The organism is Clavibacter vidaverae, assembly GCF_047529985.1.
Taxonomy (GTDB): domain Bacteria; phylum Actinomycetota; class Actinomycetes; order Actinomycetales; family Microbacteriaceae; genus Clavibacter; species Clavibacter nebraskensis_A.
The window spans coordinates 1-55072 of sequence record NZ_JBLJAM010000002.1; the positions used below are offsets into that span (position 1 = coordinate 1).

At 72.7% G+C, this 55072-nt stretch carries 55 protein-coding genes; 11 read left to right on the forward strand and 44 right to left on the reverse strand.

Annotated elements, in window-relative coordinates:
- Positions 1-116: 116 nt before the first annotated feature.
- The gene (gene tyrS / locus ACMT9T_RS12710; protein WP_414745892.1) at positions 117-1421 is read right to left on the reverse strand and encodes a tyrosine--tRNA ligase; all 1305 of its coding nucleotides are present in this window, start codon (positions 1419-1421) and stop codon (positions 117-119) included.
- 225 nt (positions 1422-1646) lie between these two features.
- Here tyrS and ACMT9T_RS12715 point away from each other — a divergent pair, with 225 nt between their 5' ends.
- Together ACMT9T_RS12715 and ACMT9T_RS12720 are read left to right on the forward strand one after the other, a co-directional pair.
- Positions 1647-2330 (forward strand): DNA-binding protein, encoded by a 684-nt coding sequence (locus tag ACMT9T_RS12715; protein WP_414745893.1) that lies wholly within the window; start codon positions 1647-1649, stop codon positions 2328-2330.
- Positions 2327-2926 carry a hypothetical protein gene (locus ACMT9T_RS12720; RefSeq protein WP_414745894.1) on the forward strand — a complete coding sequence of 200 codons (600 nt, stop codon included), beginning with the start codon at positions 2327-2329 and terminating at the stop codon, positions 2924-2926. The genes ACMT9T_RS12715 and ACMT9T_RS12720 overlap by 4 nt, the downstream gene beginning before the upstream one ends.
- 19 nt (positions 2927-2945) lie before the next feature.
- Here ACMT9T_RS12720 and ACMT9T_RS12725 read toward each other — a convergent pair whose 3' ends face one another.
- The 19 genes from ACMT9T_RS12725 to infC form a co-directional block, all read right to left on the reverse strand.
- Positions 2946-3560 carry a DNA-3-methyladenine glycosylase gene (locus ACMT9T_RS12725; protein ID WP_414745895.1) on the reverse strand — a complete coding sequence of 205 codons (615 nt, stop codon included), beginning with the start codon at positions 3558-3560 and terminating at the stop codon, positions 2946-2948.
- Positions 3561-3567: 7 nt separating this feature from the next.
- Positions 3568-3705, reverse strand: a complete 138-nt coding sequence (locus tag ACMT9T_RS12730) for a hypothetical protein (protein ID WP_199409383.1) — start codon at positions 3703-3705, stop codon at positions 3568-3570.
- The gene (gene argH / locus ACMT9T_RS12735) at positions 3702-5189 is read right to left on the reverse strand and encodes an argininosuccinate lyase (protein ID WP_414745896.1); all 1488 of its coding nucleotides are present in this window, start codon (positions 5187-5189) and stop codon (positions 3702-3704) included. Before argH ends, ACMT9T_RS12730 begins: the two co-directional genes overlap by 4 nt.
- 4 nt (positions 5190-5193) lie before the next feature.
- Positions 5194-6447, reverse strand: a complete 1254-nt coding sequence (locus tag ACMT9T_RS12740) for an argininosuccinate synthase (protein WP_414745897.1) — start codon at positions 6445-6447, stop codon at positions 5194-5196.
- 44 nt (positions 6448-6491) lie between these two features.
- Positions 6492-7415 (reverse strand): ornithine carbamoyltransferase, encoded by a 924-nt coding sequence (argF, locus tag ACMT9T_RS12745; RefSeq protein WP_414745898.1) that lies wholly within the window; start codon positions 7413-7415, stop codon positions 6492-6494.
- Between the two features lie 135 nt (positions 7416-7550).
- Positions 7551-8768: an acetylornithine transaminase gene (locus ACMT9T_RS12750; protein WP_414745899.1), complete on the reverse strand. Its 1218-nt coding sequence runs from the start codon at positions 8766-8768 to the stop codon at positions 7551-7553.
- The gene (gene argB / locus ACMT9T_RS12755; protein ID WP_414745900.1) at positions 8765-9676 is read right to left on the reverse strand and encodes an acetylglutamate kinase; all 912 of its coding nucleotides are present in this window, start codon (positions 9674-9676) and stop codon (positions 8765-8767) included. The genes ACMT9T_RS12750 and argB overlap by 4 nt, the downstream gene beginning before the upstream one ends.
- A 23-nt stretch (positions 9677-9699) precedes the next feature.
- Positions 9700-10854: a bifunctional glutamate N-acetyltransferase/amino-acid acetyltransferase ArgJ gene (argJ, locus tag ACMT9T_RS12760; RefSeq protein WP_414745901.1), complete on the reverse strand. Its 1155-nt coding sequence runs from the start codon at positions 10852-10854 to the stop codon at positions 9700-9702.
- The gene (gene argC / locus ACMT9T_RS12765) at positions 10851-11900 is read right to left on the reverse strand and encodes an N-acetyl-gamma-glutamyl-phosphate reductase (RefSeq protein ID WP_414745902.1); all 1050 of its coding nucleotides are present in this window, start codon (positions 11898-11900) and stop codon (positions 10851-10853) included. The genes argJ and argC overlap by 4 nt, the downstream gene beginning before the upstream one ends.
- A gap of 118 nt (positions 11901-12018) precedes the next feature.
- Entirely contained in the window at positions 12019-14562 is a 2544-nt protein-coding gene (pheT, locus tag ACMT9T_RS12770; RefSeq protein WP_414745903.1) for a phenylalanine--tRNA ligase subunit beta, read from the reverse strand.
- A gap of 2 nt (positions 14563-14564) precedes the next feature.
- A complete protein-coding gene (gene pheS / locus ACMT9T_RS12775; protein ID WP_414745904.1) occupies positions 14565-15602 on the reverse strand; it encodes a phenylalanine--tRNA ligase subunit alpha in 1038 nt (345 codons plus the stop codon).
- Between the two features lie 73 nt (positions 15603-15675).
- The gene (locus tag ACMT9T_RS12780) at positions 15676-16500 is read right to left on the reverse strand and encodes an amino acid ABC transporter permease (protein WP_414745905.1); all 825 of its coding nucleotides are present in this window, start codon (positions 16498-16500) and stop codon (positions 15676-15678) included.
- Complete coding sequence (locus ACMT9T_RS12785; protein ID WP_116056190.1) at positions 16497-17144, reverse strand: amino acid ABC transporter permease; 648 nt, start codon at positions 17142-17144, stop codon at positions 16497-16499. Before ACMT9T_RS12785 ends, ACMT9T_RS12780 begins: the two co-directional genes overlap by 4 nt.
- Positions 17145-17260: 116 nt before the next feature.
- On the reverse strand, positions 17261-18184 hold the full coding sequence (locus ACMT9T_RS12790) for a glutamate ABC transporter substrate-binding protein (RefSeq protein ID WP_414745906.1): 924 nt from the start codon (positions 18182-18184) through the stop codon (positions 17261-17263).
- Positions 18185-18341: 157 nt separating this feature from the next.
- The gene (locus tag ACMT9T_RS12795) at positions 18342-19130 is read right to left on the reverse strand and encodes an amino acid ABC transporter ATP-binding protein (RefSeq protein WP_414745907.1); all 789 of its coding nucleotides are present in this window, start codon (positions 19128-19130) and stop codon (positions 18342-18344) included.
- Positions 19131-19282: 152 nt separating this feature from the next.
- Positions 19283-20083, reverse strand: a complete 801-nt coding sequence (locus ACMT9T_RS12800) for a TrmH family RNA methyltransferase (RefSeq protein ID WP_414745908.1) — start codon at positions 20081-20083, stop codon at positions 19283-19285.
- A gap of 63 nt (positions 20084-20146) precedes the next feature.
- Positions 20147-20539, reverse strand: coding sequence for a 50S ribosomal protein L20 (gene rplT / locus ACMT9T_RS12805; protein ID WP_012038696.1), 393 nt, complete (start codon positions 20537-20539; stop codon positions 20147-20149).
- 46 nt (positions 20540-20585) lie between these two features.
- Positions 20586-20780 carry a 50S ribosomal protein L35 gene (rpmI, locus tag ACMT9T_RS12810; protein WP_012298616.1) on the reverse strand — a complete coding sequence of 65 codons (195 nt, stop codon included), beginning with the start codon at positions 20778-20780 and terminating at the stop codon, positions 20586-20588.
- A complete protein-coding gene (gene infC / locus ACMT9T_RS12815) occupies positions 20773-21366 on the reverse strand; it encodes a translation initiation factor IF-3 (protein WP_015490649.1) in 594 nt (197 codons plus the stop codon). Before infC ends, rpmI begins: the two co-directional genes overlap by 8 nt.
- A 377-nt stretch (positions 21367-21743) precedes the next feature.
- Between infC and ACMT9T_RS12820 the strand changes: the two genes are divergently transcribed.
- On the forward strand, positions 21744-22208 hold the full coding sequence (locus ACMT9T_RS12820; RefSeq protein ID WP_414745909.1) for a DUF1844 domain-containing protein: 465 nt from the start codon (positions 21744-21746) through the stop codon (positions 22206-22208).
- Between the two features lie 51 nt (positions 22209-22259).
- Here the strand turns inward: ACMT9T_RS12820 and ACMT9T_RS12825 are convergent, their stop codons facing one another.
- From ACMT9T_RS12825 to ACMT9T_RS12845, 5 genes are all read right to left on the reverse strand, one after another.
- On the reverse strand, positions 22260-23033 hold the full coding sequence (locus ACMT9T_RS12825) for an SseB family protein (protein ID WP_414745910.1): 774 nt from the start codon (positions 23031-23033) through the stop codon (positions 22260-22262).
- The gene (gene priA, locus ACMT9T_RS12830) at positions 23030-23779 is read right to left on the reverse strand and encodes a bifunctional 1-(5-phosphoribosyl)-5-((5-phosphoribosylamino)methylideneamino)imidazole-4-carboxamide isomerase/phosphoribosylanthranilate isomerase PriA (protein ID WP_414745911.1); all 750 of its coding nucleotides are present in this window, start codon (positions 23777-23779) and stop codon (positions 23030-23032) included. Before priA ends, ACMT9T_RS12825 begins: the two co-directional genes overlap by 4 nt.
- 74 nt (positions 23780-23853) lie before the next feature.
- Positions 23854-24495 (reverse strand): imidazole glycerol phosphate synthase subunit HisH, encoded by a 642-nt coding sequence (hisH, locus tag ACMT9T_RS12835; protein ID WP_414745912.1) that lies wholly within the window; start codon positions 24493-24495, stop codon positions 23854-23856.
- Positions 24492-25100, reverse strand: coding sequence for an imidazoleglycerol-phosphate dehydratase HisB (gene hisB, locus ACMT9T_RS12840; protein WP_053775761.1), 609 nt, complete (start codon positions 25098-25100; stop codon positions 24492-24494). Before hisB ends, hisH begins: the two co-directional genes overlap by 4 nt.
- 118 nt (positions 25101-25218) lie before the next feature.
- A complete protein-coding gene (locus ACMT9T_RS12845; RefSeq protein ID WP_414745913.1) occupies positions 25219-25611 on the reverse strand; it encodes a hypothetical protein in 393 nt (130 codons plus the stop codon).
- Positions 25612-25971: 360 nt separating this feature from the next.
- On the opposite strand from ACMT9T_RS12845, the gene lexA reads away from it, so the two are divergent.
- Positions 25972-26652, forward strand: coding sequence for a transcriptional repressor LexA (gene lexA, locus ACMT9T_RS12850; RefSeq protein WP_414745914.1), 681 nt, complete (start codon positions 25972-25974; stop codon positions 26650-26652).
- A gap of 72 nt (positions 26653-26724) precedes the next feature.
- Here the strand turns inward: lexA and hflX are convergent, their stop codons facing one another.
- Complete coding sequence (gene hflX / locus ACMT9T_RS12855; RefSeq protein WP_414745915.1) at positions 26725-28290, reverse strand: GTPase HflX; 1566 nt, start codon at positions 28288-28290, stop codon at positions 26725-26727.
- A gap of 41 nt (positions 28291-28331) precedes the next feature.
- On the opposite strand from hflX, the gene ACMT9T_RS12860 reads away from it, so the two are divergent.
- On the forward strand, positions 28332-28949 hold the full coding sequence (locus ACMT9T_RS12860; protein ID WP_414745916.1) for a class I SAM-dependent methyltransferase: 618 nt from the start codon (positions 28332-28334) through the stop codon (positions 28947-28949).
- A gap of 79 nt (positions 28950-29028) precedes the next feature.
- Here the strand turns inward: ACMT9T_RS12860 and dapF are convergent, their stop codons facing one another.
- The 16 genes from dapF to ACMT9T_RS12940 all read right to left on the reverse strand — a co-directional run bounded on the left by dapF (position 29029) and on the right by ACMT9T_RS12940 (position 45860).
- A complete protein-coding gene (dapF, locus tag ACMT9T_RS12865; protein ID WP_414745917.1) occupies positions 29029-29907 on the reverse strand; it encodes a diaminopimelate epimerase in 879 nt (292 codons plus the stop codon).
- Between the two features lie 9 nt (positions 29908-29916).
- A complete protein-coding gene (gene miaA / locus ACMT9T_RS12870; protein WP_414745918.1) occupies positions 29917-30846 on the reverse strand; it encodes a tRNA (adenosine(37)-N6)-dimethylallyltransferase MiaA in 930 nt (309 codons plus the stop codon).
- Positions 30843-32420 carry a tRNA (N6-isopentenyl adenosine(37)-C2)-methylthiotransferase MiaB gene (gene miaB / locus ACMT9T_RS12875; protein ID WP_414745919.1) on the reverse strand — a complete coding sequence of 526 codons (1578 nt, stop codon included), beginning with the start codon at positions 32418-32420 and terminating at the stop codon, positions 30843-30845. Before miaB ends, miaA begins: the two co-directional genes overlap by 4 nt.
- Positions 32421-32470: 50 nt before the next feature.
- Positions 32471-33532: a RecX family transcriptional regulator gene (locus tag ACMT9T_RS12880; RefSeq protein ID WP_414745920.1), complete on the reverse strand. Its 1062-nt coding sequence runs from the start codon at positions 33530-33532 to the stop codon at positions 32471-32473.
- Positions 33533-33653: 121 nt separating this feature from the next.
- Positions 33654-34745 (reverse strand): recombinase RecA, encoded by a 1092-nt coding sequence (recA, locus tag ACMT9T_RS12885; protein ID WP_414745921.1) that lies wholly within the window; start codon positions 34743-34745, stop codon positions 33654-33656.
- A gap of 267 nt (positions 34746-35012) precedes the next feature.
- Positions 35013-35237 (reverse strand): DUF3046 domain-containing protein, encoded by a 225-nt coding sequence (locus ACMT9T_RS12890; RefSeq protein ID WP_116056175.1) that lies wholly within the window; start codon positions 35235-35237, stop codon positions 35013-35015.
- 84 nt (positions 35238-35321) lie between these two features.
- Positions 35322-35630, reverse strand: a complete 309-nt coding sequence (locus tag ACMT9T_RS12895; RefSeq protein ID WP_043671362.1) for a helix-turn-helix domain-containing protein — start codon at positions 35628-35630, stop codon at positions 35322-35324.
- A 139-nt stretch (positions 35631-35769) separates the two neighbouring features.
- Positions 35770-36291, reverse strand: a complete 522-nt coding sequence (locus tag ACMT9T_RS12900) for a CinA family protein (RefSeq protein WP_414745922.1) — start codon at positions 36289-36291, stop codon at positions 35770-35772.
- The gene (gene pgsA, locus ACMT9T_RS12905; RefSeq protein ID WP_414745923.1) at positions 36288-36911 is read right to left on the reverse strand and encodes a CDP-diacylglycerol--glycerol-3-phosphate 3-phosphatidyltransferase; all 624 of its coding nucleotides are present in this window, start codon (positions 36909-36911) and stop codon (positions 36288-36290) included. Before pgsA ends, ACMT9T_RS12900 begins: the two co-directional genes overlap by 4 nt.
- A gap of 3 nt (positions 36912-36914) precedes the next feature.
- Positions 36915-39782, reverse strand: coding sequence for an FtsK/SpoIIIE family DNA translocase (locus ACMT9T_RS12910; RefSeq protein WP_414745924.1), 2868 nt, complete (start codon positions 39780-39782; stop codon positions 36915-36917).
- 77 nt (positions 39783-39859) lie between these two features.
- The gene (locus ACMT9T_RS12915; RefSeq protein WP_414745925.1) at positions 39860-40171 is read right to left on the reverse strand and encodes a hypothetical protein; all 312 of its coding nucleotides are present in this window, start codon (positions 40169-40171) and stop codon (positions 39860-39862) included.
- A gap of 223 nt (positions 40172-40394) precedes the next feature.
- Positions 40395-42191 carry a sensor histidine kinase gene (locus ACMT9T_RS12920; RefSeq protein ID WP_414745926.1) on the reverse strand — a complete coding sequence of 599 codons (1797 nt, stop codon included), beginning with the start codon at positions 42189-42191 and terminating at the stop codon, positions 40395-40397.
- Positions 42192-42261: 70 nt separating this feature from the next.
- A complete protein-coding gene (locus ACMT9T_RS12925) occupies positions 42262-43467 on the reverse strand; it encodes an ABC transporter permease (RefSeq protein WP_414745927.1) in 1206 nt (401 codons plus the stop codon).
- Complete coding sequence (locus tag ACMT9T_RS12930) at positions 43460-44185, reverse strand: ABC transporter ATP-binding protein (protein WP_414745928.1); 726 nt, start codon at positions 44183-44185, stop codon at positions 43460-43462. Before ACMT9T_RS12930 ends, ACMT9T_RS12925 begins: the two co-directional genes overlap by 8 nt.
- The gene (locus tag ACMT9T_RS12935) at positions 44182-45249 is read right to left on the reverse strand and encodes a peptidoglycan-binding protein (RefSeq protein ID WP_414745929.1); all 1068 of its coding nucleotides are present in this window, start codon (positions 45247-45249) and stop codon (positions 44182-44184) included. The genes ACMT9T_RS12930 and ACMT9T_RS12935 overlap by 4 nt, the downstream gene beginning before the upstream one ends.
- A complete protein-coding gene (locus ACMT9T_RS12940; RefSeq protein ID WP_414745930.1) occupies positions 45246-45860 on the reverse strand; it encodes a hypothetical protein in 615 nt (204 codons plus the stop codon). The genes ACMT9T_RS12935 and ACMT9T_RS12940 overlap by 4 nt, the downstream gene beginning before the upstream one ends.
- A gap of 116 nt (positions 45861-45976) precedes the next feature.
- Between ACMT9T_RS12940 and ACMT9T_RS12945 the strand changes: the two genes are divergently transcribed.
- The 4 genes from ACMT9T_RS12945 to ACMT9T_RS12960 all read left to right on the forward strand — a co-directional run bounded on the left by ACMT9T_RS12945 (position 45977) and on the right by ACMT9T_RS12960 (position 50374).
- On the forward strand, positions 45977-46660 hold the full coding sequence (locus ACMT9T_RS12945) for a response regulator transcription factor (RefSeq protein ID WP_414745931.1): 684 nt from the start codon (positions 45977-45979) through the stop codon (positions 46658-46660).
- Between the two features lie 245 nt (positions 46661-46905).
- Positions 46906-48264, forward strand: coding sequence for a cation:dicarboxylate symporter family transporter (locus tag ACMT9T_RS12950; RefSeq protein WP_414745932.1), 1359 nt, complete (start codon positions 46906-46908; stop codon positions 48262-48264).
- Positions 48261-49154 carry a LysR family transcriptional regulator gene (locus ACMT9T_RS12955; RefSeq protein WP_414745933.1) on the forward strand — a complete coding sequence of 298 codons (894 nt, stop codon included), beginning with the start codon at positions 48261-48263 and terminating at the stop codon, positions 49152-49154. Before ACMT9T_RS12950 ends, ACMT9T_RS12955 begins: the two co-directional genes overlap by 4 nt.
- Positions 49151-50374 carry an alkaline phosphatase family protein gene (locus ACMT9T_RS12960; RefSeq protein WP_414745934.1) on the forward strand — a complete coding sequence of 408 codons (1224 nt, stop codon included), beginning with the start codon at positions 49151-49153 and terminating at the stop codon, positions 50372-50374. The genes ACMT9T_RS12955 and ACMT9T_RS12960 overlap by 4 nt, the downstream gene beginning before the upstream one ends.
- A gap of 121 nt (positions 50375-50495) precedes the next feature.
- Here ACMT9T_RS12960 and ACMT9T_RS12965 read toward each other — a convergent pair whose 3' ends face one another.
- Positions 50496-51371 (reverse strand): LysR family transcriptional regulator, encoded by an 876-nt coding sequence (locus ACMT9T_RS12965; RefSeq protein ID WP_414745935.1) that lies wholly within the window; start codon positions 51369-51371, stop codon positions 50496-50498.
- A gap of 86 nt (positions 51372-51457) precedes the next feature.
- On the opposite strand from ACMT9T_RS12965, the gene ACMT9T_RS12970 reads away from it, so the two are divergent.
- Positions 51458-52339, forward strand: coding sequence for an EamA family transporter (locus tag ACMT9T_RS12970; RefSeq protein WP_414745936.1), 882 nt, complete (start codon positions 51458-51460; stop codon positions 52337-52339).
- Between the two features lie 138 nt (positions 52340-52477).
- Here the strand turns inward: ACMT9T_RS12970 and ACMT9T_RS12975 are convergent, their stop codons facing one another.
- Positions 52478-54274 (reverse strand): carboxylesterase/lipase family protein, encoded by a 1797-nt coding sequence (locus ACMT9T_RS12975; protein WP_414745937.1) that lies wholly within the window; start codon positions 54272-54274, stop codon positions 52478-52480.
- 85 nt (positions 54275-54359) lie between these two features.
- Between ACMT9T_RS12975 and ACMT9T_RS12980 the strand changes: the two genes are divergently transcribed.
- Positions 54360-54980, forward strand: a complete 621-nt coding sequence (locus ACMT9T_RS12980) for a TetR family transcriptional regulator (RefSeq protein WP_414745938.1) — start codon at positions 54360-54362, stop codon at positions 54978-54980.
- The last annotated feature ends 92 nt before the right edge of the window (positions 54981-55072 follow it).

A 55072-nucleotide genomic window follows, 5' to 3' on the forward strand; every position in this document is an offset into this window, starting at 1 on the left:
TGCCCGTTCCGGCGACAAGAGGAGACATTACGCGGACCACCCCACCCCCGCAAAACAACCCGCATCCCGGGCGTGTCGCGACGGCCTCCGGTTGGAAGTCCGGATCAGCGGCGAATTCAGTCCACGGTGAGCCCGGCGAGGGTCTTCTTGCCCCGTCGGATCACCGCGAAGCGGCCGTGCAGAAGATCGTCCACGACGGCGCTCGCGTCACGCACGACGACGTTGTTCACGTACACCCCGCCCTGCGTGATGGCGCGTCGAGCCTCCCCCGCGCTCGAGACGAGACCGGTGTCGACGAGGGCCTGGATGACCGTGGTCCCGGGGGCGATCGCGGCCGACGGGAGCTCCCCCAGCACCTGGCGGAGGGTCCGCTCGTCGAGCGCGCTCAGCTCCCCCTGCCCGAACAGCGCCTGCGACGCGGCGATGGCCGACTCGGTCGCGGCCTGTCCATGCACCAGCGTCGTCACCTCCCACGCGAGCTCGCGCTGCGCCTCGCGTCGGAACGGCTCGGCCTCCACGGCGCGGGCGAGCTCGTCGATGCGCGCCCGGTCGAGGAACGTGAAGATGCGCAGGCGGTGGATCACGTCGGCGTCGTCGGTGTTGAGCCAGAACTGGTAGAACGCGTACGGGCTCGTGAGCTCGGGGTCGAGCCACACGGCGTTGCCCTCGCTCTTGCCGAACTTGGTGCCGTCGGAGTTGGTGATGAGCGGCGTCCCGATGGCGTGCACGGTCGCGCGCTCGCTGCGCCGGATCAGGTCGGTGCCGCTCGTGAGGTTGCCCCACTGGTCGCTGCCCCCGGTCTGCAGGACGCACCCGTACGTGCGGTGGAGCTCGCGGAAGTCGAGCCCCTGCAGGATCTGGTAGCTGAACTCGGTGTAGCTGATGCCCTCGTCGGAGTTGAGGCGCGCGCTCACGGCGTCCTTCTTGAGCATCGTGCCCACCCGGAAGTGCTTGCCCACCTCCCGGAGGAAGTCGATTGCGCTGAGCGGCGCCGTCCAGTCCAGGTTGTTGACGATGCGCAGGGCGTTGTCCCCCTCGGCGCTGAGGACCGAGGACACCTGCCCCTGCAGGCGCGTGACCCACTCGGCCACCACCTCCGGCGTGTTCAGGGTGCGCTCCGCCGTGGGCCTCGGATCCCCGATCAGGCCGGTGGATCCCCCCACGAGGCCCAGCGGACGGTGGCCCGCCAGCTGGAGCCGGCGCATGAGGAGCAGCTGCACGAGGTTGCCGAGGTGCAGGCTCGGCGCGGTGGGGTCGAAGCCGCAGTAGTACGTGATGGGCGGGCCGGACAGCGCCGCCTTCAGCGCCTCCTGGTCCGTCGACACGTGCACGTAGCCGCGCCAGACGATCTCCTCCCACACGTCCGGGAAGGACGGGTCGTTGCGCTGGGTGAGGAGATGTGCGGGATCGGCGTTCGTCACCCGCCCACGGTACCAGCGCACCCCTCCGCGGACGGCGGGGCACGGCGGGCATCGGGCATCCGATCGCGCGGTGATCCCGCCGCGAGGCACCGCTCGGGTGTCGGGGGTCCGGGCGACAGTGGGAGCACGAGATGCGCTCGTGATCAAGGCTGCGGCATTGATGTCGGCGGATCAAGTGCGTAGTGTTGATGTGCCGTCGGACGCCGGCACCGCGAGGGGGATCGCATGTTCGTCATCACCGCCGATCAGAAGGCGAGCCGCAACGACGTCGATCGTGCGGGGACGGGGCGCGACGAGCTCGCCGCCCGCTACGACGGGCGCCTCGTGCTGCCGGTCGACCGCACCTCGGGCGACGAGGTCCAGGCGCTCGTCGACGACGCGGCCACCGCGCTCGACATGGTCCTCGTGCTCACACGCGCCGGGCACTGGAGCGTCGGACTCGGCATCGGCGCCGTGCGCACGCCGCTCCCCCGCGCCACCCGCGAGGCGACGGGTCCCGCGTTCATCGCCGCCCGCGACGCGGTCACCGCTGCGAAGCGCAGCGCGACCCGGTTCGCCCTCGCCACGGATCCGCCGACGGTCCCTCCCGAGCACGCGGAGTCCGCGGCGCTGCCGGGTGCCGAGGAGGTCGAGGCGCTCGTGACGCTGCTCCTGCTCGCGCGGGATCGGCGCACCGCGCAGGGCTGGGACGTCGTCGACCGCATGGCCGGCGGCGCGTCCCAGCGCGACGTCGCCGCCGAGCTCGGCATCACCCCGCAGGCGGTGAGCACCCGCCTCCGCACGAGCGGGTGGCGTGCCGAGCGTGCCGCGATCCCCGGGCTCACGGCGCTGCTGGCGCACCTCGACGCCGAGGCGTCCGGGCCCACGGGCGCAGCCGCTCGCCCCGCCCGCGCCGGGGGCCGGTCGTGATCCCCACGGGCACGCACGCCGAGGTCGCGGCGTCGGCGGTGCTGTGCGTCCTCGTCACCGCGTCGCTCGTGCTGGCCCTGCTCGCCGTGCGGTCGCCCCGCACCGGCCCGGTCGTCGGCGCCGCGGGCGCGCTCGCGGCGGCGCTCGTGCTGGGGCTGGCGCTCGCGGGACCCGCCTCGCCGCTGGTCGTCGGCTACCTCGGGCTCGTCGCTGTCGTGCTCGCCGTGCTCGGCGGCGGATCCGCGTCCACGGTCGTCCTGGCGCTCGCGACCCGCGGCTCGGTGCCGCCCGGCGCGTACGGCGGGATCCTGGTGCCGCCGCGCGGCCAGGAGGACGACCCCTCCGCGATCCGCCGGCCGACGCGCGAGGTCCTGCGCGGCGGGGCGACCATCGGCATGCTCGAGCGGCTCGCCGTGGTGGCGGTGATCCTGGCCGGCTACCCCGAGGCGCTCGCTGTCGTGATCGCCATCAAGGGCGTCGGCCGCTTCAGCGAGCTGGGCGAGGCGGCGGAGGCCCGCGAGCGCTTCATCATCGGCACGCTCGTGAGCTGGCTGTGGGCAGCGACGTGCGCGGCGGTCGTGCTCGTCGTCCGGTAGCGGGCGACGCCTCGACCCGTCAGCGGCGGACGCGGGGCACGTGCGCGCGGTACGGCGAGACCGTCGGGTCGCCCGGCACCCAGAAGCGCCACGGGAACAGCTCGCCGGATCCGCCCGGGCCGGACACGCCGACGCGCGGACCGGACGCGGGGAGCGCGAGCGGCGGATCCGGGAGGACCAGGTCGTAGGGCGACGCGGCGAGCGACGCCCCGTCGTCGGCGAGCGGGATGCCGAGCGCGACCGCGAGACGGGCCGGGCCGCGCGCCAGATCCCGGTCGCGGACGGCCGCGCCGCGGCGGCTCCGCGCGAGGTCGGCCCCCTCGACGATCTCCCCCGCGCGCAGCAGGACGCCCGCGCTCGTGCCCTCGGGCCCGCACACGATGTTCGCGCACGTGTGCATCCCGTAGGTGAAGTACGCGTAGAGGTGGGCGGGCGGGCCGAACATGGTCGCGTTGCGCGCCCGCTTCCCGCGGAAGGAGTGCGACCCGGGATCCTCGCCGACGCCGCGGTAGGCCTCCACCTCGGTGAGCCGGATCGAGACGCGGCCCTCCTCGGAGTCGCGCGACAGGATCGCGCCGAGGAGCGCAGGCGCCACCACGACCGCGTCGCGCGCGAAGAAGCCCGGGTCGATCACGCGGGGATCAGATCAGCTCGCCGTTGAGGCTCGCCACGACCACCACGAAGACGAGCACCGCGACGGCCACGCCGATCACGAGCGGCAGGAGCCAGCGGTGCCGCGGCTCCGGGCGCTCGGGACGACGGCCGCCCGACAGGGTCATGCGGGCGCGACCGCGGACGCGGATGCCGCCGCCCGCCGCTCCGCCGCGGCGTCGGCACGCGCGCGGAGGTCGGCGACGCGGCGCACCAGCTCGGCGCGCTGCTCGTCGACCCGGACACGGGCGGTGCCGCCGACGCCGTCGCGGCTCGCCACGGATCCGTCGATGCTGAGCACCTCGCGGACCTCGGGCACCAGGTGCTCGGAGACCCCGCGCAGGTCGTCGTCGGAGAGGCCGTCGAGGCCCACCCCGCGGGACTCGGCGAGCTTCACGAGCTCGCCCGTGATCTCGTGCGCGTCGCGGAACGCCACGCGGTGCTTCACGAGCCACTCCGCGACGTCGGTCGCGAGCGAGAAGCCCTGCGGCGCGAGCTCGGCCATGCGGTCGACGTCGAAGCGCAGCGTCGCGATCATGCCCGTGAACGCCGGCAGCAGGACCTCGAGGGTCTGCACCGAGTCGAAGACGGGCTCCTTGTCCTCCTGCAGGTCGCGGTTGTACGCGAGCGGCAGGCCCTTGAGGGTCGCGAGCAGCCCGGCGAGGTTGCCGATGAGCCGGCCCGACTTGCCGCGCGCGAGCTCGGCGATGTCGGGGTTCTTCTTCTGCGGCATGATCGACGACCCGGTCGAGAAGGAGTCGCTCAGCGTGACGAAGCCGAACTCGCGCGTGTTCCAGAGGATGATCTCCTCGCTGAGGCGCGAGAGGTCGATCCCGACCTGGGCGAGCACGAACGCGAACTCCGCCACCACGTCGCGGGCGGCCGTGCCGTCGATCGAGTTCTCGGAGCTGCGCGCGAAGCCGAGGTCGCGGGCGACCGCGCCGGCGTCGAGCCCCAGGGTGGATCCCGCGAGCGCGCCGGATCCGTAGGGCGACACGTCGGCGCGCGCGTCCCAGTCGGCGAGGCGCTCCAGGTCGCGGACCAGCGGCCAGCAGTGCGCGAGCAGGTGGTGCGCGAGGAGGACGGGCTGCGCGTGCTGCAGGTGCGTGCGGCCGGGCATGATCGCGCCGCCCGCCGCCTCCGCCTGCGCCGCCAGGGCGTCCACGAGCTGGACGAGCATCGCGTGGATCGTCGCGGCGTGGTCGCGCAGGTACATGCGCACGAGCGTCGCGATCTGGTCGTTGCGGCTGCGACCCGCGCGGAGCTTGCCGCCGAGCTCGGGCCCGGCGATGTCCATGAGGCCGCGCTCCAGCGCGCCGTGCACGTCCTCGTCCGCCTCCGACGCGACGAGGGCGCCCGACCGGACGCGGTCCTCGAGGGTGTCGAGTGCCTGCAGCATGGCCTGCCGCTCGGCGTCCGAGAGGTAGCCCGCGGACGCGAGAGCACGGGCGTGCGCCCGGGATCCGGCGATGTCGTACGGCGCCAGCTGCCAGTCGAAGTGCGTCGAGCGGCTGAGCGCGACGAGCTCCGGTGACGGGCCGCCGGCGAAGCGGCCGCCCCAGAGGGCGCCCGCCTCGCTCGCCCGGGTGGACGGATCCGTGCTCCCGGTCATGCGGCTACTCCGCGGCGGGCGCGGACGCGGGCGCGGCGTCGTCGGCAGCCAGCGCGGCCTGCTCGACCGCGAGGTCGCGGCGCGCGGAGATCTTGCTCGGCAGCGACCACAGCTCGATGAAGCCCTTGGACAGCGACTGGTCGAACGTGTCGCCGGTGTCGTAGGTCGCGAGGTCGAAGTCGTACAGGCTCGTGTCGCTGCGGCGGCCGGTGACGACCGCGCGTCCGCCGCGCAGCGTCATGCGGATGTCGCCGGAGACGTGGCGCTGCGAGTCCTCGATGAAGGCGTCGAGCGAGCGCTTGAGGCCGGAGAACCACAGGCCGTCGTAGACGAGGTTCGCCCAGTCCTTCTCGACGCCGCGCTTGTAGCGGCCGAGGTCGCGCTCGATCGTGAGGGCCTCGAGCTCCTCGTGCGCCTCGATGAGGGTCATGGCGGCGGGCGCCTCGTAGACCTCGCGGCTCTTGATGCCGACCAGGCGGTCCTCGACGACGTCGATGCGGCCGATGCCGTGCGCGCCGGCGGCGGCGTTCAGCTCCTGCACGATGCGCAGCGGCGAGTAGCGCACGCCGTCGATCGCGACGGGGACGCCCGCCTCGAACGTGATGGTGACCTCGGTGGGGTCGCGGAGGACGTCGGGGTCCTGCGTGTACTCGTAGAGGTCCTCGATGGGGCCGTTCCACGGGTCCTCGAGGAAGCCGGTCTCGACCGCGCGGCCCCAGACGTTCTTGTCGATCGAGTACGGGCTCTTCTTGCTCTGCTCGATGGGCAGGTCGTGCTCGTTCGCGTAGACGATGGCCTTGTCGCGCGTGAGCGCGAGGTCGCGGACGGGAGCGATGGAGGTGAGGTCGGGCGCGAGCGCCGCGACGGCCGCCTCGAAGCGCACCTGGTCGTTGCCCTTGCCGGTGCAGCCGTGCGCGACGCTGTTCGCGCCGAGCTCGTGGGCGACGCGGGCGAGGTGCTTCGCGATCAGCGGGCGGCTGAGGCCCGAGACCAGCGGGTAGCGCTTCTGGTAGAGGGCGTTGGCCTTGAGCGCCGGGACGATGTAGTCGTCCGCGAACTCGTCCTTGGCATCGACCACGACGGCCTCGACCGCGCCGCAGTCGAGCGCGCGCTGCCGGATGACCTCCATGTCCTCGCCGCCCTGGCCGACGTCGACGGCGAGGGCCACGACCTCCTTGCCGGTCGCGTCCTTGAGCCAGCCGATGCCGACCGAGGTGTCGAGTCCGCCGGAATATGCCAGTACCACGCGTTCGGCCATGCCGTTCTCCGTTTCCGTTGCTGAGATGTCTGAGGTTGCGGGCGCTACGCCTGGCGGAGGAGCCAGACGAGCAGCGCCTTCTGGGCATGGAGGCGGTTCTCCGCCTCGTCCCAGACCACCGATCGCGGGCCGTCGATGACCTCGGAGGCCACCTCGTACTCGCGGTCGGCGGGGAGGCAGTGCAGGAAGATCGCGTCGTCGACCGCGTGCGCCATGAGCTCGGTCGTGACCTGGTAGGCCCCGAGCTCGGCGAGCCGCACGGCCTTCTCCTCCTCGCGGCCCATCGACACCCACGTGTCGGTGACCACGACGTCGGCGCCCGTGACCGCCTCGACCGGATCCGTGAGGACCCGGACGGAGCCGCCCGTCGACGCGGCGATGCGCTCGGCGTCCGCGACGACGGACTCGGAGGGCACGTAGCCGGCCGGGGCCGCGATGCGGACGTGCATGCCCGCCGTAGCGCCGGCCAGGAGGTACGACTGCGCCATGTTGCAGGCGCCGTCGCCGAGGAACGTGAGGGTCTGGCCGGCGGGATCCCCGCGGTGCTCGCGGATGGTGAGCAGGTCGGCCAGCAGCTGGCACGGGTGGAAGTCGTCGGAGAGCGCGTTGACGACCGGGACCGTCGTGCCTGCGGCCATCTCCTCGAGGCCCGCCTGGCCGTAGGTGCGCCAGACGATGGCCGCGACCTGCCGCTCGAGCACGCGCGCGGTGTCGCTCGCGGTCTCCTTGCCGCCGAGCTGGCTGCTGGCGGTGCTGATGATGAGGGGGACGCCGCCGAGGTCCGCGATGCCGACCGCGAAGGACACGCGGGTGCGGGTGGAGGACTTGTCGAAGATGACGGCGACCGTCTGCGGGCCGGCGAGGGGGCGCTCGGACCAGCGCTCGCGCTTCAGCTGCACCGCCAGATCGAGCACCTCGGCCTGCTCGGCCGGGCTCAGGTCGTCGTCGCGCAGGAAGTGGCGGGTCATCGCATCGCTCGCTCTCGGGGACTCGGGATCAGACAAGCCTAGGGGACGTGCGGGGGCGGATCCGTCCGCCGGCACCCCCGCGCGGGGGTGCCGGACGGCCGGGTCGTCGGGAGGCGCGGGCGCGCGTCCCGCGGATCAGCGCAGGTGCGCCAGCGCGCGGGCGAACCGCTCGCGGAAGTCGCACACCTCGGCGTCGCCCACGATGAGCGGCGGCGCGATGCGGAGGCTGCGGGCGTTCGGCGCGTTGATGATGAGGCCCTCGCCGAGCGCCGCGGCCGCGATGCGCCCGCCGTCGTCCTCGCGGAGGCCGACGCCGATGAGGAGGCCGCGGCCCCGGACCTCGGCGATGCGCGGGTCGTGGAGATCCGTGATCGCGGCGCGGATCTCCTCGCCGCGGCGGGCCGCGTTCTCCACGAGCCCGGCGTCCTCGATCTCGGCGAGCACCGCGTTCCCCGCGGCGGTCGCGAGGGGGTTGCCGCCGAACGTGGATCCGTGCTGGCCCTTCTGCAGGAGGTCGGCCGCGTCGTCGAACGCCACGAGCGCGCCGATGGGGACGCCGCCCGCGATGCCCTTGGCGATGGTGACCGCATCCGGCCGGACGCCCTCGTGCTCGTAGGCGAACCACCGGCCCGTGCGGCCGACGCCGGTCTGGATCTCGTCGAGGATCAGCAGCGCGCCGTGCTCGCGCGTGAGCTCCCGGGCGCGGCGCAGGAAGCCGTCGGGCAGGTCGACGACGCCGGCCTCGCCCTGGATCGGCTCGAGGATGACCGCCTGCACGGTGTCGTCGACGGCGGCCTCGAGGGCCTCCATGGTGGGCGCGATGTGCTCGACGCCGCCGGGCAGCGGGAGGAACGGCGCCTGGAGCGCGGGCTGGCCGGTGAGCGCGAGCGCGCCCATCGTGCGGCCGTGGAACGAGCCCTGCAGCGTGATGACGCGCGTGCGATGCGCGGATCCGTTGCGGCGCGCGAGCTTGAACGCCGCCTCGTTGGCCTCGGCGCCGGAGTTGCCGAAGTAGACGCGGCCCGTGTCGCCCGCGCCGGTGATGCGGCGGAGGCGCTCGGCGAGCGCGATCTGCGGCGGCGTCGCGAAGTAGTTGGAGACGTGCGCGAGCGTGGACACCTGCTCGGTGACGGCGCGGATGAGGGCCGGGTGCGCGTGCCCGAGCGAGTTCACGGCGATGCCGGCGAGGAAGTCGAGGTACTCGCGGCCGGTCGAGTCCCACACGCGGCAGCCCTCGCCGCGGACGAGCATGGCGAGCGGGGGCGGCGACGAGCGCATCATCGCGGCCTGGAAGCGGTCGGACCACTCGGTCTCGGTCTGCGTGGTCCGGCGCTCCGGCTGGGTCGTGGTCATGCGGGCACGACCTCCGTTCCGATTCCGTTCGTGGTGAAGATCTCGAGGAGCATCGAGTGCGGGATGCGGCCGTCGATGATCGCGGCCTTGGGCACTCCCCCGTCGACGGCCTCGAGGCACGCCGCCATCTTGGGGATCATGCCCGACTCGAGCGCGGGCAGGAGGGCGCGGAGCTCGTCGGCGCGGATGTCGGAGACGAGCGAGCCGCGGTCCGGCCAGTCGCGGTAGAGGCCGGCGACGTCGGTGAGGATGACGAGCTTCTCGGCCCCGAGGGCCACGGCGAGCGCGGCGGCCGCGGCGTCGGCGTTGACGTTGAGGGAGACGGAGGCGTCCGACTCGTCGGGCGCGATGGAGGAGACGACCGGGATGCGGCCGGCGTCGAGCTGCGCGAGCACGGCCGTGGGATCCACCGCCACGACGTCGCCCACCAGGCCGAGGTCGACCTCGACGCCGTCGACGACGGCCCCGCGGCGGCGGCCCGTGAAGAGCCCCGCGTCCTCGCCCGAGACGGCGGCCGCGAGCGGGCCGTGCGCGTTGATGCCGCGCACGACGTCGCGGCTGACCTGCCCAGTGAGCACCATGCGGACGACCTCGAGCACCTCCGGCGTGGTCACGCGGTATCCCCCGCGGAACTCGCTCTCGATGCCGAGGCGCGTGAGCATCGCGCTGATCTGCGGGCCGCCGCCGTGCACGACGACGGGCCGGAGCCCGGCGTAGCGGAGGTAGACGACGTCCTCCGCGAAGGTGCGCGTGAGCTCCTCGTCGACCATCGCGTTGCCACCGAACTTCACGACCACGATGCGGTCGTGGAAGCGCTGCAGCCACGACAGCGACTCGATGAGCGTCGCCGCCTTCGACTCGGCCTGCGCCTGGTCGCGGTCGGCGGCCTCTTGCGTGATGGCGGTCACGTCCGTCCCGTCTGCGCCGGCCATCAGCTGGCGTACGCGCTGTTCTCGTGCACGTAGTCGTGCGTGAGGTCGTTGGTGAGGATGGTCGCGGTGGCGTCGCCCGCGTGCAGGTCGATGAGGACGTGCACGGCGCGCGGGTGGAGGTCGACCAGGTCGCGGCTCTCGTGCGGCTCGCCCGCGCGGCACACCTCGACGCCGTTGATCGCGACGTCGATGCCGTACGGGTCGAACGCCGCGCCGGTGGTCCCGACGGCGGCGAGCACGCGGCCCCAGTTGGGGTCGTTGCCGAAGACGGCCGCCTTGAAGAGGTTGCTGCGCGCGACCGCGCGGCCGACCTCGACCGCGTCGTCGTCGGACGCCGCGTGCACGACCTCGATGGCGATGTCGTGCGCCGCACCCTCGGCGTCGGCCTGGAGCTGCTCGGCCAGGTCGGCGCACACGGCGGTGAGCGCGGCCTGGAACTCGTCGGTGTCGGGCACGACGCCGGACGCGGCGCTCGCGAGCAGCGTCACCTGGTCGTTGGTCGACATGCAGCCGTCCGAGTCGAGGCGGTCGAACGTGACGCGGGTCGCCTCGCGGAGCGCGCGGTCGAGCGCGGCGGCGTCGAGGTCGGCGTCCGTGGTGATCACCACGAGCATCGTGGCGAGGCCCGGGGCCAGCATGCCGGCGCCCTTGGCCATGCCGCCCACCGTCCAGCCGGCGTCGGACGCGCGGACGGACTGCTTCGGGACCGTGTCGGTGGTCATGATCGCCCGGGCGGCATCCGCCCCGCCGGCGTCGGACAGCGCGACGGAGACGCGGGCGACCCCGTCCTCCAGCTTCTCCAGCGGGAGCTGCTCCCCGATGAGGCCCGTGCTGCAGACGAGCACGTCGCCGCTCGAGACGTCGAGGGCGCGGCCGACCGCCTCGGCGGTGGCGTGCGTGACCTGGAACCCGCGGGTTCCCGTGTAGCAGTTGGCGCCGCCGGAGTTGAGGACGACGGCGCTCACCCGGCCGTCGCCGATGACCTGGCGGGACCAGAGGATCGGGTTCGCCTGGCAGCGGTTGCTCGTGAAGACGGCGGCGGCCGCCTGCGACGGACCCGTGTTGCGGACGAGGGCGACGTCGAGCGCGCCCGTGGACTTGAGGCCGGCGGCGACGCCTCCCGCGACGAAGCCGCGCGCGGCGGTGACGCTCACGGGGCGACCCCGTTCACCGGGAGGCCCATGGCCTCGGGCAGGCCGAGCGCGATGTTGGCCGACTGGATCGCCGCGCCTGCCGTGCCCTTGACCAGGTTGTCGATGGCCGTGACCGTGACGACGCGGCCCGCGGCCTCGTCGACGGCGAGGCCGACGAGCGCCGTGTTGGATCCCGTGACGTCCGAGACGTTCGGGAACGACCCCTCGGGCAGGAGGTGCACGAACGGCTCGTCGGCGTAGGCGAGCTCCCATGCCGCGCGGACGTCGTGCGCCGAGAAGCCGGGGGCGAGGCGCGCGGTGGCCGTGGCGAGGATCCCCCGCGCCATGGGCACGAGCACGGGCGTGAACGAGACGCTCACGTGCCCGCCGCCCGCGGTCTCGAGGTTCTGCCGGATCTCCGGCGTGTGCCGGTGCGTGCCGCCGACCGCGTAGGCGCTCGCGGATCCGAGGATCTCGCTGGCCAGCAGGTTCGTGCGGAGCGCGCGCCCGGCGCCGGACGGACCGACCGCGAGCACCGCGACGATGTCCTCCGGCTCGATGACGCCCGCGCGGATGCCGGGCTGGAGCCCGAGCGTGATGGCCGTGACGTTGCAGCCGGGCACCGCGATGCGCTTCACCCCGGACAGGTGCGTGCGCTGGGTGCCGCCCTCCTCCGCGTGCAGGAGCTCGGGCAGGCCGTACGGCCAGGCGCCCGCGAAGTCGCCCCCGTAGAACGCGTCCCACGCGGCCTCGTCGACGAGGCGGTGGTCGGCGCCGCAGTCGACCACGAGGGTCTGGTCGTCCAGCTCGGCCGTGATGGCGCCCGACCTGCCGTGCGGCAGCGCGAGGAACACGACGTCGTGGCCGGCCAGCTGCTCGGCCGTCGTCTCGACGAAGGTGCGGTCGGCGTACGAGGTGAGGTGCGGGTGCACCTGACGCAGACGCTCGCCCGCGTTCTGGAAGGCTGTGAGCGTCTGGACCTCGAGGCGCGGGTGGTCGGCGAGCAGGCGGAGGAGCTCCCCGCCCGCGTAGCCGCTGGCACCCGCCACGGCGACTGAGAATGACATGCATCAAATCTAGTGCCGGTGCCGGAGGGGTCCCGCCGGGCCGGTGCCCGGGGACGGACGCGCGGGCGGGCCCTCCCGAGGAGGAGCCCGCCCGCGCGGATGGTGCGTGCGGCGGCCACTAGTCGCGGAGCGCGGCGCCGAACCTCTCGGCGGCGAGCCGCACGGATCCGTCGCGCGCCGCGGTCGCCTCGGCCGCGGTCAGCGTGCGGTCGGGCGCGCGGAACCGGAGCGCGAAGGTGAGCGAGCGCGTGCCCGCCTCCACCCCGGGGCCGCGGTAGTCGTCGACGAGCCGCGCGGTCTCGAGCAGCTCGCCCGCGCCCTCGACCACCGTGCGGAGGATCTCCCCCGCCGGGATCTCGAGCGACACGACGAGGCTGAGGTCCTGCGTGGCGACGGGCATCGACGTGAGCGTGCGCACCTCGACGGTGCCGCCGGCGAGGGCGACGAGCCGGTCGAGGTCGACCTCGGCGAGCGCGACGCGCTCCGGCAGGTCGAGCTCGGCGGCGAGCGCGGGCAGCAGCTCGCCGGCGAAGCCCACGATGACCGGGCCGTCGGGGGTCACCGCCTCGACCGCGGCCGTGCGCCCCGGGTGCATGGCGATGTGGGTGCCCTGCTCGAAGCGGATCTCCACGCCCACCGCGTGCGCGAGCTGCCGCACCGCGTCGAGCGCGTCGACGAGGCCCGCCCGCTGCGCCGGGGTGCCGGGCTGCTTCGACACGGCGTCGCCGAGGATCAGCACGCCCACGTGGCGCGGCTGCGGCGGGATGCCCGCGTCGAGCGCCCGCAGCGTCTCCGCGTCGGGACGCGCGGCCCCGGGCGGCATCTGCGGGGAGCCGTAGGCGACGCCCGCGGACGGGAGGAACACCGTGCCGGTCTCGAAGAGCGCGAGGTCGGTGGATCCGCGCGACAGGTTGCGCCGCGCGATGTCGACGAGCCCCGGCAGCAGCGAGCGGCGGAGGTAGGGGAACGCCACGTCGAGCGGGTTCGCGAGGCGCACGGCGGGCGCGTCCTCGCGGTCGGCCGCGCCGAAACGCGCGTTCTGCGCCGCGGACGCGAACGGCGACCCCATGACCTCGGTGAGCCCGGAAGCTGCGAGCGCGATCGAGGCCTGGCGGCGGAGGCGCTGCGCGGCGGTGAGACCGCGGCCGGGGGGCGCGACGGGCAGCACGGCCGGGATCCGGTCGTAGCCGACGATGCGCGCGACCTCCTCCACGAGGTCGGCGCGGTGCCGGAGGTCCGGGCGCCAAGTGGGCGGCGTGACGAGGAGGACGCCGTCGCGCTCCTCGAGCGCGCAGCCCACGTCGACGAGCGCGTGGCGCACCTCGTCCTCCGTGTAGTCCACGCCGACGAGCGACGCCGGGTAGCCGAGCGGCAGCTCGATCGCCTCGCGCGGCTCCGTCGTGTCGAGGATCGAGCCGAGCCCCTCCGCGTGCCCGCCCGCGAGCTCCTCGAGGAGCTGCACGACGCGCGCCGCGGCGGCCGGGGCGATCCGCGGATCCACCCCGCGCTCGAAGCGCTTGGACGCCTCGCTCGGCAGCTTGTGCCGGCGGGCCGTGCGCGCGACGGAGACGGGGTCGAAGCCCGCCGCCTCGATCAGCACCCGGGTGGTGCCGTCGCCGATCTCGGTGCTCGCGCCGCCCATGACGCCCGCGAGCCCGACGGCCCCCGAGTCGTCGGCGATGACGAGGTCCTCGACGTGGAGCGCGCGCTCCCGCCCGTCGAGCGTGATGAGCGTCTCGCCCTCCGTGGCGCGGCGGACGACGAGGCCGCCCTGCAGCCGGTCGAGGTCGTAGGCGTGGATCGGCTGGCCGAGCTCGAGCATCGCGTAGTTCGTGATGTCCACCGCGAGCGAGATCGAGCGGACGCCCGCGAGCGTGAGCCGCGACACCATCCACGGCGGGGTCGGCCGCGACAGGTCGATCCCGGAGACGACGCGCGTCACGAAGACGTCCGCGCCGACGCGGCCGCGGATCGGCGCGGCGTCGTCCACGCGCACGTCGATCCCGGCCACGGGGGCGTCCGCCGCGAGCAGGGCGAGGGCGTCGGCCGGATCGGTGAACGCGGCACCCGTGGCGTGCGCGTACTCGCGGGCGATCCCGCGGATCGAGAACGCGTAGCCGCGGTCGGGCGTGACGTTGACCTCGACCGCCCGGTCGTCGAGGTGCAGGAGCGCGAGCGCGTCCGTGCCGACCTCGGGGTCGAGCCCGAGCGAGGAGAGGACGAGGATCCCGTCGTGCTCCTCCCCCAGGCCGAGCTCCCGCGCCGACGCGATCATGCCGTCGGACACGTGGCCGTAGGTCTTCCGCGCGCTGATGGGGAACGGGCCGGGGAGCACCGCGCCGGGCAGGCTCACCACGACCTTGTCCCCGACGACGAAGTTGTGCGCGCCGCAGACGATGCCGCGGACGTCCTCGCCGCCGTCGGCCGCCGTGGCGCCCTCGGGCGCGACGCGGACGGAGCACCAGTTGATGGTCTTGCCGTTCGTCTGCGGCTCGGGGGTCGCCTCGAGCACCTGCCCGACGACGACGGGGCCGGAGATCGAGAACGCGTGCACGTCCTCCTCCTCCAGGCCCACCTTCACGAGGGAGGCGTGGACGTCCTCGGGGGTGACCCCCGCGGGGAGCTCGACGTGCTCGCCGAGCCAGCTGATCGGGATCCTCACGACTACACCACCATCCCGAACTGCGCGCCGAATCGGATGTCGCCCTCGACGATGTCGCGCATGTCGGAGAGGTCGTTGCGGAACATGAGGGTGCGCTCGGTGCCCATGCCGAACGCGAAGCCCTGGTACTCGTCGGGGTCGATGCCCGCGGAGCGCAGCACGTTCGGGTTCACCATGCCGCAGCCGCCCCACTCGATCCAGCGGGGTCCGCCCGCGGCGGCCGGGTGCCAGACGTCCATCTCGGCGCTCGGCTCGGTGAAGGGGAAGTAGTTGGGGCGCAGCCGGATCCGGGCGTCCTCGCCGAACATCGAGCGCGCGAAGTGCTCGAGCGTGCCGCGGAGGTGCGCCATGGTGAGGCCGCGGTCGATGGCGATGCCCTCGATCTGCCGGAACGCGGGCGTGTGCGTGGCGTCCAGCTCGTCGCTGCGGAAGGTGCGGCCCTGCGCGATCGTGTAGACGGGCAGCGCGTCGGCGAGCAGCGTGCGGATCTGCACGGGTGACGTGTGCGTGCGGAGCACCAGGTGCGCGTCGGTCGGATCCACGTAGAAGGAGTCCTGCATGGCGCGCGCCGGGTGGTCCGGCGGGAAGTTGAGCGCGTCGAAGTTGAACCACTCGCTCTCGAGCTCGGGGCCCTCGTTCACCTGCCAGCCCATGCCGACGAAGATGTCGGCGATGCGCTCCTCGAGCATGGTGAGGGGGTGCCGGGCGCCGGCGCGCCAGCGGCTCGGCAGCGCGGTGACGTCGACGGCCTCGGCGACGAGCCGCGCGGCGGCCTCCTGCTCCTGGATCTCCGCCTCCCGGGCCTGGAACGCCTGCGTGACGCGGGCGCGCGACTGGCCGACGAGCTTGCCGGCGTCCTTGCGGTCGGCGGGCGGCAGCGAGCGGAGCGATCCGTTCAGCCGGGCGAGCGGGGACGCCTCGCCGATGTGGGCGGAGCGCGCCTCGGCGAGCGATGCGGAGTCGGTCGTCGCGGCCAGCGCGGCCATCGCCTGCTCCACGGCGGCGCCGACGGTCTCCTCGGAGATCTGGGGTTCGGACATGAGGCCCGAGTCTACCGATCGGGGGCGGCGCTCCCGGCCCGCGCCGGGCCCGCCGCCGCCCCGATCCGGCCGGCTACGCGCCCTGCGACGTCCCCGCCGCGACGGTCTTCGCCACGCGCGGTCCGCGCTTGCGGGCGAGGCGTCGCGCGATGGTCGACACCGTGAGGTTGAGCACGAGGTACATGCCCACCATCACCACGAAGATCGGCAGCGAGTTGGCGCGGCTCGTGGCCTCGAGGATCAGCTCGCCCTGCTTGGTGAGGCCCACGAGGCTGACGATCGTGCCGAGCGCGGTGTCCTTGATGAGCACGACGAGCTGGGCGACGATGATCGGCAGCATCGTCCGGAACGCCTGCGGGAACTCGACGAGCAGCCGGTTCTGCAGCGGGCGCAGGCCGATCGCGAGACCCGCCTCGCGCTGGCCGCGCGGCAGGCCGAGGATGCCGGAGCGCAGGGCCTCGCCGATGATCGCGCCGTTGTAGAGCGCGAGCGCCGTGACGACCGACCAGTACGGGCCGATGGGGAAGATCAGGTAGATGAACAGCATCATCAGCAGCACGGGCATGCCGCGGAAGAACTCGAGCACCACGGTGACGGCGTAGCGGATCACGCGGTGCTGGCTCATGCGGAGGAGCGCGAGCACCATGCCGAGCAGGATCGCGAGCACGGCGGCGACGGCGGCCGACTGCAGCACGACCCACAGGCCCTTGAGCAGGAGGCCCCACACGAGCGGGTCGTTGAGCACGAGCCAGCGCTCGGCGCTGAACTGCCCGGCCTGCGCGAGCTGGACTCCCGCGAACGCGAGGACGGCGACGACGATCACGCCGGTGACGACGGAGAGGATGCGGGAGCGACGGCGGGCCTTGGGGCCGGGGACGTCGTAGAGGACCTGGCTCATCGGGAGACCGCCACTCGCTTCTCGAGGTGGTCCGCCAGCTGGCCGAGCGGGACCGTGATGATGAGGTAGAAGAACGCCACGCCCACGAACACCCAGACGACGGCGTCGCCGTTCGCGTTCGCGACGTCGCGACCCACGTTGAACAGCTCGTAGATGAAGTACGCGCCCGCGATGGACGTGTTCTTCGTGAGCGCGATGATCACGTTGATCAGCGGCGGGATCACCGTGCGCACGGCCTGCGGCAGGATCACCGACACGAGCGTCTGCGAGAACGTCAGCCCGATGCTGCGCGCGGCCTCGGCCTGCCCGACGGGCACGCTGTTGATGCCGGAGCGGATCGCCTCGGCGAAGAACGGCGCCGTGTACAGCGTGAGCGCGAGCACGGCGGCCGTCATGAACGGCAGCGCCCCCGAGATCGACGTGATCACGACGCTGAAGAAGGTGAAGACGAGTAGCAGCGGGGTGTTCCGCAGCAGCTCCACGTAGACGGTGGAGGTGGCCCGCAGGCTCGCGACCGGCGAGATCCTCATCGCGGCGATCACGATCCCCAGCGGGAGGGCGAACAGCACCGTGGTGAGGAGGAGGCGCAGCGTGCCGCCGAACCCCCGCAGGAACACGTCGAGATTGTCGAGGATCACATCCACGGCGCACCTCCTATGGTCGGCACCCGGTTCGCCGGGCGCTGGTCGGATCCGGGTCGGGCACCCGGACGAGGGAGGGTCCCGCGCGCGCCGTCGGCGCACGCGGGACCCGGGTGGGACTAGTAGCGGTCGATCGCCGGGGGCTCCGGCGTGTCGATGACCGTGCCGGCCGTCGCCTCGAACAGGCGCGCCCAGGTGCCGTCGTCGTACGCCTGCTGCAGCGTGTCGTTGACGAAGGTGCGGAAGGCCTCGTCGCCCTTGGCGATGCCGATGCCGTAGGGCTCCTCGGTGAAGGTCTCGCCGTCGCCGACGAGCTTGAACTCGCCCTCGTTCTGGTCGATGAAGCCGGAGAGGATCACGTTGTCGGTCGTGACCGCGGACACCTGGCCGTTGCGCAGCGGGTCGAGGCACTTGCTGTAGACGTCGGTCGGCACGACGACCGCGCCGAACTTCGCCTCGATGTTCGCGGCGGGGGTGGATCCGGCGACGGAGCAGACCTGCTTGCCGCGGACGTCCTCGGGCGTGTTGATCGTCGTGTCGTCCTGGAGCACCATCAGCGCCTGGCCGGCGACGTAGTACGGGCCCGCGAAGTCCACGACCTCCTTGCGCTTGTCGTTGATCGTGTAGGTCGCGACGACCGCGTCGACCGAGCCGTTCTGGATGAAGGGCTCGCGGTTCGCGGAGACCGTCTCGGTGAACTTGATCGAGTCGAACGGGATGCCCAGCTTGCTGGCGATGAGCGCGGAGATCGCGACGTCGAAGCCGGCGGGCTTGCCGTCGAGGCCCGCGAGGCCGAAGAGCGGCTGGTCGTACTTGGTGCCGACCTTCATCTCGCCCGCCTTCGCGAGGCGCGCCATCGTGGTGCCCTCGTCGAATGTGGGGTTCTCGGTGAGCTCGAGCTTGTAGGGGCCGTCGCCGTTCTCGGGGGCGTTCGTGCCGGCGTCGATGCCGCCGTTCGACGCGCTGCCCGCGGCGCCGCAGCCCGTGAGGGCGACGACGACGATCGCGGCGGCCGCGGCGAGGGTCAGTTTCCTGTTCTTCATGGTTCCCGTTTCTCTGCTGGGGAGGTGGATGACGGAGGCGATCGGGATCGCCCGTGGTGCGGGACGTGCCGTGGTGCGGGTGGTGCGGCGCCCGGGCGCGCCTGCCTCGACGGCATCCGGGTGCGGTGCGCGGGAGGGCTCGGACCCTCCGCGCGCGTCAGTGGGCGAGGATCTTGGAGAGGAAGTCCTTCGCGCGCGGGCTCTGCGGGTGGTCGAAGAACTCCGCAGGGCTCGTGTCCTCCTCGATGGCGCCGTCGGCCATGAAGATCACGCGGTCGGCGGCCTTGCGCGCGAAGCCCATCTCGTGGGTGACGACCATCATCGTCATGCCGTCCTTGGCGAGGCCGACCATGACGTCGAGGACCTCGGTGATCATCTCCGGGTCGAGCGCCGAGGTGGGCTCGTCGAGGAGGATCAGCTTCGGGTCCATGGCGAGGGCGCGCGCGATCGCGACACGCTGCTGCTGGCCGCCCGAGAGCTGGGCGGGCATCTTCTGCGCCTGGTTGGCGACGCCGACGCGGTCGAGGAGCTCCATCGCCCGCTTCTCCGCCTCGGCCTTGCCCTTCCTGCGCACCTTGATCGGCCCGAGGGTGACGTTCTCGAGCACGGTCTTGTGCGCGAAGAGGTTGAACGACTGGAAGACCATGCCCACGTCGGCGCGGAGGCGCGCGAGCTCGGCACCCTCGGACGGGAGGTCCTGGCCGTCGATCGTGATGGTGCCGTCGTCGATGGTCTCGAGCCGGTTGATCGCGCGGCACAGCGTGGACTTGCCGGACCCGCTGGGCCCGATGACGACGACGACCTCGCCGCGGTTCACGGTGGTCGAGATGTCCTTGAGGACGTGCAGGTCCCCGAAGTGCTTGTTGACGTGGGATACGACGACCAGGGGCTCGCCGACCGCTGCTGCGGCGGGCGAGGCGGGGTCCGCCGTCGGGCTCTGCTCCATGCGAACACCATATCCATGACGGTGTTTCGTCCGCGTTTCCGCGGGGCATCGTCACCCCATCGTGACGCGGCATCCGCGTTTGCGCCGGTCAGAGCCCCTGTCCGCGGCGATCCCCGATGCCTCTCACCCGAGAGGCTCGGGCGGCGGTCCGCTCAGGCGCGCTGCGCGAAGGCCGACTCGTAGAGGCACACCGAGGCGGCGGTCGCGAGGTTCATCGACTCCGCCTGGCCGTAGATCGGGACGACCACGGCGCGGTCGGCGAGGGCGAGGTGCTCGTCCTGCAGGCCGCGCGCCTCGTTGCCGAACAGCCAGGCGGTCGGCGCCGCGAGGCCGCCGGACGTGCGCTCCGCGAGGAGGTCGTCGCCCTTCACATCGGCGGCGAGGACCTGGAGCCCCGCGGCCTTCACGCGCTCGAGCACGCCGTCGAGCTCGGGCATGATCGCGACCGGCAGGTGGAAGAGCGAGCCCGTCGTGGCGCGCACGACCTTCGGGTTGTAGAGGTCCACGGAGCGGCCGGTGAGGATCACGGCGTCGGCCCCCGCGGCGTCGGCTGCGCGGATGATGGTGCCGGCGTTGCCCGGGTCGCGCACCTCCTCGAGGATCGCGACGAGGCGCGGCTCGTCGCCGAGGATCTGCTTGAGCGATGTCGGGAACTGGCGGCACACGCCGACTACGCCCTGCGGCGTGACGGTGTCCGCCATGGACGCGATCACGTCCTCCGTGACGAACTCCACCTCGATGTCCGACTCGCGGACCGCGCGCGCGAGGTCGGGGTAGCGGTCGAGGGCCGTGGGCGTCGCGAACAGCTCCAGCACGAGATCGGGGCGGAAGGCGAGGGCCTCCGAGACGGCCTGCGGCCCCTCGAGGAGGAAGAGGCCCGTGTCGGCGCGCGCGTCCCGCTTCGCGAGCTTGGCGACGCCACGGACACGCGGGGAGCGGGGGTTGTCGAGCATGGCACCAACACTAACGGCGCGCCCCCTGTCGGGGACGCGCCGTCGGTGCGTGGTGCGGAGGTGCTACGCGTTCGCCGCGACCTTGGGGGCCGAGGTGTTCGCGGGCAGGGCGGCCTTGGCCGTCTGCACGAGCGACGCGAAGGTCGCGGGCTCGTGGACCGCGAGCTCCGCGAGGATGCGGCGGTCGACCTGGACGCCGGCGAGCGAGAGGCCCTGGATGAGGCGGTTGTACGTCAGGCCGTTCGCGCGAGCGGCGGCGTTGATGCGCTGGATCCAGAGGCGGCGGAACTCGCCCTTCTTCGCACGGCGGTCGCGGTACGCGTAGACGAGGGAGTGGGTGACCTGCTCCTTGGCCTTGCGGTACAGGCGCGAGCGCTGGCCGCGGTAGCCGGCGGCGCGCTCGAGGATGACCCGACGCTTCTTGTGGGCGTTGACGGCCCTCTTGACTCTTGCCATTTCAGTGATTCCTATTCGAGTTCAGGTGTCGCGGACGACGAGGGGCCTAGCGGCCGAGGAGCTTCTTGGCGACCTTCATGTCGGCCTTGGCCAGGGGCTGGTCCTGGTTGAGTCGCGCCTTGCGCTTGGAGGACTTGACCTCGAGGTTGTGGCGCATGCCGGCCTGCTGCTTCATGATCTTGCCGCTGCCGGTGACCTTGAAACGCTTCTTGGCACCCGAGTGGGTCTTCTGCTTAGGCATTGTTCTCTTCTCTCGCTTCTCGTGCGCTCGCCTTGGTGGCGTCGCGCTTCGCGTTGGCCTCGGCCTTGGCCTCGGACTTGTTCTTGTGCGGTCCGATGACCATGACCATGTTGCGGCCGTCGATCGTGGGGGTGGACTCGACGCTGCCGAACTCGGCGACGTCCTCCGCGAACATCTTGAGCAGGCGCACGCCCTGGTCCGGACGCGACTGCTCGCGCCCGCGGAACAGGATCATGGCCTTGACCTTGTCGCCGTCCTGCAGGAAGCCCTCGGCGCGCTTGCGCTTGGTCTCGTAGTCGTGCTTGTCGATCTTCAGGCGGAAGCGCACTTCCTTGAGGATGGTGTTCGCCTGGTTGCGACGCGCTTCCTTGGCCTTCTGCGCGGCCTCGTACTTGAACTTGCCGTAGTCCATGATCTTCGCCACGGGGGGCTTGGAATTGGGCGCGACCTCGACGAGGTCGAGGTCGGCTTCCTGCGCGAGCCGGAGTGCGACGTCGATGGATACGACGCCGACCTGCTCGCCTGCTGGGCCAACGAGGCGAACCTCGGGAACTCGGATTCGATCGTTGGTACGGGGATCGCTGATGGACTGCTCCTATTCGTGTCTTCGGGTGGCCCGGCGGCTCTCGGGGAGCCGCGCGGATTCGAGACGAGGAGGGTTCTTCACCAGGGTGCGACGCATTCGTCGTACTCGGCAACACGCCCATGCCCGCATGTGCGGGGCTCCCGCCCTCTGCGACCCCCGCTGGGGAGCCGTTCGGACGGGGGAGCGAAATCGACCCGGTAACCTATGGAGGCGGTCAAGCGCGGGTGGGAGATCAATCCTCTTTCGAACCGGGACTGTGACAACCCCGGAGCCGTCGATCAGCATAGCAGACGCCGGCCTCGCCCCGGAAGGGCGGGCGCCGACGGGGTTCCGAACCCGTCCGCCGCCATCCGGCCGCCCCGAGCACGAGGACAGACATGACCGACCCGACCCCCGACCCCGCATCGACCCCGGCCGACGCGCACGTGCACCGCTTCGAGGAGCCCGACGCCGCGACCGCCGACGGCGCGACGGATCCCGCGGCGGGCGTCGCCGACGACGACACCGCGGACTTCGTCGCCGACCAGTACGCGCGCGACATCGCGGAGGTCTCCGCCGTCGAGGTCATCACGACCACGGCCGTCCACCTCATGAGCGCCGCCGCCGTGAAGTGCGGCCTCGCCGACGACCCCGCCACCCAGACCGACCTCGCGGAGGCGCGCAAGCTGATCATCTCGCTCGCGGGCCTGGTCACGGCGGCCTCGCCGGAGCTGGGCGACCAGCACGCGCGCAGCCTGCGCGACGGGCTGCGCTCCCTGCAGCTCGCCTTCCGCGAGGCGTCGCCCTACCCCGACGCCATCGGCAAGGGCCCGGGCGAGAAGTACACCGGGCCCGTCTCCTAGACGGCCCGGCGGACGCCGGGCCCTCCGGTCCGCGGGCTGCGGCTCCGGCTCCTAGGCGCCGCGGGCGGACGTGATCCTGAGGCCCATGCTGTCGACGCGGTCGGCGAGCACGGCGCTCCGGGACCACTCCCCCTGCAGGCGCGCGAGCAGTGAGTCGAGCGCGTCGCGGTCGAGGCCGTCGACGAGCTCCAGCGCGATCATCAGCTCCGGCCCCTCGAGGCGCGCCCGTGGATCACCCGGCGCCGTGGACAGCGCGACGACCGCGGGCTCCTCGGCGACGCTCGCCTCGAGCGCCCGGGCCACCTCCGGGTCCTCCGGGCTCGGGATCCACGGCAGCGACCGCGCGACGGCCCACACGGCGGGGCGGCGCAGCACGAACTCCGTGTCGGACATCGGGTCGAGCACGACGAGGTCGGTCTCCTCGCTCGCGGCGGCCAGCGCCACCCGCACGGCATCGGCGGGCACCGGACGCGCGGCGGGGTTCCACCTGCCCATCGCGGCGACGGACGTGAAGACGGGCATCACCGTGCGCCCGTCGGGGCCGGCCACCGTGATGATCGACAGCTCGGCGCTCTTGTCGGCCTTCAGGCCGTGCGCACCCTCGCCCTCCTCGCCGAGCCGGGCCACCAGCGGGATGAGCAGGCGCGCCTCGCGGAGGGCGTCGACCACGGCCGCCTGCCCGACCTCGCCGCGGCCGTGCCGGGCGAGCGCCTCGGCGAGGGCCGGAGGCGCGGATCCGTCGTCACCCGGGAACGCCGTGGGCTCGAACGACCGCCCCGCCCAGGGCGTCCCGGCCGAGTCCGCGTGCGGGGAGGATCCCGTCATCGATCCCCGGCGACGTCGAGCGCCTCGCCGAGCGTGAACGCGCCGGCATAGAGGGCCTTGCCCACGATCGCGCCCTCGAGCCCCAGCGGGACGAGCTCGCGGAGCGCGGCGATGTCGTCGAGGCTGGAGACGCCGCCGGACGCGACCACCGGGCGCTCGGTGCGCTCGAGCACGTCGCGGAGCAGCTGGATGTTCGGACCCTGCAGCGTTCCGTCCTTCGTGACGTCGGTCACGACGTAGCGCGCGCAGCCGGCGTCCTCGAGGCGCTCCAGCACCTCCCAGATGTCGCCGCCGTCCTTGGTCCAGCCGCGCGCGGACAGCGTGCGCCCGCGGACGTCGAGGCCCACGGCGACGGCCTCGCCATGCTGCGCGATGACGCTCGCCGCCCACTCGGGGTTCTCGAGCGCCGCCGTGCCGAGGTTGATGCGCGTCGCGCCGCTCTCGAGCGCGACGTCGAGCGAGCGGTCGTCGCGGATGCCGCCGGAGAGCTCGATCTGCACGCCGTCGATGGCGCGGATCACCCGTGAGATGACGGCGAGGTTGTCGCCGCGGCCGAACGCCGCGTCGAGGTCGACGAGGTGCAGCCACTCGGCGCCCTGCTCCGCCCAGTCGCGGGCGGCGTCGACGGGGTCCCCGTAGCCGGTCTCGGTGCCGGCGGCACCCTGCGTGAGGCGGACGGCCTGGCCGCCCGCCACGTCCACGGCGGGCAGGAGGGTCAGACGGGGCGTGCGGGTGAACTCGCTCATGGGGGCCTTCGATCGGTCGGACGGGCGGGGCGGACGGGGCCGTCGAGGACGGCGGGGGACGCGGACGTGCCGCGTCAGGCGGCGCGGAGGGTGCCGAGCCAGTTCGCGAGCAGCCGGATCCCGGCCTCGCCCGACTTCTCGGGGTGGAACTGCGTCGCGGAGAGCGGACCGTTCTCGACGGCCGCGACGAACGGCTCCCCGTGCGTGGCCCAGGTGACGCGCGGGGCCGGCAGCGGCGGGAGCGGGTCGATCCCCCACGTGCGCGCCGCGTAGGAGTGCACGAAGTAGAAGCGCTCCTCCTCGAGGCCGGCGAACAGGGCCGAGCCCTCGGGGACGTCGACCGTGTTCCAGCCCATGTGCGGGAGGACCTCGGACCGGATGCGGTCGACCGTGCCCGGCCACTCCCCCAGTCCGGCCACGTCGACGTCGCGCTCGACGCCGCGGTCGAACATGACCTGCATGCCGACGCAGATCCCGAGCACGGGGCGTCCGCCGGCGAGGCGGCGGTCGACCACGCGGTCGCCGCCCGCGGCACGGAGCGCGGTCATCACCGCGGAGAACGCGCCGACGCCGGGCACGAGGAGGCCGTCGGCCTCGTGCGCGCGCTTCGGGTCGCCGGTCAGCTCGACGTCGGCGCCGGCGAGCTCGAGGGCCTTGACGGCGGAGTGGACGTTGCCGCTGCCGTAGTCGAGGACGACGACCGAGGGCCGCGTCACAGCGCGCCCTTGGTGGACGGGATCCCGGACACGCGCGGGTCGAGCTCCTTGGCCTGGCGGAAGGCGCGCGCGAAGGACTTGAACTCGGCCTCGGCGATGTGGTGCGGGTCGCGGCCGCCGAGGACCGTGACGTGCACGGTGAGCCCCGCGTGGAACGTGATGGCCTCGAACACGTGGCGGACCATGGATCCGGTGAAGTGGCCACCGATGAGGTGCATCTCGAAGCCGGCGGGCTCGCCCGAGTGCACGAGGAACGGCCGGCCGGAGATGTCGACCACGGACTGCACGAGCGCCTCGTCGAGCGGCACCAGGGCGTCGCCGAACCGGGCGATGCCCGACTTGTCGCCGAGGGCCTCGCGGATGGCCTGCCCGAGGACGATGCCCACGTCCTCCACCGTGTGGTGCACGTCGATGTGCGTGTCGCCGGTGGCGGTGACCTTCAGGTCGGTCAGCGAGTGCTTCGCGAACGCGGTGAGCATGTGGTCGTAGAACGGCACCGACGTGCTGATCTCGGAGGCACCGGTGCCGTCGAGGTCGAGCTGGAGATCGATGCGGGACTCGCTGGTCTGCCGCGTGACGTGCGCGGTGCGCGCGAGGGTGCTCATGGGCTCCATGCTACCGATCGGTTCCGATGGCACGGCCTCTGCCCCCGGCCGCCACCGGGAGCCGAGGCCGTCCGCACCGCCGCGCGCTCCGCACAGCCGGGGCACGGCGCGGACGGGCTCAGCGCGCGTACTGCGCGGGGACCGCGAGCTGCTGGCCCGCGGCCACGTCCGACGTGGGGAGGCGGTTGAGGTCGACGACCGACGCGATGACGTCGCGCGGGTCGGCGCTCGGCGCGATCTCCTCGGCGAGGTCCCACAGGGACTGCCCGCTCGACACGGTGACGTACTCGAAGGTCGCGCCAGACGCGTCCTTCGACGCGACGGCGGCGCCGCCGTTCAGGGCGACGAGCCCGGCACCGAGCGCGAGGGGGGCGGCGACGAGCGCCGTGAGGACGATGCGGCCTCGGCGCGTGATGCGCAGGCGGGTGCGGGGCGCGACGGCGGCCTCCGCGACGGCGACGGCGGGTGCGTCCGTGACGGCGGTGGTGGTGTGTGCTGCTGCGGTGTTCATGGTGACCTCTCGTGCGAGACGGTGGGGCGTCGATGCGACGCGCCCGGCGATGCAGTGCGGTACGGCATGCGATGCGGGTCGGGCAGCTCGCACCCGGCTCTCGGCCGGGAGAGCCGGGTGCGAAGCTGTGTTCCGAACATACATTCGAAACCAGCCCTTCGCAAGCCCTCATCGCCTCGATCCGGCCTCCATGACCGCGACACGCTCGAACAGGTGTTTGTACGAGGTGCGTGGGCTGGATACAGTTTCGAGTGCCTGGTGTCCATTCCACCGGGCACCACCGACATCGCCCCGCGAGGGCGTCGACCCGCCGGGTCGACGAGCCGCCCGGGGCGTCGGCGACGAGAGGCGGGCCGTGGCATGACGGACGAGCGAGCGGCGGGAGGCGGCGCGACGAGGCGCCGCAAGAGCCTGAGCGACAAGCAGATCTCGATCCTGGAGTTCATCCAGCGCACCATCGCCGGCCAGGGCTACCCGCCGAGCATGCGCGAGATCGGCGACGCCGTGGGCCTCGCCTCGCTCTCCAGCGTCACCCACCAGCTCAACCAGCTCGAGCTCTCGGGCTACCTGCGCCGCGACCCGAACCGGCCGCGCGCCCTCGAGGTCCTCATCGACCTCCCCGGCTCGGGCGCCGCGGAGAGCGGTGAGCCGTCGACCCCCGTGGGCGACGCCGCGATGGTGCCCATGGTCGGCCGCATCGCCGCGGGCATCCCCATCACCGCCGAGCAGATGGTCGAGGAGGTCTTCCCCCTCCCCCGCCAGCTCGTGGGCAAGGGCGACCTCTTCATGCTCCGCGTCGTCGGCGACTCCATGATCGACGCGGCCATCTGCGACGGCGACTGGGTCGTCGTCCGCCAGCAGAAGACCGCCGAGAACGGCGACATCGTGGCGGCCATGCTCGACGACGAGGCGACCGTCAAGGTCTTCCGCCAGCGCGACGGCCACACGTGGCTCCTGCCGCGCAACAGCGCGTTCGAGCCGATCCTCGGCGACTTCGCCGAGATCGTCGGCAAGGTCGTGGCGGTCATGCGCTCCGTCTGACCCGCACGACGCACGAGAGCGGCCGGTCCCCCGGGGGATCGGCCGCTCTCGTGCGTGCGGGGCGGGTGCGGATCAGACCGCGGGCACCACCGCGTAGGCCTGGACCTGCGCCTCCTGCTCGGCCGTGACGAGGGCGCGCACGCGCGTGCCCTCCTCGACGTACGAGGTCTCGAGCACCTTGGCGCCGTCGTGCAGCATCGCGACGACCTCGCCGTGCTCGAAGGGCACGAGCAGGTCGACCTCGATGGTGGGCTGCGGGAGCAGCTCCGCGATGCGCCGACGCAGCTCCTCGACGCCCTCGCCCGTGCGGGCCGAGACGAAGACGCCCTGCGGCGCGAGGCCCCGGAGGACGACGCGGTCGTCGGCCGACGCCAGGTCGCTCTTGTTGAAGACGACGATCTCGGGGATGGCCGAGGCGTCCACCTCGGCGATGACCTCGTGCACGGTCGCGAGCTGCGCCGCGGGATCCGGGTGCGACGCGTCGACCACGTGCACGAGCACGTCGGAGTCGGCGAGCTCCTCGAGCGTGGAGCGGAACGCCTCGACCAGCTGGTGCGGCAGGTTCCGCACGAAGCCGACGGTGTCGGCGAGCGTGTAGAGCTGCCCCTGGTCGGTCTCGGTCTTGCGGACCGTGGCGTCCAGCGTCGCGAACAGCGCGTTCTCGACGAGCACGCCCGCCTTCGTCACGCGGTTGAGCAGCGAGGACTTGCCGGCGTTGGTGTACCCGACGATCGCCACGGACGGCACGGCGTTGCGGTCGCGGTTGGCGCGCTTGGTGTCGCGCGCGGGCTTCATCGCGGTGATCTGCTTGCGGAGCTTCGCCATGCGCGTGTTGATGCGGCGGCGGTCGAGCTCGATCTTGGTCTCACCGGGCCCGCGCGATCCCATGCCCGCGCCCGCGCCGCCCACCTGGCCACCGGCCTGGCGGGACATCGAGTCGCCCCATCCGCGCAGTCGCGGCAGGAGGTACTGGAGCTGCGCGAGCTCGACCTGGGCCTTGCCCTCGCGGCTCTTGGCGTGCTGGCTGAAGATGTCGAGGATCACGGCGGTGCGGTCGATGACCTTGACCTTCACTACGTCCTCGAGCGCGCGCCGCTGGCTCGGAGCCAGCTCGGTGTCCGCGATGACGGTGTCGGCGCCGACGGCGGCGACGAGCGCCCGCAGCTCCTCGGCCTTGCCGCTGCCGAAGTAGGTGCTGGGATCCGGCGTGGGACGGCGCTGCAGGAGGCCGTCGAGCACGACGGCGCCCGCGGTCTCGGCGAGGGCGGCGAGCTCGCGCATGCTGTTCTCGGCGTCGTCGACGGACCCCTGCGAGTACACGCCGATCAGCACGACGTTCTCGAGGCGCAGCTGCCGGTACTCGACCTCGGTGACGTCCTCGAGCTCGGTCGAGAGACCGGCGACACGGCGCAGCGCCTGACGGTCGGCCCGCTCGCTCTGGTCCCCGTCGGAGCTCTGCTCGGTGTCGGGATTCGCGGACAGCGCCTGCGCGCCGGATCCGCGGAAGAGGGCGTAGCCGGCGGACCGGTTCTCCGCCCGGGCGAGGACGCGCGCGACGACGTCGTCCCCGGCGGTGTTCTCGGTGGACGTCGTCGTCGTGTCCGCGGGCTCGTGGTCGTGCTCGTCGTGCGTTGTCATGTGCTCCCATCGTAGCGTCGGCGTCCGGTATCGTCCCGTGCATGGCCGACGCGCATTACTTCTCCTCGTCGCCGGCCGGTCCCCTGCGCACCCGCACGATCACGGTCGAGCTGGGCGGACGGACGGTCGACGTCGAGACCGCGGGCGGTGTCTTCAGCCCCGAGCACGTCGACCAGGGGACCCTGGTGCTGCTGCGCAACGTCCCGGAGCCCCCTCGGGAGGGGCACCTGCTGGACGTGGGCTGCGGTTGGGGTCCGGTGGCGCTCGATCTGGCGATGCGATCGCCGTCGGCCACCGTGTGGGCGGTCGACGTGAACGAGCGGGCGCTCGAGCTGACGCGGGCGAACGCCCGGTCCCTCGGTCTCGAGAACCTCAACGCGGTGCTGCCCGAGGATGTTCCCGCCGACATCGCGTTCTCGACCGTCTGGTCGAACCCGCCCATCCGCGTGGGCAAGGAGGTCCTGCACGCCATCCTCCTCGAGTGGATGCCCAGGCTCGCGCCCGAAGCGGACGCGTGGCTCGTCGTGCAGCGCAACCTCGGATCCGACTCGCTCCAGCGCTGGCTGGTCGACGCGCTGCCCGCGGGGCTCGAGACCTCGCGTGCCGCATCGGACAAGGGCTTCCGGGTGCTGCGGGTGCACCGCGGGGCGGACTCCTAGGCGCAGCCCGCGACCGCGCCCGGTAGCGGCGGCCCGGGCTCCGAGCCGTCGCCGGCGCGGCTCGCGCCGCAGCGGCGGATCAGGCCAGCGCGACCACGCCGTCGAAGACCAGCTCCGCCGGTCCCGAGAGACCCACGTGCTCGCCGTCCTCCGTGGGGAACATGCGCACTCCGAGCGCGCCGCCGGGCAGCTGCACGCGCCACTGGTGCGGCGCCGCGGCACCCGCCCAGTGCCGCGTCGCGAGGGCCGCGGCCGCCGCCCCCGTGCCGCAGCTGAGCGTCTCGCCGCTGCCGCGCTCGTGCACGCGCATGGTGATGTGGCCGACGCCGTCGACGACCAGCGGGTCGGCCGGCACGACGAGCTCGACGTTGGCGCCCTCCGCGGGCTCGGGATCCAGCTGCGGGACGAACGCGAGGTCCGCCTCGGCGAGCTCGTCCTCGCTCGACAGCGCGACCACCACGTGCGGGTTGCCGACGTCGATGCCGAGTCCCGGGCGCGCGACCTGGAGGTCCTTGGCGCGCACGAGGGGCTCGCCGCCCGTGAGGGCCCAGCGTCCGAGGTCGACCTGGAAGCCGGATCCGCTGCGCTGGACGTCGCGGACGCCCGCGCGGGTGCCGATGGGGACCGTGCGCCCCGGCGGGAGCTCGATGAGCCCGTTCTCGATGAGGAAGAGCGTGAAGACCCGGATGCCGTTGCCGCACATCTCGGCGGGGCTGCCGTCGATGTTGCGGTAGTCCATGAACCACTCGGCGTCGGGGTCCTCATCGAGGGCGGCGCGGCCCTCCGGGATGCGGCTGGAGAGCACCGCGCGGATCGTGCCGTCGGCGCCGATCCCGAAGTGGCGGTCGCAGAGCGCCTGCACCTGGGTGTCGGTCAGGTCGATCTCGCCCGCGGGATCCGCGAACAGCACGAAGTCGTTGCCCGTGCCCTGGCCCTTGGTGAACTGCAGGTCTGCCATCCCGCCAGCCTACGGGCGCGTCGCCTCGAGGGCGTCGAGCGCGCGGTCGAGGAGGCGGTCGTCGCGCGCGTCGAGCCGGACGGCGTCGGCGTCGGCGTAGCGGCCGAACCAGGACACCTGGCGACGCGCGTACCGCCGGGTGAGCGCGCGCGTCTCCTCCACGGCCTCCTGCTCGCTCAGCTCTCCCGCGATCTGCCGGGCCGCCTGCGCGTAGCCGATAGCGCGCGACGCGGTGACGCCGTCGGCGAGCCCGGTCGGCAGCAGACCCGCGACCTCCTCCACGAGGCCGTCCGCCCACATGCCGCTGACGCGGGCGTCGAGACGCGGCACGAGCTCCTCGCGCGGGAGCGTGAGCGCCAGGATCCGCGCCGGGTGCCAGGCGCGAGGTTCGGCGGTCGCCCGCTCGGGCTGGGGCCCCGTGATCTCGACCACCTCGAGGGCGCGGACGAGCCGCCGCCCGTTCTGCGCGCCGATGCGCTCCGCCGCCGCCGGGTCGAGCTCGCGGAGGCGCCGATGCAGCATGCCCGGCCCGGTCTCCTGGAGCTCCCGCTCGAGGCGCTGCCGGATCTCGGGATCGGTGCCCGGGAAGTCGTAGTCGAAGAGGACGGACGAGACGTAGAGCCCGGATCCGCCGACGAGGATCGGGACGGCGCCGCGGTCGAGGACGTCGGCGATCACGGCGCGCGCCTCCTCCTGGTAGGCGGCGACCGTCGCCTCCGCCGTGACGTCGAGCACGTCGAGCATGTGGTGCGGGATCCCCCGCCGCTCGGCGACGGGCAGCTTGGCCGTGCCGATGTCCATGCCGCGGTACAGCTGCATGGCGTCGGCGTTGACGACCTCGGCCGCGTGCCCCTCGGCACGGAGCCGGTCGGCGATGTCGAGGGACAACCCGGACTTGCCGGTGCCGGTCGCGCCGACGACCGCGATGATCGTCGTCACGCGCGGTGGCGGGGATGCGCGGACACGTCCTCGGGCGCCGGCACCCGGAGCGACGGGAGGCCGAGCGACACCCGGGGCGCCCCACCGGACGCGTGCGCGCCGGCCGCAGGCGCGGGGACGCCGCAGGAGTCGGCCTGGGCGCGCTCCCAGGCGTCGCCGGCACGCGTGCGGCGGATCCGCAGCGGCGCCTGGTCGACGGAGTCGGCGATGAGGTGGAACGGCGCGGCGCGCGTGATCTCCACCTGCACGGCGTCTCCCGGACGCGGCTCCGCGCTGCCCGCGGGCACATCGAGGTGGACGAGCCGCCCGTCCTGCGCCCGGCCGGTGACGCGGCGGGTGTCGCCGTCCTTGCGCCCCTCGTGGGCGCTCACCAGCACCTCGACCGTGCGGCCGACGACGCGCTGGTTCTCCTCGTGGCTGATGCGCTCCTGCAGCGCCGTCAGGCGGGCGTAGCGCTCCTTGACGACATGCGCGGGGACCTGCTCGTCCATGGTCGCGGCGGGCGTGCCGGGCCGGATCGAGTACTGGAACGTGAACGCGGACGAGAAGCGCGCGGCCTCCACGACGCGCAGCGTCTCTTGGAAGTCCTCCTCGGTCTCGCCGGGGAAGCCGACGATGATGTCCGTCGTGATGGCCGCGTGGGGGATGCGGGTCCGCACCCGGTCGAGGATCCCGAGGAACCGCTCGGACCGGTACGACCGGCGCATGGCCTTGAGGATCCGGTCGGAGCCCGACTGCAGCGGCATGTGCAGCTGCGGCATCACGGCCGGGGTCTCCGCCATGGCGTCGATCACGTCGTCGGTGAACGCGGCCGGGTGGGGGCTCGTGAAGCGGATCCGCTCGAGGCCCTCGATGGCGCCCGCCGCGCGCAGGAGCTTGCCGAAGGCCTGCCGGTCGCCGAACTCGACGCCGTAGGAGTTCACGTTCTGGCCGAGCAGGGTGACCTCGACGGCGCCGTCGTCGACGAGCGCCTGGATCTCGGCGAGGATGTCACCCGGACGGCGGTCCTTCTCCTTGCCGCGGAGCGCCGGCACGATGCAGAAGGTGCAGGTGTTGTTGCACCCCACGGAGATGGACACCCAGCCGCTCGCGATCTCGTCGCGCTTCGTGGGCAACGTGGACGGGAAGGTCTCGAGGCTCTCGAGGATCTCCAGCTGGGCCTCGCCGTTGTGGCGCGCCCGCTCGAGGAGCGTCGGCAGCGCGCCCATGTTGTGGGTGCCGAAGACGACGTCGACCCAGGGGGCCTTCTCGAGGACGGTGGCCCGGTCCTTCTGCGCGAGGCACCCGCCGACGGCGATCTGCATGCCCTCGTGCCGGCGCTTGACCCCGGCGAGGTGCCCCAGGTTGCCGTAGAGCTTGTTGTCGGCGTTCTCGCGCACGGCGCAGGTGTTGATCACGACGATGTCGGCCTCGGCGCCCTCGGCGGACACGTAGCCCGCCGCCTCGAGCGAGCCCGTGAGGCGCTCGGAGTCGTGGACGTTCATCTGACAGCCGTAGGTGCGGACCTCGTACGTCCGCGGCCGGTCGGCAGTGGGCGGGACGGCGACACGGACGTGCTCGGCGACGGTGCTCATGATGAGTCGATCCTACGTGCGGGCGAGCGGGCGCTCCCCCGGCGGACGCGTCATCGGAAGCGCACGCGCGACGACCCGCGGCGGGTCGCGAGCGCGGCCTTGGCGGCATCCCGCACGACCGCGCCGCCGTACCCGCGGCGCATCAGGAACGAGGTGAGGCGACGCTCCGCCGTCTCGTCGTCGTAGGAGGAGAGCTGGCCCACCCGCTTCATGGCCACCTCCGTGGCGCGCGCGAGCTCGTCGTCCGGCTGCTCTGCCATGGCCTCCTCGATGACCAGCGGATCCAGCTTGCGTCGCCGCATCTCCATCTCGACGGACCGACGGCCGAGGCCCTTGCGGTCGAGGTGCGTGTGCAGGATCTGCTCCGCGAGCGCGGCCTCGTCGATGTACTGCAGCGAGACGTAGCGGGCGAGCGTCTCCTCGGCGATGTCCGAGTCGATCTCGGCGCCCTCGAGCACCTCCCGCGCCTCCGCGAGCGAGAGCCCGCGGCCGCGCAGGCGGTTGGCCAGCACGTTGTCGGCTCGCCGCCGCTGGCGCTCCGGCGTGCGCTCCGCGGCGCGCTCCTCCTCGGCCTCCGCCTCGCGGCGCTCGTCCTCGACGCGGTCCTCCTCCAACCGGATCATGTCCTGCCGGTACGCCTCGTCCTGCTCGGCCTTCGCGCGGGCGCGCTCGGCGCGCTCCTGCTCGGCGCGCCAGGCGGCCGGGGTCTCGTCGACCTCGGGCTGCTCGGGCGGAGATGCGGAGCCCGCGCCCTCGAGCCCCGGACCTCCGGACGGACCCGCGGACCCGCGCGCCGCCTGCGCCTCGGCCTCCGCCAGCACGCGTCGCGCCTCGGCGATGCGCTCCTGTGCCGCCAGCGCCCGGCCGGCCTCGGAGGCGTCGACCGCCGCGCCGATGGTGACGATGCCGTCGACCTCGGTCACCGTGCGGCCGCGTGCAGGGTGCGTGGGCTCCACACGCGGAGCCGACGGTTCCTCGGCGGGCGCCGTCGGCTCGATGGGTGGGCGGGCGGCGGCGCGACGGGAGCGCCGATCGGCGAGCGACGCGACGGGCGCCACCTCGTCCGGGCCGGGACCCGTGCCCTGCTCGTCCTCGGAGGGGAATCTGACCATGGTGCTTCCGTCCTCAGGTGGCCGACGGCGGATCCTGCGGTGCGCGGATCACGGGGTCGGGCCGGTGTCGTGCAGAGGGCGGGGCGCGTCGAGCGACGCGCCCCGCCGGTGGAGCGCCGGCTCAGGCGCTCTTGCGTGCGGACGCCTTGGGCGCCGTGGCGGCGACGGGCGCCGGAGCAGCGTCGGCGGCCGTGGCGGCCGCATCCGCGTTCGGGTCCTTCACGAGGCCGAGCTTGACCTTGATCTTCTGCTCGATCTCGGCCGCGATCTCCGGGTTGTTCAGGAGGTGCTTGCGCGAGTTCTCCTTGCCCTGGCCGAGCTGGTCGCCGTCGTAGGTGTACCAGGCGCCCGACTTGCGGACGATCTCGTGCTCGACGCCGAAGTCGATGAGGCTGCCCTCGCGGGAGATTCCCGTGCCGTAGAGGATGTCGAACTCGGCCTGCTTGAAGGGCGGCGCCATCTTGTTCTTGACGACCTTGACGCGCGTGCGGTTGCCGACCGCGTCGGTGCCGTCCTTCAGGGTCTCGATGCGGCGGATGTCGAGGCGCACCGACGCGTAGAACTTCAGCGCCTTGCCGCCCGCGGTGGTCTCCGGGCTGCCGAAGAACACGCCGATCTTCTCGCGCAGCTGGTTGATGAAGATCATGGTGGTCTGCGTCTGGTTGAGCCCGCCGGTGAGCTTGCGGAGCGCCTGGGACATGAGGCGCGCCTGGAGTCCCACGTGGGAATCGCCCATCTCGCCCTCGATCTCGGCGCGCGGCACGAGCGCCGCGACGGAGTCGATGACGACGAGGTCGATGGACCCGGAGCGCACGAGCATGTCGGCGATCTCGAGGGCCTGCTCACCCGTGTCGGGCTGGGAGACGAGCAGCGCGTCGATGTCGACGCCGAGCTTCTTCGCGTACTCGGGGTCGAGCGCGTGCTCCGCGTCGATGAAGGCCGCGATGCCGCCGGCGCGCTGCGCGTTGGCGATGGCGTGCAGCGTGAGCGTGGTCTTGCCGGAGGACTCCGGGCCGTAGATCTCGACGATGCGGCCGCGCGGGAGCCCGCCGATGCCGAGGGCCACGTCCAACGCGACGGAGCCGGTGGGGATGACGGCGACGGGCGCGCGCTCGTCGCTGCCCAGGCGCATGACCGAGCCCTTGCCGAACTGACGGTCGATCTGGGCGAGCGCGGTCTCTAGGGACTTCTCGCGGTCTGCGGATGATGCCATGGGGTGCTCCTCGTGTCGAAGGTGGGTTGCCTGCAGGCTGTCGCTCCGCTCCCGCTGGCCGCGGGGTCCGGTGCCGACAAGGCGACGGGTGATCTCCGCGAGGTGCACGTTATGCGGCGCCGCCGACATCGCTGCCGGAGAGGCCGGACCTGTGCAGTCCGCGCTTCGAATCGCTCCTGTGGGGAGACTACGCGCGTTCGAAGGGATATTCGAACGGCGCGCCGCGTGTCGGGAGCGGATCCGGCCATCGGAGGAGGCGGCGAGCGGCTAGATGCGAGGCTCGGGCACGCCGGCGCCGTTCCAGCGCGAGCGCGGCACGTCCTGCGCGCGGCAGAGGGCCAGCCAGACCTCACGAGCGGGCGTCCCGTCCTTCAGCGCCTGCGCGCACGTGCGTCCGCCGAGCTCGCCGAGCACGAGGTCCGCGACGAGCACCGGCCCGTAGCCGGCGCCGAACTCGTCGGCCACGGCCCGCTGGAACTCGCTCAGTCGCATGCCCTCACGCTACCCGTCGATGCCTGGACGACGACGCCCCGCCCGTCACGAGGACGGGCGGGGCGGGAGGTCGTGGGTGCGGGGTCAGCGCGCGACGAGGTCGCTGTCGAATCCGGCGACGAGGTCGTCGGGGATCGTGTCGGGGATGGGGTTGAGGCCCTCGATGACCGCGAGGCGGTCGCCGACCTCACGCATGATGACCGAGATGGGCGTGTCGAGCGCCTCGGCGACGGAGGCGAGGATCTCGCTCGACGCCTCCTTCTGGCCCCGCTCGACCTCGCTGAGGTAGCCGAGCGCGACGCTGGCCTTGCTGGCGACCTGCCGGAGCGTGCGCCCCTTCTGCAGGCGGAAGTCCCGAAGGACGTCGCCGATCTCCTGACGGACTAGAACCACGGGACCCTCCTCGTTGCGCCTGGTGCCTGATCGAACCGGAGGTCCGGGGCTGATGGGTGAGCATCCGGCCGAGGACTCAGGCTAAGCAGGGGCACTGGGCGTTGCTTGTGAACGTGATTACGACAACGCGGGATGCGCATCAGATGTTCCCGGCCGTCTCGAGCGCGTCGACGAGGGACAGGAGCGCCTCGTGGACGACCCCCGCGCGGACCGCCTGGCGGTCCCCGTCGAGGTGCAGGGCGACGGCGCGCGAGTCGCCGTCGATGGACAGTCCGACGAACGCCGTGCCGGGTCGCTGGCCGTCCTGGGGGTCCGGGCCCGCGGCGCCGGTGGTGGAGACGCCGACATCGGCGGGGCGCCCGTCGATCGCGCAGGCCTGGCGCACGCCGCGCGCCATCTGCCGCGCGACGTCGGGGTGGACGGCGCCGTGGACCGCGAGGATCGAGGACTCGACGTCGAGGAGGGTGCGCTTGAGGGCAGTGTCGTAGGAGACGATCCCGCCGGACAGCGCGCGCGATGCCCCCGGGACGCCCACGAGCGCCGCCGTGAGCAGACCTCCGGTGAGGGACTCCGCGACCGCGAGGCGGCGACCGCTCGTGACGAGGGCCGCGATGACGCGCTCGGCGAGCTGCTCGTCGGTCGGGTCGTCCGCGGCGCTCACGATGCGCGCTCCGCCTTGAGCGCCTGCCGCATGTAGTCGAGGCCGGAGAGCACCGTGAGGACGAACGCGATCGACATGAGCACCGTGTTCACGACGTGCATGCCGTCGCCCACGACGTCCCACAGCGGCAGCAGCGCGACGCTGATCGCGACCGCCTGCGCGATCGTCTTGAGCTTGCCCCCGCGGGACGCCGCGACGACGCGGTCGCGGAGGACGGCGAACCGGTAGGCGGTGATGCCGAGCTCGCGCACGAGGATCACGATGGTGACCCACCAGGGCAGCTCGCCGAGCACGGACAGCATCACGAGTGCCGCGCCCGTGAGCACCTTGTCGGCGATGGGGTCGAGGAGCTTGCCCAGGTCGGTGACGAGGTCGCGGCTGCGGGCGATGTGCCCGTCGACGCCGTCGGTCGCGATGGCGACGATGAAGAGCGCCGCCGCCGCGTAGCGGAGCGGGCCGTCGGCGCCGTCGTCGGCGGCGAGCAGGACGACGAAGACGGGAGCCAGCAGGATCCGGACGATGGTGAGGACGTTGGCGACGTTCCAGGGGCTCGCCGGGGAGTCGCCCGCGCGCCAGACGCGCGGTGCCCCCGCGGCGTCCGATGGGATGCGATCGGCCATCGGTCAGTCCCTGCCCGTGAGTCCCCAGGCGTCGTCGTCGCCCTCGGCCTCCACCTGCTCGTACGCGTCCAGGTCCTTGTGCAGCGGATCCGACGGGTAGCGGTTCCCGTCGTCCGGCTCCCCGGAGGGAGCGGGAGCGGGGGCGGCAGCGGCGGCCGGAGCAGCGGCGGGCGGAGCAGCGGCGGGCGCCGGCGTCTCCCCGCGCAGCGTCGCGAGGACGCCCGGCAGCTGCTCCGCGGAGACGAGCACGTCTCGCGCCTTGGATCCCTCGGACGGGCCGACGATCTCGCGGGCCTCGAGCAGGTCCATGAGCCGGCCGGCCTTGGCGAACCCGACGCGCAGCTTCCGCTGCAGCATCGACGTGGATCCGAACTGCGTGCTGACGACGAGCTCGGCGGCCGCGAGCAGCACCTCGAGGTCGTCGCCGATGTCCGCGTCGATCTCCTTGCGCTCCGCGGCGACCGCGACGTCCTGGCGGTACTCGGGGCGGGCCTGGCGCGTCACGTGCTCGACGACCTTGGCGATCTCGGCCTCCTGCACCCACGCGCCCTGCACGCGGACGGCCTTGTTGGCGCCCATGGGGAGGAAGAGGCCGTCGCCCTGGCCGATGAGCTTGTCGGCGCCGGGCTGGTCGAGGATCACGCGGGAGTCGGTCATGCTCGACACCGCGAACGCGAGCCGAGACGGCACGTTGGCCTTGATGAGGCCCGTGACGACGTCGACCGAGGGGCGCTGGGTCGCGAGCACCAGGTGGATGCCGGCGGCGCGGGCGAGCTGCGTGATGCGGACGATCGAGTCCTCGACGTCGCGCGGCGCGACCATCATCAGGTCGGCGAGCTCGTCGACCACGACGAGGAGGTACGGGTACGGCCGCAGCGTCCGCTCGCTGCCCTCGGGCAGCACGATGGAGCCGCTCGTGACGGCCTTGTTGAAGTCGTCGATGTGGCGGAAGCCGAAGCTGGCGAGGTCGTCGTACCTCATGTCCATCTCCTTCACCACCCACTGCAGCGCCTCGGCCGCCTTCTTCGGGTTGGTGATGATGGGCGTGATGAGGTGCGGGACGCCCGCGTAGATGGTGAGCTCCACGCGCTTCGGGTCGATGAGGACCATGCGCACGTCGCTCGGCTTCGCGCGCATGAGGAGCGAGGTGATCATCGAGTTGACGAAGCTCGACTTGCCGGAGCCCGTGGATCCCGCGACGAGGAGGTGGGGCATCTTCGCGAGGTTGGCGATGACGTACCCGCCCTCGACGTCCTTGCCGACGCCGATGGTCATGGGGTGCGCGCTGTTCGTGGCGGCGGACGAGCGGAGCACGTCGCCGAGGGAGACGATCTCGCGGTCGGTGTTCGGGATCTCCACGCCGATGGCGCTGCGGCCCGGGATGGGCGACAGGATGCGGACCTCGTTGGAGGCGACCGCGTAGCTGATGTTCTTCGCGAGCGCCGTGACGCGCTCGACCTTGACGCCGGGCGCGAGCTCGAGCTCGTAGCGCGTGACCGTCGGTCCGCGGGAGAAGCCCGTGACCGTGGCGTCCACCTGGAAGTTCGTGAGCACCTCGGTGAGCGCGCGCACCACCTCGTCGTTGACGGACGAGCGGGACTTGGCGGGCGTGCCGGGCGAGAGCGTGCTCGCCGCGGGCAGGCGGTAGGGCGCCTGCGGGGCACCGGACTCCCCCGTGACGACGGCCGCATCGGATCCGTCGTCCTCGAAGCCGGGGAGGACCGCGGGCTCGTCGTCGTCGCGGATGCCGGTGGGGTGCACGGGGACGGACGGCAGGATCGCGGTGGCCGCGGCGTCGACGGGCGCGTCGAGGTCGATGCGGCGGGTCGCGGCGTCGTCGCCCGCGAAGGCACCGGCCTCGGGGCGGGAGGCGTCGGGATCCACCGTGCGGTCGATAACGGTGGTGGGCGCCTCGGCGGCCGACCGGGCGGGGACCTCGTGGCGGTCGTCGTCGGATCCCGCGTGCGGCGCGAGCACCGGGCTGTCGAACGCGGGGGCGTCCTCGCGCTGGCTGCGGTTGCGGCGCCACCACGGGAGGCTGTCGGTGTCGACCGGGCCGTCGTCGTCCAGCCCCTCGAGCTCGACCTGCTCGGTCGCCTGCGCCTTGCGGGCGGCGCGGTCGGCCGCGCGCTGCTCCTCGTCCACGGGCGGGGCGCCGAAGAGGTAGGAGTACAGCTCGCGCAGGCGCATGCCGACGCGGTTCGGCGGCGTGCGCGTGATGATGAAGAGGGAGAGCACCAGCAGGAGCCCGGCCACGACGCCCGCGCCGACCGGCGTGATGAGCAGGGCCAGCGGCGCCGCGAGCACCCAGCCGAGGACGCCGCCCGCGCGGGCGAGCGCCAGCATGCCGTCGCGCGGATCCGGCGCCCCGTTGAAGAGGTGGCAGAGCGCCGCGATGGAGACGAGGAAGAGCGTGACGCCCACGCCGATGCGCCCGTTGTCGCTCACCGACGAGGGGTGGCGGAAGAGCCACAGCGCGAGGAGCACCATGACGATGGGCAGCGCGAAGGCGACCCGGCCGAAGAGGCCGCCGAACGTGTACGCGTCGAAGGCCATGGCGACGTCGTTGAGCGGGTTGAACCACTCCACGACCACCCCCGCGATCGCGAGCACCACGAGCAGGAAGGGGATGCCGTCGCGGCGCTCCTCCTTCGCCAGCTTCTCCGGGCCGAGGGCGCGGAACAGGGCGCCGGTGGCGTGGGCGAGGCCCATCCACGCGACGACGAGCGGACCGCGCCGCTCCGACTGCACGGGGTAGGCGACGGTCTGCTGCTTCGTGTCGGCGGCGCGTCCCTTCCGCGGGGGCGTGGCGCGCGGCGCGCCCGAGGAGGTCTTCCCGGCGCGGCTGGTCGACCTGGTGCTCGTAGCCATGTGGCCCACGTTATCCCGCGCCACCGTCCCGGGCGGTCCGCCGGGCCGGGCGGGACGCGCGCCGCCCGGCTGCGGCATCAGCAGCGGATCGCGTGGAAGACGGAGACGCGCACCGCCACGAGGGCCGGGAGGAGGCCCGCGACCGCGCCGACGGCGAGCGAGGCGCCGAGGCCGAGGAGGGCCGCCGAGAGGCGGGACGGCGGGGACCCGGTGACGCCCGAGGAGACGGACGGGAGGAGCCACGGGTCCTCCACGGTCGCGACCGCCGCCATGTCACCGATGTGCCCGCCGTCGGCCGGCAGGACCCGACGGCCTTCCGCGATCCCGGTGTCGACGTCGCGCGGGACGGATGCCGGGTGCCGCTGCCGGGGACCGCTCCGGGCCCTCATCCGGCTTCGGTCCCGCCAGCGCGCACCTCCCCCAGCCCGCTCGGTTCGGGGAGTCCTCGGTCCAGGCAGAGGACGACGATCCCTCCTCGACCCTCTCCCTGGAGCGCATGGAGTCGGCCCCGAGCTGGATCGCCCCGCCGAGGTCGTCGACGTCCCGCGGCCCGTGCGCACGGCCGTGAGCGGGCGCTGGCGCGGCGTCGCCCGTCCCCGATGACGCGGGAGATCATGCGGAGAAGCCGGGCAGGCGGACGTCGAATCGGCTTCCTCGACCGAGCGCGCTCCTCGCGGTGATCGTGCCGCCTTGGGCCTCGACCAGGCCTCGGGCGATCGACAGTCCGAGGCCGGAGCTCTGTCCGGCGCGAGCGCGGGCCGGGTCGCCGCGCCAGAGCCGGTCGAACACCCTCGGCAGATCCTCGGGGGCGATGCCCTCGCCGGTGTCCTCGACGGTGATGCGGACGTCGCCATCGAGCGCTGTGGCTCCGATGGTCACCTGCCCTCCTGCCGGCGTGTGCCGCAGCGCGTTCGCGACGAGGTTGTCGAGGACCTGGCGGAGTCGCGCAGGATCCGCTTGGACCCGCAGCGGCCCAGGAACCGCGATGTCGAGGGAGATGCCCGAGGATGTCGCGCGGGCCCGATGCGCCTCCGCGACCTCCTGCACGATCGTGGCCGTGTCACACGGCTCCAGCGTCAGGGTGAGGTCGCCGGCTTCCGCGAGTGCGAGCAGCTGCAGGTCGCTGGTGATGCGTTCCAGGCGATGCGCTTCGCTGAGCACGAGCCGCCGCAGCTCCACGTCGTCGAGGCCGATCCCGTCATCGGCTGCCTCCACCCACCCACGTATGTTCGTCAAGGGGCTGCGCAGCTCGTGGGCGACATCGCCGAGGAGCCGTCGGCGGGATGCCTCGTGATCCGCGATCTCCGCCGACATGCGGTCGAAGGCGGCGCCGACGGGGGCCAGGTCATCGCCCGGTCGCAGGCCGACGCGGCCGTCCCGCCCGCCAGCGGCGAAGCGGTCGGCGGCAGCTTCGAGGCGGCGGGCGCTGCGCAGGGTGGGCACGACGATCAGCGCCGCCGCAGCGACGAGGAGGGCCAGGAGCACGAGGCCGACGACGGCGATGCGGGCGATGGATCCCGGGCTCGCATCGAGCGGCCCCCGCACGCCGCCCCTCTCGTCGGTGAGAACGACGTCCACGGCCGGTGCGGTCGTGGCGGCGGCCTGCGTGCGGCGCGCGTCCAGGAGACAGGCGTCCGCAGCGTCGCCCGCGGCCGGCACGGTGCGCACCGCGAGCTGATCGGGCGCGCGCGAGGGAGACAGGTCGAGCTCGACGCCCTCGACCGTGGGCGACCCGCGGGCGAGCAGGCAGGCGTTCGTCCGGTCCCGCAGCTCGTCGAGAGCGGCTCGCTCCCTCTCGAGCGGCATGTCCAGCGCGGTCCGGCCGCAGTCCGGGGCGTCCTCGTGTCCGGCGACCACCGCACGTCCGCTGTCCCAGACGGCCGTGTCGACCAGCGCGTCCCCGAGGCACTCCGACACGGCGGCGGCTTCCCGCGCCGACCGGTCGCGCTCGGTCGCGTCGAGCAGGAACGGCCCGACGATGCCGTCAGGGAGACGCGACTCGAGCGTGTCCGGGTCCGCGAAGGTCTCGAGGGGGTCGAGCAGGCTCGTGGAGCGCTCCGGGCGCGGCAGCTCGGGTGCCGTGTCCGCGATCACCCGGCCGTCGCCGCCGACGAGCGCGATGCGACGGCCCGTCTCGTGACCGAGCCGGAGCAGCTCAGGTCCGGCGCTGTCCCAGTCCGGATGCTGCCCCGCCCACCTGACGAGCGCGTCGCGCACCTGCAGGTCGCGCGCGAACGCGATCTCCGAAGCCTGCTCGTCGTAGCGGTACTCCGAGGTCCGGGCGAGCCAGACGGTGGCGCCGACCGTCATCAGCACGAGCAGCAGTCCCGCGATGAGGTACCGCGCGAGCATGCGGGGCGCCCGGCGAACGCGGACGCCCTCGGTCGCTCGTCGCGTCGTCCGGTTCATGTCGGCTCCCATGCTCCCATCGCCGCGTTCCGCCGGGGCGCGCGGACGCCTGTCGCCGCCGATCGTCCGCTCACGCGGCTGCGAGTGCTGCGGTCGGCGACTGTCGCGCGGCGCGGATGGAGGGGGCGAGACCCGCGAGCACGCCGGTGGCGAGCGACACGACCATCCCCAGGACGATCGTGGCGACCGGCACGACGAGCGGCCACCCGCGAAGGCCGCTCCACCCGGCCGTCCCGAGCAGCCCGAGCAGGACGCCCGCCGCTCCGCCCAGGGCGCACAGGACGACCGCCTCGACGAGGAACTGCGCGCCGATCTGGCCTCGGTGCGCCCCGAGGGCGCGGCGCAGCCCGATCTCACGGCGTCGTTCCAGCACGGAGACGAACATGGTGTTGGCGATGCCGATGCCGCCGATCACGAGCGCGACCGCGGCGAGAGCGAGGAAGAGCCCGTCGAAGCTGGAGCGCGCCGCCTCCTTCGCGGCGAGCACCGCGGAGGGGCGGCTCACCTGCAGGAGCCCGCTCGCGTCCGGGGAGAGGGTCGCCGCGACGACGGGCCGCAGCGCCTCGATGGAGGCCTCCACGCCGGTGACGTAGGCGACCGTCGGTGCGCCGTCGAAGCCCAGCCAGCGCTCCGCTGCCGCGTCGTCCACGAGCACCCCGGCCTGCAGGTCCGGCGAGAGCGGCGTCTCGTCGAGCACCCCGATGACGGTGAAGGCCGTGCCGCCCACGTCGATGGTGACCGGCCTCTCCGGGAGCCGGGAGAGGCCGAGCCGCTCGGCGGCGTCGATGCCGAGCACGGCGTGAGGAAGATCGCTGCCGTCGAGCCAGCGCCCGACGGAGACCTCGGCACGCAGGACCTCGAGGAGGTCACCCTGGACGGCGAGCGCCGTGAGGCCGCTCTCGGAGTAGCGGCGCAGCTCGGTGCTGCGCACGGCGGAGTGCGTGTTGCCCACCGTCGCAGCGTCGGTCACGGTCCCGATGCGTCGCAGCATCCCGACCGCCTCCTTCGGCAGGGGGACGGTGTCGCCGTCGACGCCGGCGAGGGGATCCGCGCGGAGCAGGTCCGCGCCGAGGGCGGTGAGCCGCTGGTCGAGGGCGGCCTGCGAGGAGGCGGGCACCGCGGTGACGGTCACCAGCGTCGCGATCCCGATGGCGACGCCCACGGCTGACAGCACCGCACGGAGCGGTCGGGTGCGGAGCCCGACCGTGCCGACCGCGAGCAGGTCGCGGACCCCGAGGCGGGTCCGGGTCCGGGTCCGGGTGCGGCGCTCACGCATGCGCCACCGCCGCAGCATCGGCGGCCACCCGCCCGTCGCGGAGCTCGACGCGTCGCGGCAGACGCGCCGCGAGCTCACGGTCATGGGTGATCACGACCACGGTCGTGCCCTCTCCGTGCAGCCGCTCCAGCAGCCCGAGCACGCGTTCGCCGTTCGCGGTGTCCAGGGATCCGGTGGGCTCGTCGGCGAGGACGACGAGCGGCTCGGTCACGATGGCCCGGGCGATGGCGACCCGTTGCCGTTCACCGCCGGAGAGGTCCTGTGCGACGTGTTCGAATCGATGCGCGAGCCCGACCCGGTCGAGCGCAGCGCGGGCCAGCCCGCGGCGCTCTCGGCGCGGTACGCCGCTGTACATCAGCGCGGTGGCGACGTTCCGCTCGGCGGTGACCCCGTCGATGAGGTGGAAGCCCTGGAAGACGAAGCCGATCGTGCGACCGCGGAGCGCGGAGAGGGCGCGGTCGCCGAGATCGCGTGTGTCGACGCCGCCGACTAGCACCGTGCCGGAATCGGGGCGGTCGAGGGTGCCGAGGACGTTCATGAGCGTGGACTTGCCGGCCCCGGAACGCCCGACGATCGCCACGGACTCCCCCGCGTCGATGCGCAGCGAGACGTCGTCGAGCGCGGCGACCCCGCCAGGGTGGATGCGGCTGACGTGGTCGAGCTCGAGCGCGGGCGTGGCCGGGGGCGCGGACGCGATCTCGGGAGCGGACGCGCTCATCGGGCCGTCACCACCGTCATGCCGGCCTCGATCCCGTCGCCGCGTATCTCGACGCGGTCATCCGCGATGAGGCCGATCTCGCTGGCATGGAGCCCTCCGCTCTCGTCCTGGACGGCGTAGCCGCCCTCTGCGAGCGCCAGGAGCGCCGCCACGGGCACGATGAGGACGTCCTCCACCGATCGGGTCGTGATGCGCACCGTCACGGCGGCGGCGTCGATGCCGTCGAGGGCGGCCTGGTCGTCGATCGTGATGACCGCGGCGACCTGGGCGTCGGCGCCCTCGCCCGTCGTCGTGACGCTGACGATGGAGCCGCTCAGGACGCGTCGGTCGGGGAGCTCGATGGACGCGGTCGAGCCGACCCCGATGGCGCCGGCATCGCGCGCGGGCACAGATGCCTCGACGAGCCGGGTCGTCGGCGTCACGGTGATCGGCTGCCCGCCGGCGGGGTCGCCGACGCGGGCGCTGACGGCGGCGACCCGGCTCGGCGCGCTGAGCACGATCACGTCAGCGGGTCCGATCCTCCCCGTGCGCTCCAGCCCGAGCGTCTTCTGCCACTTCCGCACGGCGGTCTCGAACGCCCCGCCCGTCCGCGCCTTCGCGGGGTCGGCTCGACGCAGGTGCCCGAGCTCCATGAGGTTCGCGGCCACCATGCTGACGTCGGCGCCCGCGAGCCCTGCGACGTCGAGAGCCCGGTACACCGGCACCTCGCCGAGCAGCACCGGCACCGCGCGCTCGTCCGCTCGGAGGGCGACGGATCCGCGATCGAGACGTCCGCCGACATCGGGCAGCCACGTGACGGTGCCGACGGCCTTGGACGTCACCGGTGCGGGAGGGCCGAATCCGATCGCGCCATCGAGTCGGGCCGTCTGCACGAGGTCACCCCGTTCGACGACGGCCGTGGCCGCCGGTGGTGTAGGCGCCGCGGTCGGCGTCCCGGCCGACGTGCCAGGGCCGGCGCCCGGGGAGAGCAGCGTCACAGCCCCGCCTGCACCGACGGCGAGGGCGAGGGCGAGGCAGAGCGGGACGCCGCCGATGACGAGCGTGCGGCGACGGGTGCGGGTCATCGCGCGCTCCGTTCGGAGGCCTCGGCGGTGCAGGCGTCGGCGTGCTGCATGCCCAGCGAGACGGAGGTGGGGTCGTTCGTCTCGCCGCCGAAGGCGACGCTGATCCTGCCGAACGCGTCGGCGTCGGCGATCTCCACCTGGCGCACGCCATGCGCGCGGAGGCAGTCGACGATGAGCTGCGCGAACCTCCGCGAGTCAGGGTTCCGGGCATCGAGCTCCCACGGGGGCAGCGGTGCCACGCGCATGCAGATGGCCTCCGCCTCCGCGGCCTTCTCGGGGTCACCGACCACGCCGACGCTGGCCCCGTCTCCGCCGGAGGAGCTCTGTGCCGGATCGTGGTCCGCGAGGCAGCGCTCCCGCGGCTGCCAGGCGGCCTCCGCCTCCTCGTCGGTCATGTCGAGCCGCTGTCGCACGGGCTCGCCGTACTCGGCGAAGAGCGGATCGACGGTCTCCGCCGGCGCCGGCGCCTCCGTCCGCAGCGTGGCGATCCCGCCGTCCGCGCCTGGACCCGCGTCCTCGGGGATCCCCGGGGCGGAGCACGCGGTCAGCGCCGCGAGCAGGGCCGCGGCGATCGCGGCGACGGGAGGGATCCGATGGGTGGCGTTCAGCACGATTGCTCCTCGGGGGTTCGGTGATTGCGCTCCACGCTTCCGACAGGATGTGGAGGACTTGTGAGGAAGCGGTGCCGATGCCGACCCCGGGGCAGGACGGACCCTAGGGTCGTGGCGTGACCCGGATACTGATCGTCGAGGACGACGCGCTGCAGTCCGAGCTCGTGCGTCGCTACCTCGATCGCGAGGGCCACGATGTGAAGGTGCTGGCCGACGGCGCGGAGGCTCTCGTCGAGATCCGCCGGTCGCCTCCCGACCTGCTCGTCCTGGACGTGATGCTCCCCGGCGCGGACGGCCTCACGGTCTGCCGCACGCTCCGTGCCGAGCAGCACGATCTGCCGATCCTCATGCTCACGGCACGCTCCACGGAGAACGACCTCCTGATCGGACTCGAGCTCGGTGCCGACGACTACCTCGCCAAGCCCTACAGCCCGCGCGAGCTCGTCGCCCGTGTCCGCGCGCTCCTGCGGCGCGCCCGTCGCGCCGCACCGTCCTCCTCCGCCATCGTCGCCGGCGACCTCGAGATCGATCCCGACCGACGCCATGCCGCGGTCGCCGGCCGGCCGGTCGACCTCACCCGCGCCGAGTTCGACCTCCTCGAGGAGTTCGCCTCGCACCCCGGGATAGTCCTCAGCCGTGCCCGCCTCCTCGAGCGCCTCCACGGCACGGACCGGTGGGTGGGCGGTCGTACCATCGACACGCACGTGAAGAACCTCCGTACGAAGATCGAGGACGATCCGCAGAACCCCACCCGGATCCTCACCGTCTACGGAGTCGGATACAGGCTCCACGGCGACTGAACGGCACGCCCTCTGTCGGTCTCGCGCCGAGCTGCTGCGTCGACACCCGGAGGCCCGAGAGCATCGGGATCCCGGCTCCCGCACGGGCTTCCCATCACCCCTGCCGATGGGCGTCAGCGGGTCGTCGCCCGTCGTTCATCTCCGGTCTCGGATCGAGATGGATCGCTGACGTCCGGGTGACGCATGCGACGCCCACGATCGGCATCGTCCCGAAGTCGTCGGGATCGAGGATCGTGGAGGTGCACGTGTCGCGTGGAGTGATGTCGTCGCGGAAGCCGCGCTGGTTCCAACGCCTGTACCTGTGGGTCCTGGCCGGCATGGTCGCGGGGATCACCGTCGGGTTCCTCGCTCCCGGATTCGGGGCGTCGCTGGAACCCGTCGGCGATGCGTTCGTCTCGTTGATCACCATGCTGCTGGGCCCGATCATCTTCTGCATGGTCACCGCCGGCATCGCGGCGGTCGGCGATCTCCGCAAGCTCGGCGCCGTCGCGCTGCGCTCGCTGATCTACTTCGAGATCGTCACGTCCCTCGCGATGGTCCTCGGGCTCGTCGCCGTGAACCTCGTCCGACCCGGCGCGGACCTGCGTGTCGATGCGGACTCCCTCGAGGTCTCCGAATCGGCGTCGGAGCGCATCAGCGCGGCGACCGGCATGCACTGGTCGGACCACGTCACCCAGCTGATCCCCTCGAACATCGTCGAGAGCTTCGCGACCGGCGCAGTCCTGCAGATCCTGGTGTTCTCGGTGCTCTTCGGCGTGGCTCTGACCGCTGTCGGCGAACCGGGTCGAGCGGTGGCGCGGGGCATCGAGCGGTTGACCGCCGTGCTGTTCGCCGTCATCCGGTTCGTGACGTACCTCGCTCCGATCGGGGTGTTCGGCGCCATGGCGTACACGGTCGGCGCGAACGGCGGGGCTGTCATCGGGGGACTCCTGAAGCTCATCGCGACCTTCTACGCGACGTCGGCGGTGTTCGTGGTGGTCGTCCTGGGCGGGGTGCTCCTCCTCGCGCGACTGAATCCGCTGTCGACGCTGCGCTACTTCCGAGAGGAGATCCTGCTCGCGTTGGGCGCCTCGTCCTCGGAGGTGGCTCTCCCGGGCATCGTCCGAAAGCTCGAGAACGTCGGCGTCGACAAGGGCACCGCGGGAGTGAGCGTGAGCGCCGGCTACTCCTTCAACCTCGACGGCACGTCGATCTACCTCTCGCTCACCACGGTCTTCATCGCGCAGGCGATCGGCGTGGACCTCGACCTCGGACAGCAGCTCCTGCTCCTGGCGATCATGCTGCTCTCCTCGAAGGGCACCGGTGGCGTCACGGGCGGCGGCTTCGTCATGCTGTCCGCGACCGTCTCCGCGACGGGCCTCATCCCGGTCGCGGGGACCATGCTCGTCCTCGGCATCGACCGGTTCATGTCCGAGTGCCGAGCGGTCGTCAACTCGTTCGGCAACGCGGTCGCCGGACTGGTGATCGCGCGCTGGCAGGGCGAGATCACGCCGGGGTCGGCGAACGCGATCATGAGCGGGCGCTCCCCCGGTGCCCTCGTCCCGACCCCGGCCGGACCTGCCGTCACGGCCGAGACCGCGTCCGTGGAGCGGAGCATCCGATGACCCTCGACCTGCAGCGCCTGCACACGTTCGTCACCGTCGTCGACCATGGCGGCGTGACCGCGGCCGCACGGGCCTTGGCCATGGCGCAGTCCTCGGTGTCCGCGGCAGTGAGCCGGCTCGAATCCGAGGTGAACGCGCCGCTCATCGCGCGCGGCGGACGGCGCTTCCACCTCACCGAGGCCGGTCGATCCCTCGCCGAGCACGGACGGGCCCTGCTCGCGAGCGCAGAGGAAGCGGTGGACCGTGTCGCCCGTGTCCGAGACGCTCCTCTCGGTGGGCTGCTTCGCGTGGGTGCCACCACGACCGCCGCTGAGCAGACCCTCCCGCAGGCGCTGGCCGGCTTCCTTGAGCGCTACCCGGACGTCGACGTGGATGTCACGGTGGCGCGCACCGAGCAGATCGTGGAACAGGTGCTGGACGGCTCGCTGCCCTTCGCGCTGATCGCCGGCACGAGTACCGAGGTCCGGCTCGAATGCAGCCCGCTGGCCGAGGAGCGGCAGACGGTGATCATCTCCCCGCAGCATCTCCTCGCCGGCCGCAGCGTCGACCCGTCGACGCTCCATGGCACACGACTGCTCCTGCGCGAGCGCGGATCGGCGACCCGGGAGTACCAGCTTCGACTGGCCGCAATCTGGCGCATCCCGTCCGCGCAGCACAGCACCCTGAGCGGCACCTCGGCCATCCTCGCCGCCGTGAGCCACGGCCTCGGCATCACGTGCCTGTCCCAGTCGGTCGTCGACGTGCACCTGCGCGCCGGCGCTGTCGCGGAGCTCCATCTGCCGACGCCGCTGCCCGCACGCACGATCTCGCTCATCCGGCTCCCCCACCGGCTTCCGTCGTTGGCGGAAGAGCTCTTCCTCGCACACCTACAGAAAGGCGACCTCGCATGACCACCATCACCGTCAACGACCGGAGCTACGCAGTCCCCGAGCACACGGTGGTCGTCTTCACCGTCGACGGCGGCGACCCCCGCTACTTCGAGGACGCCCTCGAACGGGGAACGATGCCGCGCCTGGCCGCCATGCTCGCGGACGGCGGCTCCTACGCGCTCGGCAGCTCCGAGATGCCCAGCCTCACCAACCCCAACAACATCTCGATCGTCACCGGCGTCTCCCCTGCCCTCCACGGCATCCCCGGCAACTACTGCCGCCTGCCCGACGGCACCCTCGAACTCCTCAACGACCCTCGCTTCCTACGCGCACCCAGCATCCACTCCGCCTTCGAGGCAGCCGGCGTGGCGACGCTCATGGTCACGACGAAGGACAAGCTCCGCCTGCTCCTGGGCAACGGCGGCGTCCCCTCGGTCAGCGTGGAGCGGGCCGCCGGTGCGAGCCTCGACGCGTACGGGATCGACGACGTGGAAGCCCTCGTCGGCGAGCCGGCACCCGGCGTCTACGACCCCAGCGCGAGCCACTACGCGATGCGCATCGGACTCGCGGCCCTGCAGCGCGCGCCGCAGCTCAAGCTGGTCTACGTCTCCCTCACCGACAGGGTCCAGCACGCCGCCGCCCCGGGGGACGAGCTCGCCGATCGGTTCTTCACCGGGTTCGACGCTCTCCTCGGCGCCTACCTCGACGCCGGATGCGTGGTCGCCATCACCGCCGACCATGGGATGAACAGCAAGCACGACGACGAAGGCGCCGCCCGCGTCATCTACCTCGAGGACGCCTTGAGCGCCGCCGGGATCCCCTTCCACGAGGTCGTCCTCCCCATCACCGACCCCTACACGAAGCACCACGGTGCGCTCGGGTCCTTCGCCTGGATCTACCTGGACGACGCCGACCGCGACCGCGCACGCCGAGCGCTCTCCGTCGTCCCCGGCATCGAGGAGATCTGGGACCGCGAAGCCTCCGCGACGATCTACGAGCACCCCGCCGACCGCATCGGAGACCTCGCCGTCACCGCATCGGCCGACACCGCTCTCGGACGCACCGCCGACGCGCACGACCTGACCCAGCTCCACGGGGCGCTGCGCTCCCACGGCGGCCGCTACGAGCAGCTCGTGCCGCTCATCCTGAGCTCGCCCGTCATGGGGCCGCTGGCGAGCCGCTACCGAGCCGGCGTCCTCCGCAGCCGGGACATCCACGACCTCGTGCTCAACAACACCTGATCCGTGCGGATCGGCCGCGCCCGATCACCGGCACGGCTCGAGGGGGACCGCGCGCGCCGGCGGCGCGACAGGGGGATGCCTCTCACCGACCGGGTCCTCATCCCCACGTCCATCCCCTCCGTCACCGCACGCGGTCTGAGGGACGCGAGCGGTACAGGCCGGCGAGGAGCGTGATCACCTCGTGCAGGATCGCAGGCGGGTCGCTCCTCATCCAGGCGGCGTGGACGGGCACCGGAGGGGCGTCACGGATGGCCCGGTAGGTGAGCCCGCGGCGGCGATACTGGTGCGCGGTCGACTCCGCGGTGACCCCACGGGCTGCGCCGCTGCTGATGACGGTGAGCCAGTCGTCGATGTCGTAGGTCGCCACGGTGCGGTGGGGTCGGCCGTCATCGGGCCAGAGGTCGAGGCGCGTGCTCCCGGTGCGGTCATCGAGCGCGAGCGGGGCCGTCGCGATCTGGGCCAGGGTCACCGTGCGCTTCGCGGCGAGCGGGTCGTCGACCGACATGGCGCAGTAGCGCTTCTCGGCACCGATCAGGGCGAGTTCGATGTCCGGCGCCTCGGGTACGCGCCGAAGGATCGCGAGGTCGCTGGTGCCCTCCCGCAGTCCTGCCGTGGGCGTGTTCGATCGGGTGAGGTGCAGCTCATGGAGCGGGAGCGCAGCAGCCCATCGGCGCTGGAACTCCGGCGTGTGCTCGCCCAGGGCGGACCACGCGTACCCGATCCTGATCGTGCTGGCGCCGGCCGCGGCTTCCTGACGCAGATCGGTCAGCACGGCCAGGACGCGGCGCGCGTGCCGCAGCACTCGCTCACCGGCCGGAGTGAGCTCGACGCTGCGGGTGGTGCGGTGGAGGAGCCGGACCCCGAGCACACCCTCCAGGGAGGCGACGTTGCGGGAGACCGCAGCCTGGGAGATGCCGAGCTCCATTCCGGCATCGGTGAACGTGCCGTTCTCGACGACACCGACGAGGGCTCGGAGGTGACGCATCTCCACATCCACGACCCCAGGCTACTCATGTGCGAGATGCATCGATGCGGCGACCCATGCATTGTGAGAAGGGAGTCGCTCGTCGGCACACTCCTGACATGACCATGACGCGGCCACAGCCGCAGCCGAGCGACGGGCATGCCGTCGGTGTCGCGTCTGCGCTCGCGGGTGCGCTCTCGAACCAGCTGGGGGCGGCCAGCGGGGCGCTGGCGTTCCCGGTCATCGGACCCGTGGGTGTCGTCGCCATCCGTCAGCTCGTCGCCGCGATGATCCTGCTCCCGGTCGTGCGGCCTCGACTGCGCGCCTTCACGCGGGCGCAGTGGTGGCCGGTCCTGCTCCTCGCGGCGGTGTTCGGGACCATGAACCTGACCCTGTACCTGGCCGTCGAGCGCATCGGCCTCGGCCTGGCGGTGACCCTCGAGTTCTGTGGGCCCCTCGCCGTCGCGCTCCTGGGTTCCCGGACCAGGAACAGCGCCATCTGCGCCCTCGTGGCAGGAGCCGGCGTCCTCGCGATCGCCGGACCCCGACCCACGACCGACTACCCGGGCATCGGGCTCGGCCTCGTCGCCGCCGGCAGCTGGGCCGCGTACATCCTGCTCAACAGGACCATCGGCGTCCGGACCCCTGGAGCGCAGGGCACCGCCGCGGCGACGGGCATCTCCGCGGTCGTCTTCCTGCCCATCGCCGCGTGGATGCTCATCACCATCCGCCCGGACGCGTCCACCGTGCTCTACGCCGTCGGCGCCGGCGTCCTGGCATCGACCGTCCCCTTCATGGCGGATCTGATCGCGCTCCGGAGGATCCCCGCGAACCTCTTCGGGATCCTCATGAGCATCAATCCGGTCTTGGCGGCCCTCATCGGCGCGATCGTGCTCCACGAGGGACTCGACTCCGTGGAGCTGGTCGGCATCGGCCTGATCGTCGCCGCGAACACAGCCGCCCTGCTCCTCCCCGGACGCAGGCCCGGTATCAGCACCTGAGCACGGGCCAGGGTGACAAGCGACTGTGCTGGGCGCGAGAGCGCGCGCGCCCGTCGCATCCGCCAGGTGCGGTCCGGCAGCGACGGCGCCCCGAGGACGCGCATCCGGCAGGCGTGCGGCTTCGCCCGGTCGAGGTCGTCAGCCGCCGCCCACCCAGAAGTCGATGGCCGCCGCTGACGGTCGTGGGACGACCGAGGTCTCGTCACCGAACTCGAGGACGCGGTCAGGCGCCTCCTGGAAGGACGGCCAGCCCCGGTGCTGGGCGTCGTTCGGATCGCCCCGGTTCGCGAACGCGAGCCACCGACCCGACATCTCCGCTTCCAGCCGCCGGTCCACGGCCGTGTACGCCGCGGTGCCGTCCGCTCCGAGATTGCCGTAGGCGTACAGGACCTCGGCGCCGTGGTACGCGCCGAAGCGCTCCAGGTCCGGGTCAGGCGGGGTCCGGGTGAAGTGGTAGACGTAGACGGCGGAGCGACCGGATCGGGCCGCGGAGAGGGCCCAGGCGCGCATCGGAGCGGTCATCGTCTCGTCCCTCCCGGCACGAAGACGCGACTGCACGACCTGCTGCTCGTCGCCGCCCGGATACAGCTCGAGGAAGTGGTCGGCATCGTGACCACGCGCTTCGCGGACCTCGTGAGCGTAGGTCGACGGGTCGGAGTCGAGTCCGCTGAGCAGGTCGAGCGACGTCTCGTCGGAGTTGCTGCCGAGGAGGAGGGGGACGTCGTTCTGCAGCCCTGCCTCGTAGATCGCCGAGGGCGTGTCCGGGAGCACGACGCCGTCGATGGACGGCCACCAGTGCGCCGACAGCCCCTTCGCGGCCGAGGTGATGCGTTCCGTCGACATCGCCTGCATCTCCGCCAGACTCGCCCCGCCGAGAGCTGCGCTCAGGTCACGAGCGGCTTCGCGTGCCTCAGCGGCGTGGTCGTAGAGATCGCCCTCGTCTCGGTCTCCAGCAGTCCCCAGGCACCCGCCGCTCTCGCCGATGATGCCGTGCAGGAGGCCGGTCGCCAGGGGTGAGGCTCCCAGGATGCAGGCACTGCCCGAACCGGCCGATTGGCCGGCCACCGTCACTCGATCCTCGTCTCCCCCGAAGGCCGCGATGTTGTCCTGCACCCACTGGAGAGCCGCGACCTGGTCGAGCAGCCCCTGGTTGCCAGCCGTGTCGCCTCCGAGCGCGTCCTCGGCGAGGAAGCCGAAGACCCCCAGGCGGTAGTTCAGCGTGACGACGACGGCTTCCCCTCGGGAGGCGAGTGCCGTCCCGTCATATGCCGGGAGGGCACCCGAGCCCGCGACGAACCCCCCGCCGTGCAGGTAGACGAGCACGGGGAGCCGGTCGGCACCGGAAGCGCTCATCGGCTTCCAGATGTTGAGCCGGAGACCGTCCTCGTCCGTCGCGTATCCCCCGAGCAGGGTCCCTTCGAGCGGCACGTCCAGCAGGCGCGTCGCCGCTCTCGAGACGAAGGTGGGTTCCGGCTGGACGACGGAAGGCCCGAAGCGGTCAGCGACCAGGGTCGCCGACCGCTTCGGTGCGGGACTCGGTGACTTCCACCTCAGAGGACCGACCGGAGGGGCGGCATAGGGAATGCCCGCGAAGGCGTCGACACGGGATGCGACGTCCCGGATCCCGACGACCTCTCCCTGGGCCGTCATCACCGGTCCTGTGTACGCGCCCTCCAGTGCGCGGGTGACCGGTGGCGGCCCCGCCACGAGGGCCGTTCCGCCGACGACGGCAGTCGCTGCCGTCCACGCCAGGGCGCGGACGAGCCTGCGGCGACGCCGCCACGTCTTCGCGACGAACCCGACCAGCGTCACGGTCGCCCCGACGAGAAGCCATCCCCACCACGGGACCCCGTTCAGCCAGGCCAGGCCCGTGCCGGCGAGTCCGATGAAGATGAGCGGCACCCCCCAGGCCCTCCGTCGCTTCTCGATCTCCATGCGGCCCCTCTCAGTACGAAATGCATCCGATACACACCGTACTGAACTGAGCGTCGTGCGGCAACGGACTGCATAAGCTGGGCCCATGGTCGAAGGGCAGCCCCCAGCGGTGCGGCGTCGAAGCGAGACGCGGCGACGCCTGCTGTCCGCCGCCGCCGCCCTCTTCGAGGAGAGCGGGAGGATAGGCCAGAGGGTCGAGGACATCTGCGCTCGGGCCGGGTTCACGCGAGGAGCCTTCTACTCGAACTTCACCAGCGTCGACGAGGTCTACCTCGCGCTGCATGAGGAACAGGCGGCAATCGTGTGGGGGCTGCTCCGGGACGCGCTCGACACCCAATTGACGGCGGACAGCAGGACTGTCTCCCTCGATGGCGCGGTGCAGGGCCTCCTCGGGGCGCTCCCCGCGAGTCGTGATTGGTTCTCGCTGCGCTCAGTGCTCCTGGCGCGAGCGGCCGCCGACCCTGCCTTCGCGGCCGAGATGATGATGGACGACGCCGGCATCGCCAGCGAGCTGGGCGACCGGTTCATCGCCCTGGCGGCCGTTCACGGACGCGTCCCGGACGTCGACCCAGCCGTCCTGGCGAAAGCCGTCGTCGCGGCGCACATCGGAGCGCTGAGCCAGTCGCCCATCGACGCCGACGCCGCCCGGACCCAGTGGACTGCCGTCGCCGCTGTCATCCGCGGACTCACCAGCGAGCCCGCGTAGCCGCAGCCGCGCGTCGGGCTGCGTCACGCGGTCGACCGCGGCTGCGGCATGGACGTCGTCGACGACGCAGCCCGCGCCATGCCGGAAGCGCC

Excerpts from the sequence above, each read along its gene's own strand:
- ACMT9T_RS12920 (WP_414745926.1), bottom strand. The coding sequence starts at position 42,191 with ATGAACCGGACGACGCGACGAGCGACCGAGGGCGTCCGCGTTCGCCGG.
- ACMT9T_RS12730 (WP_199409383.1), bottom strand. The coding sequence starts at position 3,705 with ATGACCCTGTCGGGCGGCCGTCGTCCCGAGCGCCCGGAGCCGCGGCAC.
- ACMT9T_RS12975 (WP_414745937.1), bottom strand. The coding sequence starts at position 54,274 with ATGGAGATCGAGAAGCGACGGAGGGCCTGGGGGGTGCCGCTCATCTTC.
- rpmI (WP_012298616.1), bottom strand. The coding sequence starts at position 20,780 with ATGCCTAAGCAGAAGACCCACTCGGGTGCCAAGAAGCGTTTCAAGGTC.
- miaB (WP_414745919.1), bottom strand. The coding sequence starts at position 32,420 with ATGAGCACCGTCGCCGAGCACGTCCGTGTCGCCGTCCCGCCCACTGCC.
- pgsA (WP_414745923.1), bottom strand. The coding sequence starts at position 36,911 with ATGGCCGATCGCATCCCATCGGACGCCGCGGGGGCACCGCGCGTCTGG.
- hisB (WP_053775761.1), bottom strand. The coding sequence starts at position 25,100 with ATGAGCACCCTCGCGCGCACCGCGCACGTCACGCGGCAGACCAGCGAG.
- ACMT9T_RS12845 (WP_414745913.1), bottom strand. The coding sequence starts at position 25,611 with ATGAACACCGCAGCAGCACACACCACCACCGCCGTCACGGACGCACCC.
- lexA (WP_414745914.1), top strand. The coding sequence starts at position 25,972 with ATGACGGACGAGCGAGCGGCGGGAGGCGGCGCGACGAGGCGCCGCAAG.
- rplT (WP_012038696.1), bottom strand. The coding sequence starts at position 20,539 with ATGGCAAGAGTCAAGAGGGCCGTCAACGCCCACAAGAAGCGTCGGGTC.
- ACMT9T_RS12980 (WP_414745938.1), top strand. The coding sequence starts at position 54,360 with ATGGTCGAAGGGCAGCCCCCAGCGGTGCGGCGTCGAAGCGAGACGCGG.
- dapF (WP_414745917.1), bottom strand. The coding sequence starts at position 29,907 with ATGGCAGACCTGCAGTTCACCAAGGGCCAGGGCACGGGCAACGACTTC.
- ACMT9T_RS12970 (WP_414745936.1), top strand. The coding sequence starts at position 51,458 with ATGACCATGACGCGGCCACAGCCGCAGCCGAGCGACGGGCATGCCGTC.
- ACMT9T_RS12935 (WP_414745929.1), bottom strand. The coding sequence starts at position 45,249 with ATGACCCGCACCCGTCGCCGCACGCTCGTCATCGGCGGCGTCCCGCTC.
- hflX (WP_414745915.1), bottom strand. The coding sequence starts at position 28,290 with ATGACAACGCACGACGAGCACGACCACGAGCCCGCGGACACGACGACG.
- ACMT9T_RS12925 (WP_414745927.1), bottom strand. The coding sequence starts at position 43,467 with ATGCGTGAGCGCCGCACCCGGACCCGGACCCGGACCCGCCTCGGGGTC.
- ACMT9T_RS12780 (WP_414745905.1), bottom strand. The coding sequence starts at position 16,500 with ATGAGCCAGGTCCTCTACGACGTCCCCGGCCCCAAGGCCCGCCGTCGC.
- ACMT9T_RS12795 (WP_414745907.1), bottom strand. The coding sequence starts at position 19,130 with ATGGAGCAGAGCCCGACGGCGGACCCCGCCTCGCCCGCCGCAGCAGCG.
- ACMT9T_RS12880 (WP_414745920.1), bottom strand. The coding sequence starts at position 33,532 with ATGGTCAGATTCCCCTCCGAGGACGAGCAGGGCACGGGTCCCGGCCCG.
- ACMT9T_RS12890 (WP_116056175.1), bottom strand. The coding sequence starts at position 35,237 with ATGCGACTGAGCGAGTTCCAGCGGGCCGTGGCCGACGAGTTCGGCGCC.
- ACMT9T_RS12820 (WP_414745909.1), top strand. The coding sequence starts at position 21,744 with ATGACCGACCCGACCCCCGACCCCGCATCGACCCCGGCCGACGCGCAC.
- ACMT9T_RS12910 (WP_414745924.1), bottom strand. The coding sequence starts at position 39,782 with ATGGCTACGAGCACCAGGTCGACCAGCCGCGCCGGGAAGACCTCCTCG.
- recA (WP_414745921.1), bottom strand. The coding sequence starts at position 34,745 with ATGGCATCATCCGCAGACCGCGAGAAGTCCCTAGAGACCGCGCTCGCC.
- ACMT9T_RS12715 (WP_414745893.1), top strand. The coding sequence starts at position 1,647 with ATGTTCGTCATCACCGCCGATCAGAAGGCGAGCCGCAACGACGTCGAT.
- argC (WP_414745902.1), bottom strand. The coding sequence starts at position 11,900 with ATGTCATTCTCAGTCGCCGTGGCGGGTGCCAGCGGCTACGCGGGCGGG.
- ACMT9T_RS12860 (WP_414745916.1), top strand. The coding sequence starts at position 28,332 with ATGGCCGACGCGCATTACTTCTCCTCGTCGCCGGCCGGTCCCCTGCGC.
- priA (WP_414745911.1), bottom strand. The coding sequence starts at position 23,779 with ATGAGCGAGTTCACCCGCACGCCCCGTCTGACCCTCCTGCCCGCCGTG.
- ACMT9T_RS12960 (WP_414745934.1), top strand. The coding sequence starts at position 49,151 with ATGACCACCATCACCGTCAACGACCGGAGCTACGCAGTCCCCGAGCAC.
- pheS (WP_414745904.1), bottom strand. The coding sequence starts at position 15,602 with ATGTCCGAACCCCAGATCTCCGAGGAGACCGTCGGCGCCGCCGTGGAG.
- ACMT9T_RS12790 (WP_414745906.1), bottom strand. The coding sequence starts at position 18,184 with ATGAAGAACAGGAAACTGACCCTCGCCGCGGCCGCCGCGATCGTCGTC.
- argH (WP_414745896.1), bottom strand. The coding sequence starts at position 5,189 with ATGACCGGGAGCACGGATCCGTCCACCCGGGCGAGCGAGGCGGGCGCC.
- ACMT9T_RS12955 (WP_414745933.1), top strand. The coding sequence starts at position 48,261 with ATGACCCTCGACCTGCAGCGCCTGCACACGTTCGTCACCGTCGTCGAC.
- ACMT9T_RS12740 (WP_414745897.1), bottom strand. The coding sequence starts at position 6,447 with ATGGCCGAACGCGTGGTACTGGCATATTCCGGCGGACTCGACACCTCG.
- ACMT9T_RS12915 (WP_414745925.1), bottom strand. The coding sequence starts at position 40,171 with ATGAGGGCCCGGAGCGGTCCCCGGCAGCGGCACCCGGCATCCGTCCCG.
- ACMT9T_RS12750 (WP_414745899.1), bottom strand. The coding sequence starts at position 8,768 with ATGACCACGACCCAGCCGGAGCGCCGGACCACGCAGACCGAGACCGAG.
- argF (WP_414745898.1), bottom strand. The coding sequence starts at position 7,415 with ATGACCCGCCACTTCCTGCGCGACGACGACCTGAGCCCGGCCGAGCAG.
- ACMT9T_RS12800 (WP_414745908.1), bottom strand. The coding sequence starts at position 20,083 with ATGCTCGACAACCCCCGCTCCCCGCGTGTCCGTGGCGTCGCCAAGCTC.
- ACMT9T_RS12825 (WP_414745910.1), bottom strand. The coding sequence starts at position 23,033 with ATGACGGGATCCTCCCCGCACGCGGACTCGGCCGGGACGCCCTGGGCG.
- ACMT9T_RS12930 (WP_414745928.1), bottom strand. The coding sequence starts at position 44,185 with ATGAGCGCGTCCGCTCCCGAGATCGCGTCCGCGCCCCCGGCCACGCCC.